The sequence below is a fragment of the Bradyrhizobium sp. P3_C3 genome, assembly GCF_056402655.1.
In genome coordinates this window covers 1-56,137 of record NZ_JBFUGY010000044.1, presented here as the reverse complement: position 1 = coordinate 56,137, position 56,137 = coordinate 1, and the positions used below count along the sequence as shown (strand labels likewise).

The following is a 56,137-nucleotide window of genomic DNA, read 5'->3' as shown; positions in this document are numbered from 1 at the left end:
TGCCTTCCCGGCGAAACCGCCAGACAGCCTCGATCTCGATCTGAAGCATGGGTTTTCCTTATGAACTTCGCTTCATATATGGGACGTCCATTTGCAAACCATATCATATTTACTCCAGCCAATTGGCGCTTAGTCTGGTATACCAGAACAGGAGAAATATGATGTCCGTTGCATATGACTTTGCGCACTCTCCGGCGACCGAATTCATGTCCCGGCCGCAGCATCTGCTCATCGACGGCCGCCGCGTCCCCGCGAGCTCCGGCCGTACCTTCAAATCCCTCAACCCCGCCACAGGGCAGGTCATCGCCGTCGTCGCCGAAGGCGGCGAGGCCGATGTCGAGCACGCCGTGGCAGCCGCGCGCCGGGCATTCGAAGGTCCGTGGCGTACGATGCGCGCCTCGGAGCGCGGCCAGATCCTGCTGCGCTGGGCGGATCTGCTCAAGCAGCACGCCGAAGAAATCATCGAGCTCGAGTCGATCGATGCCGGCAAGCCGATCTCCGCGACGACGCGCCAGGACTTTCCGGCTGCCGTCGACACGCTGATCTACTACGCCGGCTGGGCCGACAAGATCAGCGGCGACGTCGTGCCGGTACGTGACGATGCCTTGACTTATACCGTGCGCGAGCCGGTCGGCGTGGTCGCGGCCATCGTGCCGTGGAATTTCCCGCTGATGATCGGCATGTGGAAGCTCGCGCCGGCGCTGGCCTGCGGCTGCACCATCGTGATGAAGCCGGCCGAGCTGACCTCGCTGTCGGCGCTGCGCATCGCCGAGCTTGCGCTCGAGGCGGGCCTGCCGGCGGGCGTCTTCAACGTCGTCACCGGTCCGGGCCGCGTCGTCGGCGACGCGCTGGTCAATCACCCTGACGTGGACAAGGTGACCTTCACCGGCTCACCCGGCGTCGGCCGTGGAATCATGAAGGGCGCGGCGAGCAACTTCAAGCGCGTCTCGCTCGAGCTCGGCGGCAAGTCGGCCAACGTCATCTTTGACGATGCCGATCTCGAAGCGGCCTCCAAGGCTGCGGCCTCAGGCATCTTCTTCAATGCCGGCCAGGTCTGCTCGGCAGGCTCCCGCGTGCTGGTGCAGGAGAAAGCTTACGACGAAGTCGTCGAGCGACTCGCGGCGCGCGCAAAGTCGCTCAGGATCGGCGATCCGCTCGATCGCAAGACGGTGCTCGGCCCCGTCATCTCCGAGAAGCAGATGAAGTCGATCCTCGACTATGTCGACATCGGCCAGAAGGAGGGCGCGACCCTCGTCACCGGCGGCGAGAAGGTCGGCGATCGCGGCTATTTCATCAGCCCCGCGGTGTTCGCAGGCGTCGCACACGAGATGCGGATCTCGCAGGAGGAGATTTTTGGCCCCGTCGTCAGCGTCATCAAGTTCAAGGACGAGGCCGATGCGCTCAGGATCGCCAACGGCACGGCCTACAGCCTCGCCGCCGGCGTGTGGAGCCGCGATATCGGCAAGCTCCAGCGCTTCGCCAAGCGGGCGCGTGCGGGCACTGTCTGGATGAACACCTATGGCTACACCGACGTGCGCCTGCCCTGGGGCGGCGAGCGCGACTCCGGCCTCGGCCGTGAGCACGGCACCGCCGCGCTCGACAATTTCACCGAGCCGAAGGCTGTCTGGATGAATCTGGCCGTCTGATAACCTCCCGATCGGCCAATCCTGGGCCCGCCTGATCCCGGTCAGGCGGGCTCTCTTTTCGAAATCGATAAAATTGTCTGCATTCCGCTCAGTGGCGGAAAACCCTGCGGACAAGAAGGCTGCTGCCTTAAACCTCGGCTTTGGAACCGGTGTGCTTCCTGCCTGCAAAAGGTTGGGGCATCGACATGTCTGTTCTCAGGGAGATCGTTGCGGCGGTTGCGGGAGTCTACGCGCTCCTGTTCGTCTGCGACGCATTGTTCGGCGTCGGCGAGGCGCGTTTCGACGACGCCTATTACAGTGCCGGCTTCTACGCGCCGCGGCCGAAGGAATTCCGCTTCGCCAGCGACACGCCGCCGGCGGTCCGCGTCAGCGAGGCCTTCGCGCAGTTTGCGCCGGGCGAGGCCAAGCCGAACCGGCGCTACTCGTCTCTGACGACGATCATTCGCTAACGTTCGGCCATTCAGGCTTGCTCCGGCGCCGGGGCGTCACCGGGATGCTGCCCCGCGCGTTGCGGGATCAGCAGCAGGCACACCAGCATAAAAGCTGCGATCACGACCGAGGCCAGCGGCCGGCTCAGCGCCAGGCCGCCGTGGTCGAGCGGCTTGTCGAGAAAGTCGCCGACGGTCGCACCCAGCGGACGCGTCAAGATGAAGGCGGCCCATAACAGCGTGACGCGTGAGACGCGGGTCCAGAAGTAAAGTGCTGCGACAACGGCGAGTCCGGCCGCGAAGATCAATGCGCCACCGCGATAGCCCATATCGCCGGTATCCGCGATCCAGTCGCCGAGCGCAGTACCCAGCGTTTGCGAAAAGGTGATCGCGCCCCAATAGAACGCCTCAACGCGCGGTGTGCTGACGCTGTTGACCGAGATCGTTCCCTCGGCGCGATACCAGAGGCCGAGCACCAGCACGAGACAAGTGAGCAGCAGCGTCGAGCCGCCGGTATAGCCGATGCCGAGCGAGCGGTCGGCGAAGTCGGCCATCGTGGTGCCGAAGGTGGTCGATGCGACGATGGTGGCCCAATACAGTGCCGGATTGAATTTGCGCGCGCGGACCTGCGCCGCGACCAGGACGATCATGGCCGCGAGGAACAGGCAGGTCCCGGCCAGATAGCCCCAGTTCAGCGTCATGGTGACGGTGTCACCGCCGGTCTCGCCGAGCGTGGTGGCGGCGATCTTGATGATCCAGAAACCGAGCGTGACCTCGGGGACCTTGCTCTCGCTGGTGATGTTGCTCTTGGTCTGATCTTCCATTGTGTCCTCGTTGATGCGTCAGCCGCGGACCGGGATCCGCGGCTGACGGGATGGTGGCGCGCAGAAGCGTCAGGATTTCGCGGCGGTATCCATGGCCGCGAGCAGATCGGCGACAGCCTGTTTGCACTTCGCCGCATCCGGCGCGCCCGCGCGCAGCGCCTCCAGCGCGCGGTCGATCGCCTTGTCGACGGTGTGCCAATCGGCTGCCGCGCGCGGCTTCAATCCGGCTTCGGCCTCGTCCCATTTGGTCTCGAGGTCCTTGATCCTTGTCTTGGCGGCGGGGAGGTCGCCCTTGTCGATCAGCGCGGCGACGTCGACCACGACGCTCCGGAACGGCGTGAGATCGCCGAGCTTTGCGGTCGCGGCTTCTGCGAACGGCACGAAGGTGAAGTGCTGGGTCGCATGCATGCGCGGCTCGCCTGTGAAGGTCGTCAGCAGACAGACGGCGACGGCGGAAATCAGTTTCATCATGTGGTTTCTCCTGGTGGAGCTCCTGCTTCATGCAGAGAGCGGGATTTCGCGGTTGAAGCTATTGCGCCGGATCGGCGCGGCGCCTGCCGTCGCCCTCGAAGGAGACCCAGGCGACGAGGCCGACGATCACGGTCAGGAAGGCGATGCTGGTCTGGATCGCGCCGAGGCCGATGCCGCCGTACTCGCGCGATTGCGAGAGCAGATCGCCGAGCGAGGCGCCAAGCGGGCGGGTCAGGATGTAGGCAAGCCAGAAGGTGAGGACGGGATTGGCGCCGAAATAATAGGCCATCATCACCGCCGCGATCAGCACGCCGAAGGCGGCGACGCCGAGCTGGAAACCGAGACCAAGTGCTTCGGTGGCAAGATCGCCTGCGGCCGTGCCGAGCGCGAAGGTGAACAGGATTGCCGTCCAATAAAACAGCTCGCGCCGCGTCGTCACGATGCTGTGGATCGACAGCGTGCGCTCGACGCCGTACCAGACCGCAAAGGTCGCGGCGAGCGCGCAAGCGAACGCCGCTGTGCTGATGTAGAGGCTGATCTCGAGCTTGTCGGTCAGGAGATCCGTGAGCTGCGTGCCGACGATACTGACGAGAACGACGGTCAGCCAGTAGATCCAGGGCACGTAGACGCGGCGGTTCAGTTGCAGCAGCAGGGCTGCGACCAGCAGGCCGCTCATGCAGATCGCGGTCAGGCTGGCGCCGAGGCCGACATGCACCGCGAGATAGTCGGCGCCGGTCTCGCCAACCGTGGTCGAGAGAATCTTGATGGCCCAGAAGATCGCCGTGACCTCCGGAACCTTGTTCAGCATCCGTCTTGCGCCAAAACCTGAATATTGCGACACGCCCAAATCTCCCAAAGCCGAAGCGATGCGAGACCGTCGCGCCGGCGACTTAGGCCGGGCTTAGGGACGAGAATCTTCAATGCGGGGCGGCCTTCGCCGCATTTTGGGCCTGCTGGCGCTCCCTAACTCTGCGCTAAGTCGGAACGGTCATGATTTTGACGGCCGGATGGCCCGGCGGTTTCGAGGATCGAGCTTTGCGGGTACTGTTGATCGAAGACGACAGGATGGTTGGAGCCGCCGTCGAACAGGCGCTCAAGGATGCTGCTTACGCCGTCGATTGGGTGAGAGACGGCGAGAGCGCGCTGCTTGCCGCCGCGAGCGAATCCTACGAAGTCCTGCTGCTCGATCTCGGCCTGCCGAACGCGGACGGTCGGGATATCCTGCGGCAGTTGCGCGCGAATGGCTGCAGGTGCCCGGTCATTATCGTCACCGCGCGGGATGGCGTCGATCACAGGATCGAAGGCCTCGATCTCGGCGCCGACGATTATCTGGTCAAGCCGTTCGAGATACGCGAATTGCTGGCGCGGATGCGGGCGGTGCTTCGCCGCGAAGGCAGCGGTGCGCCCGCGGTGCTTGGCAACGGCAAGCTCAGTCTCGATCCTGCGACCCGCGAGGCTTCGCTGTCTGGCCAAACGGCCCTCCTGACCGCGCGCGAGTTCGCGCTGCTCCAGGCTTTGTTGACGCGCCCCGGCACCATCCTGTCGCGGAGCGAGCTCGAGCGGCAGCTTTACGGCTGGAACGAGGAGGTCGAAAGCAATGCGGTCGAATTCCTGATCCACACCATCCGAAAGAAGCTCGGTACGGAGGCGATCCGTAACGTGCGCGGGATGGGATGGATGGTGGATCGCGCGCCATGATCAACTCGCTGCGCGGCCGGCTGTTCATCAGCTTGACGACGATCGTGCTGGTGACCGGGCTGATCGGAGGCGTCTTCGCACACCGGTGGGCATTCGATGAGGCGATCGAGACGCAGGACTCCGTGCTGATCCAGATCGCGGGCCTCGTTCAGAGCGGTGGCTTCACCGGAGCTCAGGACCTCCATGGGGTCGATGAAAACTCCGAAGTCTGGCTGATGGAGCTGGGCAGGGCGCCGCAAGGCACACCCGAGGAGCGCCAGTTGTGGCGGCTTCAGGATGGGATGCGCGATGCAACGCGACAGGGAAAGCCGGTCCGGGTGGTGCTGAAGACGCGATCCGACGGCAGCCGGTTTGCCGTGGCCCAGAGCACGGGTGTCAGGGATGAGATCGCAAGTGACATGGCACTCCGCACCGTGCTTCCGATCGCCGCGCTGATCCCTTGCCTGATGCTGGTGATCGCCTTGGTCATTGCCGGATCGCTTCGACCCATGGTCCGGCTGGCGGACGAACTCAACGCACGGCGTGCGGATGACATGACGGCCTTGCCGCTGCGCGACCTCCCAAGCGAACTGAATCCTTTCGTGTCTTCCATCAACGGCCTGTTGCAGCGCATGCACGAGATGATAGGGCAGCAGCGAAGGTTCATCGCGGACGCCGCGCACGAACTGCGCACACCGCTTACGGCATTGAGTGTACAGGCTGAGAATCTCGATCACGTCGAACTGCCACCGGCCGCCCGCGAGCGCCTTGCGGCGCTTCGGCAGGGCATGAGTCGCAGCAAGCATCTTCTGGAGCAGTTGCTTGCGCTGGCGCGACACGACGCTGGGTCCACCGATTGCGGGCAATGGGAGGTTGTGGAGCTCGATCACGCGGCGAAGAACGTCATCGCCGATCTCTTGCGGGAGGCGATCAGCCGCGGCGTCGATCTCGGCTTCGAACGGGCCGAGTCAGCTCCGGTGCGCGGCGAGCCGGTCATGCTCGCAGCCATGATCCGCAATCTTCTCGACAACGCGCTCCGTTTCACGCCGGCGGGCGGCAGGATCGATGTGGCGATTTACCAGGACGGCGCCATGGCTGTGCTTCGGATCGAGGACAATGGACCGGGCGTGTCCCCCGACGAAATCGGCCGGATATTCGAGCCGTTCTTCCGTGGGCAGCGGCCGGAAGGCGAGGGCGTCGGTCTGGGACTCTCGATCGTCAAGCGGATTGTCGATCGACTTGGGGGAACGATCGACGCTGCGAACATCACGGAGGGCGAACGGAGCGGATTGCGGATCGTCATCAAGCTGCCCGCGGCGGCCGCGTAATGTCACTCCCCCTGGATCCATTCCGCCACGCCGCGCCACAGCGTGTCGCGGTGCTCGGGGCGGAAGAAGCCGAAATGGCCGATCGCCTTGGCGCCGACGTCGGACGGCTTCACCGTCAGCACCTCCGGCTTGATCGCGGAGAAGCCGCTCGCGAGCAGCTCGACCGCGGGCCGCGTCGCCCAGGGATCGTCGGAGAAGCAGAGCGCGCGCAGCTCGCCCTTGAATTTTGCGAAGTTCTCCAGCGCCGGCAATTTGGAGTCGAACAGATAGCGCGGGCTGGAGACCCAGTCGGCCCATTGCAGGAAGACGCCCTTGGGCAGATCCTCGCCGATGCCGGCCCAGGCCGGCGCGTAGCCGAGCGCGTGGACGAGCGGCACCCCGACGAAATTCATGAAGGCGTAGACGCGATATTTTTCCGGCGACGCCATCAGCCGCCAGGTCGCGGCCTGCGAGGCCACGAAGGCGGCGCGTGAAATGTCGCTGTTGTTTTCGATCAGCCCCAGCGCCTGGCCGCCGAAGGAGTGGCCGACATAGGCGAGCGGCAGGGTGGTGTAGCGCTCGCGCATCCAGCGCACCGCGGCGGTGACGTCCTGCGCGGCCCAGTCCGACATCGAGGCCTTGAAGCCGACCAGCGATTTCGGCTGGTTGTAGCCGACCATCGCCGGCTGCCGGGAATCGCCGATGCCGCGATAATCGTAGGTCAGGACCGCGCAGCCGCGATGGGCGAGGTAGGAGGCAAAGCCGCGATAGATCTTTCGCGGGACGGCTGTGGCGGAGTTGATCAGCACGGCATGGCGTTTGGTGCCACGCGGCAGGAACAGGGTGCCTGCCAGCGGATACCCGTCCGTCGCTGGGAAGGTGATCTCGTCGATGAAAACGTCGTCGCGCGCCGCGTCCATGGGCAGCCGATGTCCTGCCGGTTTCCTTGCCAGCCCTCAGCAAATGCGAATTCGGCTTTCCCCGCAAGGGTTTGCAGTGCGAAATGGATTTACAACTGGCGGCGGGGGACGGGGCTGTGTATAAGGCGGCCCTCGCAACCCACAGATCAGGTTGTGCTTTTTTACTTCACGGAGAGATTGCGATGTCCGAGCGGTGGACGCCCGAGTCCTGGCGCAGCAAGCCGGTGCTACAGGTGCCCGATTATCCCGACGCCAAGGCCCTGGCCGACGTCGAGGCGCAGCTTGCGACCTTTCCGCCGCTGGTGTTCGCGGGCGAGGCGCGCAATCTGAAGAAGTCGCTGGGGCGCGTTGCGGCCGGCGAGGCCTTCCTGCTCCAGGGCGGCGATTGCGCCGAGAGCTTTGCCGAGCACGGCGCCAACAACATCCGCGATTTCTTCCGCGTGCTGCTGCAGATGGCGGTGGTGCTGACCTATGCCGGTGCGGTGCCGGTGGTGAAGGTTGGCCGCATTGCCGGCCAGTTCGCAAAACCGCGGTCGTCGCCGACCGAGAAGATGAACGGTGTCGAGCTGCCGAGCTATCGCGGTGACATCGTCAACGACATCGCCTTCACCAAGGAAGCGCGCGTGCCGGATCCGCAGCGCCAGCTGATGGCCTATCGCCAGTCGGCCGCGACGCTGAACCTGCTGCGGGCGTTCGCGACCGGCGGCTTTGCCAATCTCGGCAGCGTGCATCAATGGATGCTCGGCTTCCTGAAGGATTCGCCGCAGTCCCGGCGCTACAAGGAGCTGGCTGACCGCATCTCCGACGCGCTCAACTTCATGCAGGCCTGCGGCCTCGACCTCGAGAGCCATCCGGAGCTGCGCGCGACCGATTTCTACACCAGCCATGAGGCACTGCTGCTCGGCTACGAGCAGGCCATGACCCGCGTCGATTCCACCACCGGCGACTGGTACGCGACCTCGGGCCACATGATCTGGATCGGCGACCGCACCCGTCAGCTCGATCACGGCCATGTCGAATATTTCCGCGGCATCAAGAACCCGATCGGCCTGAAGTGCGGCCCGTCGCTCAAGCCCGACGAGCTGCTGAAGTTGATCGACGTGCTCAACCCCGACAACGAGCCGGGCCGGCTGACGCTGATCAACCGCTTCGGCTCCGACAAGGTCGCCGACCATCTGCCGGGATTGATCCGCGCCGTGAAGCGCGAGGGCAGGGTTGTGGTCTGGTCGTGCGATCCCATGCACGGCAACACCATCACCTCGACGTCAGGCTACAAGACGCGCCCGTTCGACCGCGTCCTGTCGGAGGTGAAGTCGTTCTTCACCATCCACGCGGCGGAAGGCACGCACGCCGGCGGCGTGCATCTGGAGATGACCGGCCAGGACGTCACCGAGTGTATCGGCGGCGCCCGCGCGATCACCGACGAGGATCTCAACGACCGCTACCACACGGTCTGCGATCCCCGCCTCAATGCCGAGCAATCGATCGACATGGCTTTCCTGATCGCGGAGCTCCTCAAGCAGGAACGCGCCGGCAAGGCCAGGCCGATGCCGGTCGCCGCGGGGCTCTAACACCTTGCTGCGGATCTGGAAGGCGACGATCAATTCACGCAACGGTCTGGCCTTCGCGTTCCGGTCGGAGCAGGCCGTTCGCGAGGAGATTTTTGCGCTCATCCTGTCGGTGCCGCTGGCGTGGTTCGTCGCCGCGACGGCGCTGCGGGCGGTCGAGCTGGTCTGTTCGGTTGCGTTCGTGCTGACGGTCGAGCTGCTCAACACCGCGATCGAGAAGCTTGCCGACCGCCTGACCATGGATCACGACAAGCAGATCGGCCGGGTCAAGGACATGGGCTCCGCCGCGGTCGGCGTTGCGCTGCTGATGGCCGGCGCGTTCTGGATCATCGCCATCGTCGAGCGATTGGGGTTCCTCTGAAGCGGAGTGCGGCGGCCATGACCGAACGTCTCAACGTATTCGCGGTCACGCTCGCCCAGCTCAATCCGACCATGGGCGACATCGAGGGCAATGCCGCGAAGGTGCGTGCCGCGCGCGCGCAAGCCACGTCCGACGGCGCCGATCTCGTGCTGTTTCCGGAATTGTTCATCGCCGGCTACCCGCCGGAAGATCTGGTGCAGAAGCCGGCGTTCCAGGACGCCTGCCGCGTCGCGATCGAGGCGCTCGCGCGCGAGACCGCCGATGGCGGCCCGGCGCTGCTGGTCGGCACGCCCTGGGTCGAGGACGGCAGGCTCCATAATGCTTGCGCGCTGCTCGATGGCGGAAAAATCGCCGCACTTCGCTTCAAGTGCAATCTGCCGAATTACGGCGTGTTCGACGAGAAGCGGCTGTTTTCGCGCGGCCCTGCCGCAGGTCCCGTGACCGTGCGCGGCGTGCGCGTCGGCGTGCCGATCTGCGAGGACATCTGGCTGGAGGAGTCCGAGGATTACGAGAACGTGGTCGAGACGCTGGCCGAGACCGGCGCCGAGATCATCCTGGTGCCGAACGGCTCGCCCTACGCCCGCGACAAGAGCGACGTGCGCCTCTCTGTCGCCGTGGCGCGCGTCACCGAGAGCGGGCTGCCGCTGGTCTATCTCAACCAGGTTTGCGGCCAGGACGAGCTGGTGTTCGACGGCGGTTCCTTCGCGCTCAACGGCGATCTCTCGCTCGCGGCGCAATTGCCGGCGTTCGAAGAGAGCGTCACCACATTGCGCTTCACCAGGAACGGCGAGGATTGGCGCTGCGCGGGGCCGATTGCCGCGCAGCCCGAGGGCGACCACGCCGACTACGCCGCCTGCGTGCTGGGCTTGCGCGACTATGTCGCCAAGAACGGCTTTCCCGGCGTGCTGCTCGGCATTTCCGGCGGCATCGACTCCGCTCTCTGCGCGGCGATTGCGGTCGATGCGCTCGGTGCCGACCAGGTGCATGGCGTGATGCTGCCTTATCGCTACACCGCGGCGAGCTCGATCGCGGACGCGGGCGAGCTCGCCGGGCATCTCGGAATCCGCTACGAGGTGCTGCCGATCGCTGAAGCCGTGACCGGCTTCGAGACCATCCTGTCCGGCATCTTCAAGAATCTGCCGCCCGATATCACCGAGGAAAACCTGCAGGCCCGCACCCGCGGCACGTTGCTGATGGCGATCTCCAACAAGACCGGGCTGATGGTGGTGACGACCGGCAACAAGTCGGAAATGTCGGTCGGCTACGCCACGCTCTATGGCGACATGAACGGCGGCTTCAATCCGATCAAGGACATCTACAAGACGCAGGTGTTTCGGCTGGCCGCGCTGCGCAACCACTGGAAGTCCGACGGCGCGCTCGGGCCCGCGGGCGAGGTGATTCCTCCCGATATCATCACGCGCCCGCCGACGGCGGAGCTGCGCGAGAACCAGACCGACCAGGACTCGCTGCCGCCTTATGACGTGCTCGACGCCATCCTGGAGCGTCTGATCGAGCGCGAGGAGCCGCTCGACAAGATCATCGCCGCCGGCTTCGACCGCGAGACGGTCACCCGCATCGATCATCTGCTCAACGTCGCCGAATACAAGCGCCGCCAGGCCGCACCGGGCGTGAAGGTGACGGCCAGGAATTTCGGCCGCGACCGCCGCTATCCCATCACCAACCGCTTTCGCGACAAGGGCGAGCCGTCGCCTGCGGCGGACGAGACGCTGGTCTCGCGCGGCAGCAAGGCGTCGATCGACGCGTTCGAGGGCTGATGCGAGCCGCGCGGCGATGGCGCCCCACCGCTGTCATCATCCGCGAAGGCGGATGATCCAGTACTCCGTGGCGGGCATTGTAGGAACCGACTGCTGACACGGGTTACTGGATGCCCCGCCTTCGCGGGGCATGACAGTGCAAATCAGCTTGCCGCTACGACGGGGTTGCGAAAAACATCACCCGAAGCAAGTGGGTGTATTCGGATTCGAGCACCATGATGGTCACAAACACCATTACCGCGATCGGCGGCAGCAGGATGGCATAGGTGAGGGCCAGCCGCTCCCAGGCCATGTGCATGAAGACGGCGACGATCAGGCCGGCCTTCAACACCATGAACAGCAGGATCAGCGACCACCTGAGGTAGCCGTGTAGGCCAAAGTAGTCGACGAGGTAGGAGCACGTGCTGAGGACGAACAGCCAGCCCCAGACCACGAGGTAGAGCTTGATCGGGTGCTGTTGCCCCTTGGCGTGCACGGCTGCTGTTGCGACTGCGCCGTGTGCCGGAGCGTGGAGCTCGCCTTCCATGTGTACCGCCGCGTTTGTCATGCGCCGACCTCACCAAAGATAGAACAATGCAAAGATGAACACCCAAACGAGGTCGACGAAGTGCCAGTACAGGCCCATGATTTCGACGATCTCGTAATAGCCCTTGCGGCTTGTGAAAAAGCCACGCCTCTCGACGTCGAAGTCGCCCCGCCAGACCTTTCGCGCGATCGCGATCAGGAAGATCACGCCGATCGTCACGTGGGTGCCGTGGAATCCCGTGATCATGAAAAAGCTTGAGCCAAACTGCGCCGCGCCCCATGGATTGCCCCAGGGTCGAACGCCCTCCATGATCAGCTTGGTCCATTCGAACGCCTGCATTCCGACGAAGGTTGCGCCGAATGCCGCCGTGACCAGCATCAAGATTGCGGTTCTCACGCGATCGCGGCGGTAGCCGAAATTGACGGCCATCGCCATTGTTCCGCTGCTGCTGATCAGGACGAAGGTCATGATGGCGATCAGGATCAGCGGGATGTGGTTGCCCCCGATATTGAGGGCGAAGACTTCGCTCGGATTCGGCCACGGCACGGTCGTGGACATGCGCGCCGTCATGTAGGAGAGCAGGAAGCAACTGAAGATGAAGGTGTCGCTGAGGAGGAAGATCCACATCATGGCCTTGCCCCAGGACACGTTCTTGAAGGCGCGCTGATCGGACGCCCAGTCGGCGGCGATGCCGCGCCAGCCTTCAAGCCGCGCAGGCGATTGGCCCGAATGTGTCAGCACGGTTTCAGCCATCTGGTCTCGCCTCCCTAGCTCAGCAATTGACGGCAGATGTTGACGAAATCATCGGTCCAACCCGTGAGAAGACCGAGCAGGACAAGCCAGACCAGCAGCAGGAAGTGCCAGTAGATGGCGCACAGCTCCACGCTCAAGCGCATCTCGGCGATCTCGGTGCCGCGCCACACTCTGGCCGAGGTTCGCCCGAGGGCCACCAGACCGCCCGTCAAATGCAGCCCGTGTACCGCGGTCAACAGGTAGAAGAAGGAATTCGCCGGATTGGACGCCACGAAATATCCGGCAGCCCCGAGCCGTTGCCAGGCCAGGAGCTGTCCGGCGAGGAAGATCACGGCAGATGCTCCGCCGGCGAGCAGACCGATCTTGACGCTCTCGGTATCGTGTCGCCCAGCAGCCACGTACGACCATTGCAGCGCGACACTGCTCAGGACCAGGACGCCCGTGTTGACCCACAGCAGCCGCGGGACCGGCAGCGGCCGCCAGTCCACCACGCTCATGCGCATCGAGTAGGCGCTGATGAAGAGGACGAATAATGCGCTCGCGACGGCGAGAAACACGCCAAGTCCGACCTTCGCTGCCGGCCAGGTCATGCTATCGYCGCCGGGGAAATCACCGACCGAGCCTTCCTCCAGCCAGGGCTTGGCCATCAGCCGCTGCTGCGACAGCCACCATCCGGCGATCACCGCAAGCACAGCCAGGAACAGGATGATGGCACTCACGAAGCAGCTCCCTGAACGAGCTGCGTCGCGCGCGRCGGCTGGTTCTGCGGAATGAAGTCCTCCGCAGCACCGGGCACACTGTAGTCATAGGCCCAGCGGTACACGACCGGGAGCTCCTTGCCCCAGTTGCCGTGCCCCGGCGGCGTCTCCGGCGTCTGCCACTCCAGCGTCGTCGCCCGCCACGGATTGCCGCCCGAGGCCTCACCCTTGAACAGGCTCCAGGCAAGATTGAACAGGAACACCATCTGGCTGAAGCCGACGGTCAGGGCCACCACGGAGATGAAGGCGTTCAGTGTATGGGCCGAGGACGGGATGAACGCCGTGTCGCCGAGTTCGAAATACCGGCGCGGAACCCCGAGCAGTCCAAGATAGTGCATGGGGAAGAAGATCAGGTAGGCCCCGAGGAAGGTGACCCAGAAGTGAAACTTGCCGAGGAGGTCGTTCAGCATCCGTCCCGTGACCTTGGGGTACCAATGATAGATCGCGCCGAGCACGACCATGATCGGCGCCACGCCCATCACCATGTGGAAATGCGCGACCACGAACATGGTATCCGAGAGGGGCACGTCCACGACGACGTTGCCGAGGAAGAGGCCGGTGAGGCCGCCATTCACGAAGGTGATGATGAAGCCGAGGGCGAACAGCATCGGCACCCTGAGATGAATGTCGCCGCGCCACAGGGTCAGCACCCAGTTATAGACCTTGATCGCGGTGGGGATGGCGATGATGAGCGTCGTGGTGGCGAAGAAGTACCCGAATTGCGGGAACATGCCGCTCACATACATGTGGTGCGCCCACACGACGAAGCTGAGCGCACCAATCCCCACGATGGCCCAGACCATCATGCGATAACCGAAGATGTTCTTGCGCGCATGCGTGCTGATCAGATCCGAGACGATGCCGAAGGCGGGCAGGGCGACGATGTAGACCTCGGGGTGGCCGAAGAACCAGAACAGATGCTGGAAGAGCAGCGGGCTGCCGCCGCCATATTTCGACAGCTGGCCCATCTCGACGAGGGAGGGCATGAAGAAGCTGGTTCCCAGGAGACGGTCGAGCAGCAGCATGACCGAGGCAACGAACAGTGCAGGGAATGCCAGCAACGCCATGACGGTCGCCGTGAAAATGCCCCACACCGTCAGGGGCAGGCGCATCAATGTCATGCCGCGGGTGCGCGCCTGGAGCACCGTGACCACGTAGTTCAGCCCGCCCATGGTGAAGCCGATGATGAACAGGATCAGGGACGACATCATGAGAATGATGCCCCAATCCTGCCCGGGCGTTCCGGAGAGGATGGCTTGTGGCGGGTATAGCGTCCAGCCGGCGCCGGTGGGGCCGCCGGGCACGAAGAATGTCGAGGCCAGCACCAGGACTGCGAGCAGGTAGACCCAGTAGCTCAGCATGTTCACATAGGGGAAGACCATGTCCCGGGCGCCGACCATCAGCGGGATCAGGTAGTTGCCGAAGCCGCCGAGGAACAATGCGGTGAGCAGATAGATCACCATGATCATGCCGTGCATGGTGATGAACTGGAGGTACTGGTTGGCATCGATGAAAGAGAAGGTGCCGGGGAATCCCAGTTGCAGTCGCATCAGCCACGACAGCACCAGGGCCACCAGCCCGATGGCCGAGGCCGTCAGCGAATACTGAATGGCGATCACCTTGGCGTCCTGCGAGAAGACATACCGTGTCCACCAGCTCCTTGGATGATAGAGCTCGACTTCAGGTACTTCGGCAGGCGGGATGCCTGCGATCCCTTCATATGGAATATCGACCATAGAAACCTCCTCGGTCGTTTCCATCGGGGGTGAGGCATTGGCCTCGTGCACCCGATCTTCGCAGCGGCAGCCTGCTACTTGCCACCGGATTGGTACGTCGCCTTCACGACAGCTCTTGCCGGCGACAATTCGGCAAACGTCTTTTGTTGCTCAAGCCAAGCGTGATATTCGCGCTCTTCGTCGACGATGACCTTGGCCCGCATCTGATAATGAGCCGCGCCACAGAGCTCCGCACATAGAACATCGAATGTTCCGGTTCGGATCGGCGTTATCCAGAAGTAGGTCACCATGCCAGGGACCATGTCCATCTTGGCGCGGAATTCGGGCACGTAGAAATCGTGCAGGACATCAACCGAGCGGAGGAGAACCTTGACCGGCTTTCCCATTTGAAGGTGCAGGTCGCCGTTCTCGATCACGACGTCGTCCTGCGCATGCGGGTCGTCACGATTGAGCCCCATCGGATTGTCGGAAGCGATGTTGCGGACATCGGATGTGCCCAACCGCCCATCCTTGCCCGGAAGGCGGAAGCTCCATTGCCATTGCTGGCCCATGACCTCGACTTCGGTGGCATCCGCAGGCACCGTCACGAACTGGTGCCAGACCACGAGACCGGGCGCCAGCATGGCCGCGACTCCGACGCCGGTCCCGACGCTCAGCCACCATTCGAGCTTTTTGTTTTCCGGATTGTAGTCGGCCCGTCTTCCCTCTTTGTGGTGAAAGCGGAAGACGCAATAGGCCATGAAGGCGATGACCGCGACGAAAACGAAGCCCGTGATCCAGAACGTGATGCTGATGGTGTGGTCGATATAGGCCCAGTTCGTGGCGATCGGCGTCCACCACCACGGGCTGTAGAGGTGAAACAGCACCGAGCCGATCGCGACCAGAAGCAGTATCAGTGCGACAGCCATCCTGATCCATCCTTGCCATCGAAGGCTACGGATACGAATCCAGGGCGGAGCTCACGTCTGTCGCGATGGCGGACTCTTCTACGCTGACATCTATGCTGACATATGCGCCATCGCCGCGCCTCTTGCCTCGCCCATTCAACCAGTCGCGATATTCAAGAGGAAGACCGCGACCGCTGGGGGCGTCCAGGCATTTAAAATGATCCCCCGCGAACCCGGCGTCAATAGCATGTCAACACGCTTACGCGGCGTGGGCGATCCATGTTGCCGTGCAAGCTGGCGAGCGTCCCGCATTCTCCATGTGATGCATCGCACAAAATATGCGACGCACAATTCACCCAGCCGGGAGCGCTGGTCATTCCAGATCGCGCGCGCTAAGCTCGGGGCGCAGGTCGCGACGGGTTTCGTCCGGCTAAGCTCCTTCCTCGTTGAGCCTGGAACTGCCGTACTCGGCTCGATCGCGTCTCCCGCACATAAGGGCGGATACGCGCGGCCGGAAAGCGCGTCGTTTGCCGCCGCGACTTTCAGCAGAGGAGGGTGTGTCCATGGCCACTCTTTATCCCGACAACATCATAAAGCGGCACCTGTTCGGCGAAGCGGCCTCCTACCCCATTCGCAAGATCAGCTTGTCCGACCTGACCGAGGCCCTACGCCTGGGTTGGGAGGATTTCCAGGCGATGCCGAGCCACGCGATCGTCGTGTGCGTGATTTATCCCGTTCTCGGTCTCGTCCTGTTCAGGATGGTTCTCGGCTATTCGGTGCTGCCGCTCCTGTTTCCGCTGGCTGCCGGCTTTGCCTTGATCGGCCCTTTTGCCGCGATCGGTCTCTATGAACTCAGCCGGCGTCGCGAGCGCGGCGAGGAGGTCGATGCATGGGATGCGATCAAGGTGCTGCGCGCACCGTCGTTCGGCGCCATGGTCGAGCTCGGCGTGCTGCTGCTGGTCCTGTTCGGGGCCTGGATCGGTGTCGCGAACGCAATCTATGTCACGATCTTCGGTCACGCGGCGGCCGCAAGCATTCCCGACTTCGCAACGCGGGTGCTGACGACACCGGAAGGCTGGTCGCTCATCATCGTCGGTTGCGGTTGTGGCTTCCTGTTTGCGGTTGTGGCCTTGTGCGTCAGCGTCGTGTCGTTTCCGTTGATGCTCGACCGGCATGCGACTGCGATCGACGCGATCCGCACGTCGCTCCGAGCGGTGGCCGCGAATCCGGTTGCGATGGCCGGATGGGGCCTCATCGTCGCGGCACTGCTCGTGATCGGCTCGCTGCCGTTCTTCGTCGGTCTCGCTGTCGTCCTGCCGGTGCTCGGTCATGCCACCTGGCACCTCTATCGGCGGGTGGTCGAGCCGAATCCGAATCCACCGGACGAGCCGCCGCCGCCCCCGAAGGGAAAGCGCTACGCAGCGGACTTTCCGGCCAATCTCTTCCCGTGGAGCCGCGAGGGTAAGCAGTAACAGCGAAACGGCCGCACCTGGCGGCCGCCTTCGCGGGGCATGACGGGTTAGAGCCTACTTCTGCTGCTGCGGCAGGAACGTCGGACCGACCGAGCGGATCGGCTTGTTCTCCGACGACGGGGTGGCCGTGCCGGTATCCGCAGGCGCGGCCGCAGCCGGTGCGCTGGCCGTCGTCGGCGCGGGAGCCGCGCCCTTCTTGGCAGTCGCAGGCGTGCCCTTGTTGAGCCGCTGCTGCTGCATCTTCTTGGCGCTCTCCTCGGTGACGATGATGTCACCCTGCTGCTCGGCCGCCGCCTTGTCGTCGGCGGATTTCAGCGCGTCGGCCCAGGTCTGGCCTGCGGCCTTGCAGGAGCAGGACGGGTTGAACTCGCTGCGGAATTTGAACGCGGTCGGCAGCGCCGTGTAGGGCTGGCCGCTGGTGGAGACCGCGGAGTTCATGTCCTCGCCGGGATTGCGATGGGTGTAGAGCACGGCTTCCGCGGCCGGGCACAGCGCCTTGCAGGTCTTCTCGTCGTCGGGGAAGCGCGCCGGCACGGTGGCAAACGAGACCGGGAAATAGGCGCCATCGCAGGTGCGCACGCACACGGTGCGGTAGGTGCCGGATTGCGGTCCGAGATCGGAGGGCGGCACGCCTTGCGGATTGTTAGGGTTGTTGCCGCCGCCGCCGAACAGATTGTTCAGGAAGTTGCCGCCGCCTTGCGATTGCGCGGCGTTGGCATATTGCGGGCCGCAATTGTTCTGCGCCAGCGCCGCCAGCACCGAGCGGCGCTGGTTGTCGCGCTCTGGGCTGAAGCCGCCGGGGCCGCCGCCGCGCAGGCGTTCGAGATTGCCGGTGATCTGGTCCAGATTGGCGCGCATCTGCTGGATCTGGGTGTTGACCGGGCCGCATTGCGCCGACTGGCCGTTGAACAGCGAGAAGAAGCCGGAGGAATCGCAGCCCATGCGCTTGGCCTGCATGGTGACGCGGTCGAGCTCGGCCTGCTGCTTGGCCTGGGAATCCTGGTAGCGGCGGATCTGGTCTTCGCGCGCGGGGTCGCCACCGCCGCCGCCACGATCGAGCGCGACGAGCTGGCCTTCCAGCCGCACGCACATCGGATTTGGTCCAAGCCCGTTCTGGCCGGGCTGAGGCGGCGGGCCGGGCGGGCCCGCCTGCGCGAAAGCACCGTTGGCGAGCACGACCGTGCTCAGAAGCACGGTGCAGGCAAGGATGGAGCGAGCACGGGAGAGAGACAAAAATTCAGGCATATCCGCCATTCTAGCGAGGTCACGGCCCGGCGTGATTTTGGGGGCCGACGCGCGCCCTCCAATAGCCGCTTCCTGCGGCATCGTCACGTCGTTTCAGGGGCCGAAAACTGGTCCTAAGGTCCGCCAGTTCCGAGGGAATTCAGCGCTGGCAGGTGATTGCGACATATTCGTCGCAATGGCCATGGGAGCAGTTTGCGCCAGTTTTGGGGACAGAGCCGGTAATTTCGTCGGGATCGACCCGGCGGTAGGCCGACGCCTGGGCAAAATCGCGTGACTGGCAATAGGTGCGCGCGACCTGTGCGCCGCATTTCTCACCCTTGGCGAGGCACTGGTCGACACCGTAGCCGCCCGCCTGGTTGGCGATGATGAAGACGCGGGTCTCGGCGAGCGCGCTGGATGCCGCGATGATGGAGGCACAAGAGACGAGCGCGAGCAGGGATCGCATGGGTGCACCGGGGCTTTAGGGAACCGCCGGGTTCCAAGTAAACTCAAAAGGTTAAGGATGATGAACCATCAAGGCGGGGCGGCCGCGCTTTGCGGAGATAAAACGGCGGTTTCGCGGGTCTCTTGACGCGGAGGCGCCTGATAGCCCATATGTAGCCGCATGTACGGTCTCCTCGCCATTTGTGGCATTTGCCGCGAGATTACGAGCTAGCGATTCGCTGGCTGGAGCCGTCTTTTCTCAAAAACATTGAGAGCCTCGGACGCCCGGCCAACAGCCGACGGGTATCCATATGGAATTGCGCCTTTACGATACGCTGAGCCGGGACAAGCGCACCTTCGTGCCGCTCGATGCGAAGAACGTCCGCATGTATGTCTGCGGACCGACCGTCTACGACTTCGCCCATATCGGCAATGCGCGGCCGGTGATCGTGTTCGACGTGCTGTTTCGGCTGCTGCGCCATCTCTATGGCGCGGCGCACGTGACGTATGTCCGCAACATCACCGACGTCGACGACAAGATCAACGACCGCGCCGCGCGCGATTTTCCGGGCCTGCCGCTGAACGAGGCGATCCGCAAGGTCACCGAGCAGACCGGCAAACAGTTTCACGCCGATGTCGATGCGCTCGGCGCACTGCGTCCGAGCGTCGAGCCGCGCGCGACCGAGCACATCGGCGAGATGCGCGAGATCATCGAAAGGCTCATCAAGGGCGGCTTTGCCTATGCAGCCGAGGATCACGTGCTGTTCTCGCCGCAGGCGATGAACGCGGCCAATTCCGGCCTGCCGCGCTATGGCGCGCTGTCCAATCGCTCGCTGGACGAGATGATCGCCGGCGCTCGCGTCGATGTCGCGCCCTACAAGAAGGACAACACCGACTTCGTGCTGTGGAAGCCGTCCAAGCCGGGTGAGCCGGCATGGCCGTCGCCGGCCGGGATCACCGCGCAGGGACGCCCGGGCTGGCACATCGAGTGCTCGGCCATGGCCTGGAAGCATCTCGGCGAGTATTTCGACATCCACGGCGGCGGTATCGACCTCGTGTTTCCGCATCACGAGAACGAGGTCGCGCAAACCTGCTGCGCCTTTCATCAGCAGCGTATGGCGAACTACTGGATGCACAACGGCTTCCTCCAGGTCGAGAGTGAGAAGATGTCGAAGTCGCTCGGCAACTTCGTCACCATCCACGAGCTGCTCGCGGACTGGCCGGGGGAGGTGCTGCGCCTGAACATGCTGAAGACGCATTACCGCTCGCCGATCGACTGGACCCTGAAGTCGCTGGAGGAGAGCGCCAGGACGCTCGACGACTGGTATCGGGTCGCGGCCGACGCCGAGCCCGGCCAGCCGGCCGCGTCCGTGGTCGAGCCGCTGCTCGATGACCTCAACACGCCGCTGGCGATCGCGGCGCTGCACGGCCTGCGTGGCAGCGACGTGAGCGCGCTGGCGGGCTCGTTGCGCCTGCTCGGCTTCCTCTCCGAAAGCGCTGCGCAGTGGGAAGGGCGCAAGCAGCAGGCCAGCGGGGTCGATGCCAAGGAAGTCGAACGCCTGATCTCGGAGCGGACGGCCGCCCGTAGCCGCAAGGACTTCAAAGAGTCCGACCGCATTCGCGATCTGCTTGCCGCGATGGGCGTTGCGATCAAGGACTCCAAGGACGGGACAACCTGGGAGGTCGCGCGATGAAGCGGCCCGACACACCTTTTCCGCGGCACTGGCTCTATTACATCGCGCTGAAGATCCTGCTGCTCGCGGCCGCCGTGGCGCTGGCGCTGAAACTCTATGGGATGTGGTGAAGACGATGGGACAGACTTTGCCAAAACCCGGCTTGCGGCCGTTCCTGCCTGATGACGTGGCGGTTCTCGCCGCGATCTTCACGGCAAGCATCGAGGAGCTGACCGGCGAAGACTACAACGAGGCGCAGCAGCAGGCCTGGATGGAGGCGGCGGAAACCGAAGAGTTCGGCAAGCGGCTCGCGGCCGATCTCACGCTGGTCGCCACGCTGGAGGGCTCGCCCGTCGGCTTCGCCTCGCTGCGCGGGGCCGATCACATCCATATGCTCTATGTGCATCCCGCCGTGACCGGTCAGGGCATCGCGACCATGCTGGTGGACGCGCTGGAAAAGCTCGCCGGCGGCCGTGGCGCGACCAGCCTGTCGGTCGATGCCAGCGACACCGCGCAAAACTTCTTCGCCAAGCGCGGCTATGTCGCCATGCAGCGCAACAGCATCACCATCAACGACGAGTGGCTCGCCAACACCACGATGAAGAAGACGCTCGGAGCCGCACAATGAGCAAGGAGCGTCTCTATCTGTTCGACACCACGCTGCGCGACGGGGCGCAGACCAACGGCGTCGATTTCACCCTGACCGACAAGCAGGTCATCGCGGCGATGCTCGACGATCTCGGCATCGACTATGTCGAGGGCGGCTATCCCAGCGCCAATCCGACTGACACCGAGTTCTTCGGCACCAAGCCCAAGCTCAAGCATGCGCGCTTCACGGCCTTCGGCATGACGCGCCGGGCAGGGCGCTCGGTCTCCAACGATCCCGGCGTGGCCGGGCTGCTCGAAGCGAAGGCCGACGCGATCTGCTTCGTGGCGAAGTCCTCGGCCTATCAGGTGCGCGTCGCGCTGGAGACGACGAAGGAAGAAAATCTGGCGTCGATCCGCGACAGCGTCGCGGCGGCGAAGGCAGCGGGCCGCGAGGTCATGCTCGACTGCGAGCACTTTTTCGACGGCTACAAGGAGGATTCAACCTTCGCGCTCGCCTGCGCCAAGGCCGCCCATGAGGCCGGCGCGCGCTGGGTCGTGCTGTGCGACACCAACGGCGGCACCATGCCGAACGAGATCGAAGCCATCGTCACTGAGGTGACGAAGCACATCCCGGGCGACCATGTCGGCATCCACGCCCACAACGACACCGAGCAGGCCGTGGCCAATTCGCTCGCTGCGGTCCGCGCCGGCGCGCGGCAGATCCAGGGCACCTTGAACGGCCTTGGCGAGCGCTGCGGCAACGCCAATCTGTGCTCGCTGATCCCGACGCTGAAGCTCAAGAAGGAGTTTTCGGACGCCTTCGAGATCGGCGTCACGCCCGAAAAGCTCGCAACTCTCGTCAAGGTCTCGCGTACCCTCGACGACATGCTCAACCGCGTGCCGAACCGGCATGCGGCCTATGTCGGCGAGAGCGCCTTCGTCACCAAGACCGGCATTCATGCTTCCGCCGTGCTGAAGGACCCGCAGACCTACGAGCATGTGCTGCCGGAATTGGTCGGCAATCATCGCAAGGTGCTGGTGTCAGACCAGGCCGGACGCTCCAACGTCATCGCCGAGCTCGACCGGGCCGGCATTGCCTACGAAAAGAGCGATCCCAAGCTGACGCGGCTGGTTGAGGAATTGAAGGAACGCGAGGCGGCCGGCTACGCCTACGAATCCGCCAACGCCTCGTTCGATCTGCTGGCGCGCCGCACGCTCGGCAAGGTACCGCATTATTTCGAGGTCGAGCAGTTCGACGTCAATGTCGAGCAGCGCTACAATTCGCACGGCGAGCGCGTCACCGTCGCGCTTGCAGTGGTCAAGGTCGACGTTGCCGGCGAGCGTTTGATCTCGGCCGCCGAAGGCAACGGCCCCGTCAACGCGCTCGACGTCGCGCTGCGCAAGGATCTCGGCAAGTACCAGAAGTACATCGAGGGCCTGACGCTGATCGACTACCGCGTCCGTATCCTCAACGGCGGCACCGGCGCGGTCACGCGCGTGCTGATCGAGAGCGAGGACGAGAACGGCGATCGCTGGACCACGGTCGGCGTGTCCCCGAACATCATCGACGCCTCGTTCCAGGCGCTGATGGATTCAGTGATCTACAAGCTCGTGAAGTCGGGCGCGCCGGCGTAGGGGACGGCAACGTAAGGGACGGCGCGGCCACATACGCCGTCATTGCGAGGAGCGAAGCGACGAAGCAATCCAGAATCGTTCCGCGGAGGGACTCTGGATTGCTTCGCTTCGCTCGCAATGACGAGGGGAGGGAGCACGGCATATGATCGACCACATCTCCGTCGGCGTCACCGATCTCGATCGCTCCGCCAAATTCTACGAGACCACGCTCGCGGCCCTCGGGCTTGCACGTCTCGTCGTGCGGCCGCGGACGATCGGCTTCGGCAAGGCCTATCCGGAATTCTGGATCAACTTACGCGAGGGGATGCCGCACGTGGCAGCGGAGAGCGGCGTGCACATCTGCCTGCGGGCGAAGACGACGGCCGAGGTCGATGCGTTTCACGCCGCGGCACTGTCCGCCGGCGGTGCGTCCGACGGCGCGCCAGGCATCCGTCCGCATGACCGCGTGCGCTACTACGCGGCCTTCGTCACCGATCCCGATGGCAACCGGATCGAGGCGGTGACGTTTCCGGCGGAGTAAGGCGCTAGAGCTTGCGCGCCACTTCCGGCGCGAGCTGCGTTTCAGATTCGGCGATCTGTGCCGCTGCCGCTTTCAGCTTCGGCAGAATATCCTCGACGCGATCGGCCTTGAGGATGTCGACCGAAAGGCCGGCGCGGATGAACTCGGTCTGGCGCATGTGCGACAGCAGCGAGAACAGCGGCTCCCAGAAATTGTCGATGTTGGCGAGCAGCACCGGCTTGGCGTGACGGCCGAGCTGTTTCCAGGTCAGCTGCTCCACCAGCTCTTCGAGCGTGCCAACGCCGCCCGGCAGCGCCACGAAGGCGTCGGAGCGCTCGAACATCAGCCGCTTGCGCTCGTGCATGTCGGGGGTGACGATCATCTCCTGCACGCGGGTCAGCGCGTTCTCGCGCTTCCGGAGGAATTCAGGAATGATGCCGGTGACGGTGCCGCCGTGATCGAGCACGGAGGTCGCGACCGAGCCCATCAGGCCGAGCGAGCCGCCGCCATAGACCAGGCGGACGTTGTTCTCGGCGAGAGCCTTGCCGAACGCCTTGGCGCCTTCGGTGAAGCTGGGATTGGTTCCTGGGCCGGAGCCGCAATAGACACAGACAGTTTTGATCGTGCTCATTGGTGCCATGATGCATTGCAGCGCAGGGGCGTCAAGCCCAATCGGTGATTCGGATCACCCGGAAATCTACCGGTAAATGGCGACAAACAATCAAAGATTCGCCATCTGGCGGGGTGCGCTGGCATCGGGAAGGCTCTATATGACGGGCGAAAACCGCAAATCGTAACGCTGCCCGCACCCGGCGGGCTTTCAGGCTTCTTGATGGACCAACCTCAATCGTTCGACGGCGCAGACGTTCCCGATCCTCCCGCAGGGGGATCGCTGGAGCGAGCCACGCTGATGGGCACGCTGGCGCATCTGTGGCCCTATATCTGGCCGGGCGACCGTTTCGACCTGAAGATGCGGGTGGTCTGGTCGATGGTGCTGCTGCTCGCCGCCAAGCTGATCACGTTGACCGTGCCGTTCAGCTTCAAATGGGCGACAGATGCGCTGACCGGCGCCAACACCGCACCGGTGCAGCCCGACAACTGGCACCTCTGGGTGATCGCCTCGCCATTGCTGCTGACCGCAAGCTATGGCGTGACGCGCATCCTGATGGCGGTGCTGACGCAATGGCGCGACGGCATCTTCGCTCGCGTCGCCATGCATGCGGTGCGCAAGCTCGCCACCATCACCTTCATCCACATGCACGAGCTGTCGCTGCGCTTTCACCTCGAGCGCAAGACCGGCGGCCTGACGCGTGTACTCGAGCGCGGCCGCGAGGGCATTGAGGTCATCGTGCGCATGGTGATCCTGCAGCTGATCCCGACCATCGTCGAGGTCACGCTGCTATTGGCGGTGCTGCTGTGGCAGTTCGACTGGCGCTACGTCGTCGCGACGCTGATCACGGTCGCGGTCTACATGTACTACACCTACATCGCGACCGAGTGGCGGATCGGCATCCGCCGCAAGATGAACGATTCCGACACCGAGGCGAACACCAAGGCGATCGACTCGCTGCTCAACTACGAGACCGTGAAATATTTCAGCGCGGAGACGCGCGAGGCGCAGCGTTACGACAAGTCGGTCGCGCGCTACGAGGAGTCGAGCGTTCAGGCCTATACCTCGCTCGCGGTGCTCAACACCGGCCAGGCCGTGATCTTCACGCTCGGGCTGACCGCGACCATGCTGATGTGCGCGATCGGCGTGCGCAACGGCACCAACACGGTCGGCGATTTCGTGCTGGTCAATGCCATGATGATCCAGCTCTACCAGCCGCTGAATTTCATGGGCATGGTCTATCGCGAGATCAAGCAGGCCATCATCGACATCGAGAAGATGTTCAACGTGCTGGGCCGCGAGGCCGAGATCAAGGACGTGCCCGACGCGCAGCCGCTGGTGGTCTCGGCCGGCAATCTGCGTTTCGAGGACGTGCGCTTTGCCTATGAGCCGACGCGGCCGATCCTCAAGGGCATCAGCTTCGAGGTGCCGGCCGGCAAGACGGTCGCGATCGTCGGCCCGTCGGGGGCGGGCAAGTCGACCATCTCGCGTCTGTTGTTCCGCCTCTACGACATCTCCGGCGGCAAGATCCTGATCGACGGCCAGGACATCCGCGAGGTCACGCAGGCCAGTTTGCGCGCCTCGATCGGCATGGTGCCGCAGGATACGGTGCTGTTCAACGATACCATCCGCTACAACATCCGCTACGGCCGCTGGGATGCCGATGATGCCGAGGTCGAAGAGGCGGCGCGGCTGGCGCAGATCGATCATTTCATCCGCATGGCGCCGATGGGCTACGAGACCCAGGTCGGCGAGCGCGGCCTGAAGCTCTCGGGCGGCGAGAAGCAGCGTGTCGCCATCGCGCGCACCGTGCTCAAGGCGCCGCCGATCCTGGTGCTGGACGAGGCGACCTCGGCGCTCGACACCCACACCGAGCACGAGATCCAGGGCGCGCTCGACCGCGTGTCGAAGAACCGCACCTCGCTGGTGATCGCGCACCGGCTGTCCACCATCGTCGGCGCCGACGAGATCATCGTGCTGGACCAGGGCCGCATCGCCGAGCGGGGCACCCACGCCAAGCTGCTCGTGCAGGGCGGCCTCTATGCCAGCATGTGGAACAGGCAGCGCGAGGCCGAGGCGGCACGCGAGAAACTGGCCAAGATGGCGGATTCCAGCGAGGCGCCCAACCGGGAGCCGCCGCCGGTCGACGACGCCCTCGCGACGTCAGCGGCCGCGGAGTGACCTTGTCTCGGGTCCCAACTCTGGCCTAAACAACTCCACCGCGCGGGGGCGACCCGGCGCCATCAACTTCCAGGCGGCAGATAGCGATGTCCATCCTCGATTCGATCCAGCGTCAGATCCCGCCGATCCACAAGGAGGGCTATCCCTTCATTGGCGGCTTTGCGCTGGCAAGCCTGATCCTGTTCTGGCTGTGGTCGCCGCTCGGGTGGATCGGCACGATCCTGACCGTGTGGTGCGCACTGTTCTTCCGCGACCCCGTGCGCGTGACGCCGGTGCGCGAGGGGCTCGTGGTGTCGCCGGCCGACGGCCGCGTCTCGATGATCACCATGGCGCTGCCGCCGGCCGAGCTCGGGCTCGGCGACCGGCCGCTGCCGCGCATCTCGGTGTTCATGAGCGTGTTCAACTGCCATGTGAACCGCAGCCCGATCGCGGGCAGGGTGGACCGCATCGCCTACCGGCCCGGCCTGTTCATCAACGCCGAGCTCGACAAGGCGAGCGAGGACAATGAGCGCAACTCGCTCGTGATCACGACGCCGACGGCGCGGATCGGCGTGGTCCAGATCGCAGGGCTCGTCGCCAAGCGCATCGTCTGCTTCGTCAGGGAAGGGCAGGCGATCGGGGCGGGCGAGCGGTTTGGCCTGATCCGCTTCGGCTCGCGCCTCGACGTCTATCTGCCGCTGGGCACCAAGGCGCTGGTGTCGGAAGGGCAGACGGCGATCGCCGGAGAGACGATTTTGGCCGATCTTGCCGGGGACGACCCAAGCCGCGCCTACCGCGCCAATTAACCAATAGTCGGTCCAAAGGGGCCTTCCGCCGCAATGGCGGAGGGGAACAGGGCTTGCTATATCTCGCATTGAGATAAGGACGAGCCATGACGCCCTACGACTTCAAGGATCCTGACGTCCGCCGCCGGCGGTTCCGCCCGATCCCGGTGCGGATGCTGGTGCCCAACGTCATCACGCTGCTGGCGATCTGCGCCGGCCTGACCTCGATCCGGCTGTCGATCGAGGGGCGGATGACGCTCGCGGTCTACGCCATTGTGTTCGCGGCCGCGCTCGACGGCATCGATGGTCGCGTCGCGCGCATGATCAAGGGCCAGTCCAAGTTCGGCGCCGAGCTCGACAGCCTCGCCGACTTCGTCAATTTCGGCGTCGCGCCCGGCTTGATGCTGTACTTCTGGCAGCTGCACGAGCTCGGCAATGCCGGCTGGATCGCCGCCATGGTGTTCGCGATCTCCGGGGGCTTGAGGCTCGCGCGCTTCAACGCCACAATGGACGATCCGAACAAGCCGGCCTTCGCCGCCAATTTCTTCACCGGCGTGCCGGCGCCGGCCGGCGCGATCACGGTGCTGCTGCCGATCTACGTCGCGTTTCTCGATCTCGGCCGGCTGCCCGCGGCGGTGACGGCCGCCTATACGCTCTTGATCGCCTTCCTGATGGTGTCGCGTCTGCCGGTATTCTCCGGCAAGACCAAGCGCATGCGCGTGCCGCCCGAGCTGGTGCTGCCGGCATTCGTCGCGGTGATCGTCTTCATCGCTATCCTGATCGCCTATCCCTGGCACGTGCTGTCGATCGGCACGGTGCTGTATCTGCTCGGTTTGCCGCTCGGCTACAAATCCTACCGCGACCAGGCGCGCGCGATGGCGGCCACCGCGCCGTCCGGAGGCGAGGTCCCGTCGCCGCCTTCGGCGCCGACGCTGGCCAATTTGTCGGAGCCGCCGCTCGACGACGACCGGCCCGGACGGCTGCACTAAAGCGCGATGAGATTTGGCTGAATCGTCATCGCGCTTTAGGTCGTTGTTTGAGCATGATCTTTTCGGAAAACCGCTGCGCACTTTTCCGGATCATGCACTGGGCGGTTTTCGCGGATATCTGCCATGAAGGCGGCCGAGTTGGGTTGACGCCCGATCTCGGCTATATCGCCCTGTGCCGGCGGCACCGCGCCAACAGCGGCCGCCAATCTGGGAGAGAACGCCGTGACTGATACCGCGACCGGGCCGCTGCCCGCTGCCGTCCTCGAAGCGCTGGGCCGCTATGACACGCCGACGATCTGCAATGCCATGGAGATCGTGGCGCCCGAGCGCCGGTTGATCGGCTACACCACCAAGCAACTGGTCTGCCCATTTCCCGACCTGCCGCCGATCGTCGGTTATGCCCGAACGGTTGCGATCCGCTCGGTGCTGAAGTCCTCGCTGCCCGCCGAAGAGCAGTCCAAGCGCCGCATCGAATATTACGAATATGTCGGCACCGGCCACGGTCCGCGCATCTCGGTGATCCAGGACATCGACGGTCCCGACGTCGGCTACGGCGCGTTCTGGGGCGAGGTGCAGAGCAACGTGCACAAGGCGCTCGGTTGCCTCGGTGTCATCACTGACGGCTCGATCCGCGACATCCCGCAATGGGCCCCTGGCTTCCAGGCGCTGGCCGGCTCGATCGGCCCGTCGCATGCCTGGGTGCATGCGGAAAGCTTCGGTGGCGAGGTCCGCGTTGCCGGCATGACCGTGAAATCCGACGATCTGATCCATGCCGACCAGCACGGCGCCATCGTGATCCCGCTCGACATCGCCGCAAAGCTGCCCGAGGCCGCCGAGCTCTGCGGCCGCCGCGAGACGCCGATCCTGGAGATCGCGCGCAGCCCCGACTTCTCGCTGGAGAAGCTGAAGGCCGCGTTGAAGCGTTCGGCGGAGATTCACTAAGGGGCGACCGAACGAGTTACGGCCGCGACGCCGGCCGTGGGCCGCCCTGTTCCGTCAGAAACAGGGCGGCCTGATCCGGCTCGCCGAAGACCGCGGCGGCGCATCCGATCAGGGTGAAACCGCCGGCGAGATCCCAGAGGGAGATGTCGTCGGCACTATCAGGGACGTGAATCAAGCGCGCTGCGATCACGGCAAAGCCCGCCTCGACAAACAGCAACACGCTGAACGCCGGCAGGACGAGCCCTGGCTCGAGCAGGTGGAGCGCCAGTACCGCGGGCAGCGCGGTGAGAAGACCGAACAGCGTCAACATGGCAAAACGGCTCCTGCGATGGAGCATGCCGCCCGGCGATACAATACTGCATGATCTCTCGTCGCGGATGTGGCGCAGGGCCGCAGTCGGAGGACGCTCAATGAAGATGACTGGCAAAACCGTCCTGATCACGGGTTCGACGGACGGCGTCGGCCGCCACGTCGCGCGCCGGCTGGCCGAAGCAGGTGCGAGGGTCCTGATCCACGGCCGCAATGCCGTGCGCGCGAAAGCGCTGATCGACCAGATCGTGCAGGCGGGCCACGCTGCGCCGACATTCTACCAAGCCGACTTGTCGTCGATGTCAGGCACGCGAGAGCTCGCCGCGGCCGTCCTCCGCGATCACCAGCGTCTCGATGTCTTCGTCAGCAACGCCGGCATCGGCTCGCAGAACGACGGACCGCAACGTCAGGAGAGTCCCGACGGCTACGAACTGCGCTTTGCGGTGAATTACCTCTCGGGCTTCCTGCTTGCGCACATGCTGCTGCCGCTGTTGACGTCCGCAGCACCTTCGCGCGTCGTCAATGTTGCCTCCCTCGGTCAGCATCCGATCGATTTCGACGACGTCATGATCGGCAAGGGCTACAGCGGCTCGCGCGCCTACGCCCAGAGCAAGCTCGCGCAGATCATGTTCACCATCGACTTCGCGGAGGAATTGAAGCGCATGGGCATCACCGTCAACGCGCTGCATCCGGCGACCTACATGAACACCACGATGGTGCGCGCCGGCGGCATCAGGCCGATCTCGACCGTGGAGCAGGGCGGTGCGGCGATCCTGCACCTCGTCGAAGGCGACGATGTCGCCGGCAAGAGCGGGCTGTTCTTCAACGGCATGAACGAGACGCGCGCCAATCCGCAGGCCTACGATGCCGGCGCGCGCAGGCGCCTGCGCGCACTCAGCCTCGAGCTGACCGGGCTTTCGTCCTGAGCTGCCGTCCTGGCGCCCCGCAATCATGGTTAGCGAAGTGTTTAGATTCCTGCCGGTCGCGGGCAAAGCCGGCGCCCTGTCAGCGCGCTGCGCCGGTCTGGCCCCCCGGCTCAACTTAACCTTTACGCGGCTTTAAGGGGGGCACTCTAGGGTTTCCGATGCGGTTCGGGGTTGGGCCGCGCCAGCGGCCAGGACGGCCGTTGTTGCGTTCGCGTTGGAGTGTCCCATGGATATCATGACGAGCGTCGGGCTCATTGCGGGCATCATCGTCATTACGGCGATGATCTTCATGGGCGGCGACCTCCACATGTTCATCTCCGAACATGCCATGATCATCATCTTCGGCGGCTCGGTCTCGGCTACCATGATCCGCTTTCCGCTCAGCGCGCTCCTGCACGGCCTTCCGCTCGGCGCCAAGTTCGCTTTCACCATGAGCCGCCTGTCGGCGCACGACCTCGTCGACGAGCTCGCCCGCATCGCCGAGATCGCCCGCAAGCAGGGCCCGGTCGGCCTCGAAAAGGTCGAGACCGACGAGCCGTTCCTGGCCAAGGGCATCCGCTACGTCGCCGACGGCTACGACCTCGACTTCATCCGCGACAATCTCGAGCGCGACCGCGACAACTTCCTCATGCACCTCGACGAAGGCAGCAAGATCTACCGCGCCATCGGCGACTGCGCTCCGGCCTTCGGCATGATCGGCACCCTGATCGGCATGGTGCAGATGTTCGCCAACATGACCGATCCCTCCAAGCTCGGCCCGTTCATGGCGACCGCGCTGCTCGCAACCCTGTACGGTGCGCTCGTCGCGAACCTGTTCTGTCTGCCGATCGCCGACAAGCTGCACGGCAAGCTGCTCGACGAGGAAACCAACCGCACGCTGATCATCGACGGCATCCTGATGATCCGCGACTCCAAGAGCCCGACGCTCGTGCGCGAAATGCTGCTGGCCTATTTGCCGGAGAAGCATCGTCACGCCGAGGGCGAGCCGGTGCCGGCGTAAAGCCGCCGCCCGGGATCTCGAGAGATGGCCAAGAAGAAGCGCGGCGATGCTCACGGTGGCGGTCACGGCTGGTTCGTGACCTTCGCCGACCTGATGGGCCTGATGATGAGCTTCTTCGTGATGCTCGTCGCGTTCTCGACCCAGGACGCCAACAAGCTGAAGATCGTCGCCGGCTCCATGCGCGACGCATTCGGCGTGCAGAGCGAAGCGCGCTACGCCGGCATCGTCGAGTCCGACGGCCTGCCGACCCGCCCGCGGCTGAAGAACGTCGACCACATCCAGCCCGAGGACGCCTCCAACACGCCGACGCCGGATCAGGAGGACCGCGACCGCACGTCGGGCGCGAAGATCAAGGTCGACCGCAATTTTGCGCTCGCCGCGGCCTCGCTGCGCCAGGCGTTGCAGGACATGCCGGAACTGACCGAGATGTCCAAGCACATCATGTTCGAGGAGACCAAGCAGGGGCTCAACCTGGAGATCGTCGACCAGGATGGCCGCTCGATGTTCGCCGACGGCTCCAAGGTGCCGTATGACCGCACCCGCCGCCTGATCGAGAAGCTCGCGATCCCGCTGAAGGCGACGCCGCTCCGTGTCTCCATCGCCGGCCACACCGCGGCCGGATTCGTGCCGACCCGCAGCGACTATGGCGCCTTCGACCTGTCGGCCGATCGCGCCAATGCCGTGCGTCAGATCCTCGAACGCGAGGGCCTGCCGCCGTCTCACATCTTCGCCGTCGCCGGCAAGGCGGACACCCAGCCGCTGTTTCCGGACGATCCCTCGCTCGCGGCCAACCGGCGGGTGACGATCACGCTGATGCGCGAGGATCCGCCGCTGCCGCCGAATTTGAAGCCGTAGAGCGTTTCGCGCGAAGCGGCCGCTGGTTTCGCCTGAGGAAAGCACATCAAACCCGGAATCTCGAGGCCCGTTCCGCTTCCCGCGGAGCGGAAGGCTCCAGGCACTTGCGCTACCATCTTACCTGAGGCATGTCGTCGCGCTAACAACGATCGTTGCTGCGCCGTCACAGCATCCGCCCCGGCGGCTGCTATGGTGGTGTGCCGATTGACAGGCGCGCCGGAACGGTCAAAAGGCGCCGGATCAATTCTCGGGAAGAAGCGTTTCTCATCTCACATGACGGCGAGCATCACATCGACCGACGCTCAGGACGGGCCGGTCACCTCGGGTTTCTGGGGCCTGACGCTCGGAAGCATCGGCGTTGTCTTCGGCGATATCGGCACCTCGCCGCTGTACGCATTCCACGAGGCGGTCAGGGGCGCGGCCCATGGCGAGCCGGTCTCGCGGGTCATGGTGCTCGGTGTGCTCTCGCTGATTCTCTGGGCGCTCTTTATCGTCGTCACCGCCAAATACGTCCTGCTCCTGCTGCGCGCCGACAATAACGGGGAGGGCGGCACGCTCTCGCTGATGGCACTCGGCCAGCGCGCGCTCGGGCGGCGAAGTTGGTTCCTGCTCGCGCTCGGCGTGGTCGGCGCCTCGATGTTCATCGGCGATTCCATGATCACGCCGGCCATCTCGGTGCTGTCGGCGGTCGAGGGTCTGAAGCTCGTGACCCCCGCCTTCGACCACTATGTCGTACCGCTCACCGTCATCATCCTGGTGTTGCTGTTCGCGGTCCAGAGCAAGGGGACGGCGCTGGTGGCCTCGGCCTTCGGGCCGGTGATGGTGATCTGGTTCACCGTTCTTGCGGTGATGGGCGCCGTGCACATCGCCGACGATCCGTCGGTGCTGGCGGCCATCAATCCCTATTACGCGCTGCAATTCCTGCTGTCGCACGGCACGATCGGTCTGGTCACGCTCGGCGCCGTGTTCCTGGCGGTGACGGGCGGCGAGGCGCTCTACGCCGATCTCGGCCATTTCGGCCGCAAGCCGATCCAGTCGGCCTGGATGTTCTTCGTGCTGCCCGCGCTCCTGATCAACTATTTCGGGCAGGGCGCGCTGGTGCTGTCCGACCCCAGCGCGATCGAGCATTCGTTCTATCGCATGGTGCCCGAGAGTCTGGTGCTGCCGCTGGTCGGACTTGCGACCGCGGCGACCGTGATCGCGAGCCAAGCCGTGATCACCGGCGCCTATTCGCTGGTCTATCAGGCGGTGCAGCTTGGCCTCCTACCGCGCTTCGAGGTGCGCTACACCTCCGAGACCCATGCCGGCCAGATCTATCTGCCGCGTGTGAACCGGCTGCTGCTGATCGGCGTGATGCTGCTGGTGCTGTTGTTCCACACCCCCAGCAATCTGGCTTCGGCCTACGGCATCGCGGTCTCCACCACCATGGTCGCCGACGGCGTCATGGGCTTCGTCGTGATCTGGAAACTGTGGAACTGGCGCGCTGCGACGGCTGCGGCGGTGATCGTGCCCTTCGTCGTGGTCGACATCAGCTTCTTCAGCGCCAATCTGCTCAAGCTGCTCGAGGGCGCCTGGGTGCCGCTGCTGTTCGGCGCGGTCATGGCCGGGACCATCTGGACCTGGCGCAAGGGAACCGGCATCCTGCTCCAGAAGACGCGCCGGATCGAGGTGCCGCTCGACGACCTGATCCGCAGCCTCGAAAAACGCCCGCCGCACATCGTCAAGGGCACCGCGGTGTTCCTCACCAGCGATCCCGCCTTCGTGCCGACCGCGCTGTTGCATAATCTCAAGCACAACAAGGTGCTGCATGAGCACAACGTGGTCCTGACCATCGAGACCGCGCACACGCCGCGGGTCGAACTGTCCGAGCGGTTCCGCATGGAGAAGATCAGCGACAAGTTCTCCAAGGTCAGGCTGCGCTTCGGCTACATGGAGCAGCCGAACGTGCCGAAAGCGCTGGCGATCGCCCGCAAGCAGGGCTGGCAGTTCGACATCATGTCGACCTCGTTCTTCGTGTCGCGAAGGTCGCTCAAGGCCTCGGCGCAGTCGGGCATGCCGCTGTGGCAGGACCATCTCTTCATCGCGCTGAGCCGGTCCGCCAACGACGCCACCGACTATTTCCAGATTCCGACCGGGCGGGTGGTTGAAGTCGGCACCCAAGTCACCATCTGAACGCAATTGGCCAAGTCATGCAAATTTCGCATGGCAAGGGCCCAAAATCGGGCTAGGCTATGCCGACAGCGCAGGACTATAAGCCGCGCGCTCTTCCGCCGTTGTGCAGTGAAGCATTCTAGAGGCCACTGGGCTCTCCCATGACAAGTGACGTAGCGATTTCCGCCCCGGAAACGGCGGCGGCCAATGGGCATGGCGAAGCCCACACCACCGCCCGTTTCGGTGCGCTGACGCTCGGCAGCATCGGCGTCGTCTACGGTGATATCGGCACCAGCCCGCTCTACGCGTTCCGCGAGGCGGTGATGGCCGCCTCGGGCGCGGAGGGGGTGCCGACGCCGGCGGCCGTGCTCGGCGTGCTCTCGCTGATCCTGTGGGCGCTCATCGTCGTGGTGACGCTCAAATACGTCGTGATCCTGCTCCGCGCCGACAACAATGGCGAGGGCGGCACGCTGGCGCTGATGGCGCTGGCCCAGCGCGCGGTCGGCACCGGCGGGGCGACCATCGTCCTGCTCGGCATCATTTCCGGCGCCCTGTTCTACGGCGACGCCGTGATCACGCCGGCGCTTTCGGTGCTGTCGGCCATCGAAGGCATGAAGGACGTCACCCTGCACTTCGAGCCCTACATCGTTCCGTTGACCGTGATCATCCTGGTCGGCCTGTTCGCCGTGCAGTCGCGCGGCACCGCCCGCGTCGCCGCGTTCTTTGGTCCCGTGATGTGCGTTTGGTTCGCGGTGATCGCGATCGCGGCAATCCACCCGATCATCGAGCAGCCGCAGGTGCTGTTCGCGCTGAACCCGCTCTACGCCGTGTCCTTCATGTTCCACCACGGCATCATTGGCTTCGTGACGCTGGGCGCCGTGTTCCTGGCGGTCACCGGTGCCGAGGCGCTCTATGCCGACCTCGGCCATTTCGGCAAGCGGCCGATCCAGACCGCTTGGCTGTTCATCGTGCTGCCGTCGCTGGCGCTGAACTACCTGGGGCAGGGCGCTCTCGTCCTCGGCGATCCCGGCGCGATCGTGAGCCCGTTCTTCCAGCTGTTCCCGCAAGGCTTCTTCCGCGGCTGCATGGTCGTTCTCGCCACCGCCGCGACGGTGATCGCGAGCCAGGCCGTCATCACCGGTGCCTATTCGCTGACGCGCCAGGCGATTCAGCTCGGGTTGCTGCCGCGCTTCGAAATTCGCCATACCTCTGAAGCCCATTCGGGCCAGATCTTCATCCCGCGCATCAACCAGCTTCTGCTGGTCGCGGTGGTGCTGCTGGTGCTGCTGTTCCGTTCCTCCAGCGCGCTGGCATCGGCCTATGGCATCTCGGTCACCGGGACCATGGTGGTCACGGCGATGATGGGTTTCGTCGTGATCTGGAAGGTCTGGAAGTGGTCGCCGTTCGCTGCCGCCGCCCTGATCGTGCCGTTCCTGTTCCTCGACCTGACCTTCCTCGCCGCCAACCTGCTCAAGGTGTTCGAGGGCGGCTGGGTGCCGCTCGCGCTCGGCGCGCTCATGATCATCCTGATGTACACGTGGCGGCGCGGCAGCCGGCTGCTGTTCGAGAAGTCGCGCAAGCTCGAATTCCCGCTCGCCGACCTCGTGGCGATGCTGGAGAAGCGGCCGCCGCAGCGCGTGCCCGGCACCGCAGTGTTCCTGACCTCGGACCCGCTCAGCGCCCCGACCGCGCTGATGCATAGTCTGAAACACTACAAAGTGCTGCACGAGAAGAATGTCATTCTCACCATCGAGACCGCGCAGACCCCGCGGATCGATCCAGCCGAGCGCGTGAGGCTGGAGCAGATCTCACCGACCTTCTCCAAGGTGACGCTGAAGTTCGGCTTCATGGAATCGCCCAATGTGCCGAAGGCGCTGGCGATCGCCCGCAAGCTCGGCTGGCAGTTCGACATCATGTCGACCTCGTTCTTCCTGTCGCGCCGGGCGCTCAAGCCCGCCGCCCATTCCGGAATGCCGCGCTGGCAGGACCGGCTGTTCATCTCGCTCAGCCGCTCCGCCAACGACGCCACCGACTATTTCCAGATCCCCTCCGGCCGCGTGGTCGAGGTCGGCACCCAGGTCACGATCTAGCCCCACCGCCGTCGTCGCCCGGCTTGACCGGGCGACCCAGTACTCCGAGACAGTTGTGGTTGAATCGATAGGCCGCGGCGTACTGGATTCCCCGCCTTCGCGGGGAATGACACCGAGCGCGTGGTGGGATGCGAAGCAGGAGTTTCAGGCATCCTGAAAGCCGCACTTCAAGTCGCTGCGATTTAGCTTTAACTTGCGGCATGCAGCTCAAGCCTTTGTAGCGCTTGATTTTCGGCTGCCGAGAGGCGAGGTTGCCGCCCGCCGGGATCGCCCCGGCGCAGGCTCGGACGTTGGAGGATGATGTGGCGAATCAGGTACAGGATCTGACCCCGGACGAGGTCTCCAAGGGTGTCGCGGAAGGACGCTATCTCCTTGTCGACGTGCGCGAGCCGAACGAGGTCGACGCCGAGGCCTATCCTTACGGCGTTGTCGTGCCGCTCTCGACCTTCGATCCCAAGGCGATCCCCGATCCGCAAGGAAAAGAGGTCGTGTTCGCCTGCCGCTCCGGGAAACGCTCGGTGACGGCCTCGCTCGCGGCGCAGGCGGCGGGCCTGCCTTATGACAAGCATCTGGCCGGCGGCATGCTGGGGTGGAAGGCGGCGGGTCTTCCCAGCAAGGTCGGTGGCTGACCTCGCGATGACGACCAAGAGCTCCTCGCTGAACAAGGTCTTTGCCGACCTTCCCGTCACCATCTTCGAGGCGATGTCGCAGGCCGCGCGCGACAACAACGCCATCAATCTCGGCCAGGGCTTTCCCGACGATCCCGGGCCAGAGGACATTCGCCGCGCCGCGGCCGATGCCTCGTTGAACGGCTACAACCAGTACCCGTCGATGATGGGCCTGCCGGAGCTGCGCCAGGCGATCGCGACTCATTACGGCCACTGGCACGGCCTCAAGCTCGATCCGATGAGCGAGGTGATGGTGACCTCCGGCGGCACCGAGGCGCTGACCTCGGMGATCCTTGCGGTGGTCCAGCCCGGCGACGAGGTGGTCTGCTTCCAGCCGGTCTATGATTCCTACCTGCCGATCATCCGCCAGGCCGGCGGCATTCCGCGCCTGGTCCGCCTCGAGCCGCCGCACTGGCGGTTGAATGAGGACATGCTGAAAAGCGTCTTCAATTCAAAGACCAAGGCGGTGCTCTTCAACAATCCCCTGAATCCGTCCGCGGTGGTCTATCCGCGCGAGGACCTCGAGCTGCTCGCCCGCTACTGCCAGGAGTTCGACGTCATCGCGATCTGCGACGAGGTCTGGGAGCACGTCACCTTCGACGAGCACAAGCACATCCCGCTGATCACCATCCCCGGCATGCGCGATCGCACCATCAAGGTCGGTTCGGCCGGAAAGATATTCTCGCTGACCGGCTGGAAGATCGGCTTCGTCTGCGCCGCGCCGCCGCTGCTGCGGGTGGCCGCCAAGGTGCACCAGTTCCTGACCTTCACCACCGCACCGAACCTCCAGGCCGCCGTCGCCTATGGGCTCGGCAAGTCCGACGACTACTTCCTGTCGATGCGGAAGGATTTGACGCGGAGCAGGGACCGCCTGACCAGGGGACTGGAGAGCCTCGGCTTCCCAGTGCTGAAGTCGCAGGGCACCTACTTCCTCACCGTCGACCTGTCGCCGCTCGGGCTCAACGAGAGCGATACCGAGTTCTGCTGGCGGATCGTGAAAGACTACAAGGTCGCGGCGATCCCGGTGTCGGCCTTCTACGAGCAGGACGCGGTGACCTCCGTGGTCCGCTTCTGCTTTGCCAAGAAGGACGAGACGCTCGACACCGCGCTGGAGCGGTTGTCGGACGCGGTGCGCGGACGCAAGAGGTAGGAAAGATGACGAACGTCGGCCGCTCCAGGCGTTGCCTTGGTTTTGCAATCGCCGCGGCGCTGACGTTGCTTTCCGCCCCCGCAGGGGCCGAGGAGCGGGTCGTCAACTTCTACAACTGGTCCAACTACATGGCGCCTGACGTCCTTGAGGCCTTCACCAAGGAGACCGGCATCAAGGTGGTCTACGACACGTTCGATGCCAACGAGACGCTGGAGACGCGCCTGATGGCCGGCAAGTCCGGCTACGACGTCGTGGTGCCCACGGCCTATTTCCTCCAGCGCCAGATCAAGGCCAATATCTTCCAGAAGCTCGACAAGTCGAAGCTGCCGAACCTCTCCAATGCCTGGCCGGTGGTGACCGAGCGCCTTGGCATTTACGACCCCGGCAATGTCTACGCCGCCAACTACATGTGGGGCACGACGGGCATCGGCTACAACGTCGCCAAAGTGAAGCAGATCCTCGGGCCCGACGCGAAGATCGACAGCTGGGACATCGTCTTCAAGCCGGAGAATTTGGCGAAGTTCAGAGATTGCGGCGTCCACATGCTCGACTCCGCCGACGACATTTTTCCGGCGGCGCTGAACTATCTCGGACTCGATCCGAACTCGACCAAGCAGGCCGACCTCGAGAAGGCCGCCGAAATCGTCGCGAAGGTCCGCCCTTCCGTGCGCAAGTTTCACTCGTCCGAATATCTCAGCGCGCTCGCCACCGGCGAGATCTGCTTCGTGGTCGGCTGGTCCGGCGACATCATGCAGGCCCGCGCCCGCGCGGCTGAAGCCAAAAGCGGCATCGAGATCGGCTACGCGATTCCCAAAGAGGGCGCGCAGATGTTCTTCGACAATCTCGCGATCCCCGCGGATGCCAAGAACGTCAAGGAAGCCTACGAGCTGATCAACTATCTCTACCGTCCTGATGTCGCCGCGAAGAACTCGGACTTCCTGTCCTACGCCAATGGCAACCTCGCCAGCCAGAAGCTGGTCGACCCGAAGATTCTGAACGACAAGAACATCTATCCGGACGAGGCGACGCTCGCAAAACTGTTCGTCATCACGGCGCGTGAGCCTGCGACGCAGCGGATCATCAACCGGCTGTGGACAAAGGTGAAGACGGGGCGGTAGTCGCTCTGGGAACCGCCCGGAAGCCAAAATCTGCAAAACAACCCCATGCACAGTAGAAGCGTCACCTGCGGGTCGCCGGCGGTGGCGGTGCTTAAGTCGCGATGACGCCTGGCTTCATCGACGCGCGGACGCAATGACCTGAAGCAACGCGCGCGGTGCCGATCTGCGGCCGGTCTTCTCAGATTGCGCATACAACCTGACGTCGTTGCGATGGTATCCGGATGTGTCCTTGGGGTGACAGCGTCCGGCGCGGTTCCGGTGTATGGAACCGGAATATATTCGTTCATAGGAATTGCCCCAATGAAGAAAGTTGTTCTGGCTGCGGCCGGCTCGTTGCTGTTCGTCACCGCTGCGTCGGCGGCTGACATGGCCCCGCGTTACACCAAGGCTCCTGTCGTGGCGCCGGTCTACAATTGGGGCGGTCTCTATCTCGGTATCAACGGTGGCGGCGGTTCTGCGCACACCTGCTGGGACATCTTCAACGATTCCGGCTTCCCGATCGTGCCGTCAGTTCCCGAGGGGTGCCACAACGCGACAGGCGCCACCGTCGGTGGACAGATCGGCTATCGCTGGCAGGCGACCAACTGGGTGTTCGGCCTGGAGGCGCAGGGCAACTGGGCCGATTTTAGGGGCAGCAATGCGAGCCAGTATGCCGTCTTTGGTACCACCTCTCTCCTCAACGACGTCACCAAAGTCGACGCCTTCGGCCTGTTCACGGGGCAGGTCGGATACGCCTTCAACAACGTGCTGCTCTATGCCAAGGGCGGTGCTGCCGTCGTTCACGACAAATACTCGCTCACGGTGACGCCGGCCGGCGCGGCCGCTCTCGCGCCGTTCTTCGCCGTCGTCGCCGGCCAGACCGGTGCCGTCGGCTCCGAGACGCGTTGGGGAGGGACCGTGGGAGCGGGAATCGAGTTCGGCTTCGCGCCGGGCTGGTCTGTCGCTGTCGAATACGATCATCTGTTCATGGGCAGCCGGGACGTGACCACGAACACCATTGCCCCCTTCGCCGCGCCGCCAAGCACCCACCGCATCAGCCAGGACATCGACATCGGCACGGTGCGCGTGAACTACACGTTCGGTGGACCGGTGGTCGCGAAGTACTGAACGGTTCGAGAGCTTGAACGCGAAGGCCCCGGTCATGCGCCGGGGCCTTTTTGTTTGGGACGAAGTCTTTCGGTAGAGAGAAGGCCAGATCCTTACTCTGAGGAGCGCGCTCTTCGCGCGCGTCTCGAAGGGCGAGGCCACCGGCCGGGCCTGCATCCTTCGAGACGCGCATTCCGCGCTCCTCAGGATGAGGAATAGGTAGCCGCGTTAGCCGTTTGACGGCTCGCTACCGCCACCTTCTATGCAGCCACAGCCACTGCTCGGGATGCTCGCGCACCCAGCTTTCCACCACGCTCGTGATCGCCTGCGTCGTGCCCTGGATGTCGATCTTGCCGTCGGCGTCGCGCACCGGCTTGATCTCCTCGGTCAGCTCGCCGCGGAAACGGTTGCCGGGCAGGCGGATGATGCGGACGCCGTGGATCGGGCATTCGACCTGGCGGAGCAGGCGGGCCAGCATCGGGTTGGCGCGGGTCTTGCGGCCGAAGAAGGTGACCTCGACGCCGCCGGTCAGGTACTGGTCGATCAGCATGGCGACGTGCTTGCCGTCCTGCAGCGCCTGCGCGAGCCGCAGCGGCGCATCGCGCCCCGCGGGGATCAGCGTGCCCATGTTGACCTGGCGCATCTCCTGGATGATGCGGTCGGCTGAGGCGATGTTGGGTCGGCGATAGAGGATCGCGGCGTCCAGCCCGTGCGAGACGGCGGCAAGCGCCGGCAATTCCCAATTGGCGAGATGGGCTGCAAAGATCAGCGCCGGCTTGCCGTCGTCGCGGATCTGGTCGAACAGCTCGATGCTGCGCGCCGGCAATTCGATCCGGCTCTTTTCCGGATGATCGCGGTCGTAATCCCAGACTTGGTCCATATGGGCGAATTCGGCGCCGACGCGGCCGAGATTGTCCCACACGCCCATCAAAATCTGTTCGATTTCTTCCGGCGACTTCTCCGGAAATGCCGCGGTGAGGTTGGCGCGGCCGATGCGGTGCTCGCGCAGGCGCGGGCCGATCGTCTTCACCACGCGGGAGAAGAAGTCCGAGGTCTTGGCCGGATCGAAATAGCGCGTGGTGCGCAGCATGCCGACGGTGGTGGCCCCGATCAGGCTTCCGCCGAGCGACTTGGCAGCCTCCCGCGCGCGGGCCTTGATGCTCGCAGGTAACAGCGCCATGCGTCCGGTCAGGCCGGTTCGCGGGTCAGGATCAGCGAGGCGTTCTGGCCGCCGAAGCCGAACGAGTTCGACATGACCGCGGTGACGCGGGCATCGCGCGCCTTGTTGCCGACGACGTCGAACAGGATCGTGGGATCCGGATTGTCGTAGTTGATCGTCGGCGGAATGCGCTGATGCTCGAGGGTGAGCAGCGAGAAGATCGCTTCGACCGCGCCCGCGGCCGAGATGGTGTGGCCGACCATCGACTTGTTGGAGGTCACCGGGATCTTCTGCGCGAGATCGCCGAACACGGCCGATGTCGTGTTGAACTCCATCTTGTCGTTCTCGGGCGTCGCGGTGCCGTGCGCGTTGATGTGGTCGATCTGGTCCGGCGTCATGCCGGCATCGGCCAGCGTCTTGTTCATGCAGCCGATGATCGGCTTGCCATCAGGCGAAGAGCGGGTGCGGTGGAAGGAATCGGTGAGCTCGCCGCAGCCGGCGATCACGCCGAGAATTTTTGCGCCGCGCGCGGTCGCTGCTTCGTAGCTTTCCAGCACGAGGGCGCCGGCGCCTTCGGCCATGACAAAACCGTCGCGGTTCTTGGAGAAGGGGCGGGAGGCCGCCTGCGGCGGATCGTTCTGGGTCGACAGCGCCGAGAGCAGCGAGAACCGCACGAGAGCTTCGGGGTTCACGGTGCCGTCGGTTGCCACGCACAGCGCGGCATCGGTCTCGCCGCGGCGGATCGCCTCGACGCCGAGCTGGATCGAGGTCGCGCCCGAGGCGCAGGCCGTCGACAGCGAGATCGGCGAGCCCTTGGTGCCGAAGGTCTCGGCGAGATAAGCTGCTACCGAGCCGAACATGAAGCGGTGGTGATAGGCGCTGTACTTGCCGCCGCCGGAGATGCGCAGCAGATCGTCATAGGTGATATCCTGCGCGCCGACGGCACGGCCGAGCTCACGGCGCTGCGGCCACTCGACTTCGACCGGTGCAACCGCAAGGAAGAGCGGACCGGGGAAATCGGCCTTGGCGCCGATGCCGGCCTGCGCGAGCGCTTCCTGCGTGACGAGCTCAGCCATCCGCTCGGACAGGCCGGTGGAGGAGAACGGATCGACGCTGACGAAATCGACCGTGCCGGCCATCGTCGTCCTCAGGCCGTCGACCGGAAAGCGCGTGATGGTGCGGATGCCGGATTCGCCGGCCACGAGCTTCGCCCAATTGTCGGCCTTGCCGTTGCCGAGCGAGGTCATGATGCCCATGCCGGTGACGACGACGACGGGACGCCCGAGTTTGTCGCGTGGTGCAGTCATGTCGATCCCCCGATTGAGCTAGAGCATCCGCCAAAGCGCGACGCGCTTCAGCTTACGGCCTCGACCAGAGCCATGCCCTCGCCGCGCCAGTGTCCGGCCCCCACCACCACAATCTGGGTGGGCGCGCCCTGCATTTCAATCTCGGTCCCGGTGGAATCGTTCGGCGGGAACAGCGCACCGCGCGAGATCGACAGCGCCGCGAGCGCGATGCCAAGCGGGAATTGCGTTTCCATGGCGTGGCCGAACATCGTGCCGGTCGAACGCACCGGGAAGTCAGCATGGCCCTTCAGGAAGCCGCGCTCCTCTGACGTCGCGGGCTCCGCGCCGGTCGCGCCCGATATGATCGCGCCCTTGCCCTCGCGCCTGGGCAGCTTTTCCCAAAGCTTCTCCAGCGTCGCGGCCGTGTCGCCGGGTTGCTTGCGCCGGGCGAGGTCGGCAACGACGCTCGACAGCTTTGCGAACGGCTTTGCGCCGCGCGCTTCTGCGTGCGCCTTCGATTCCAGCACCAGGAACGCGCCGGCAGATCCCAACGCGAAACCGGGGTGATCCTTGCGCGCCCACACCGGAGCAAACTTGTCTTTCAGGTTGAAGTCGCCGAATTCGTAGAGGACCATCAGGTCTTTGCGCTCGCCATTGTGGGAGCCGCCGATCAGCGCGATGTCGCTCTCGCCCGAGGCGATGCGCGCGAGCGCAATGCGCGCCGCATCGGCACCCGCGACCTCTTCGCCCATGAAAGTGCGCGAGGTGCCGCCGAGACCGTGCACGATGGCGATGTTGCCGGCGAGCAGGTTCGAGAGCTGGGCCAGGAACAGCGTCGGCCTGAGATCGCTCATCAGCCGTTCGTTGAGGAAGCCGGGCGCATTGGCGCCCTTGACCTCGGCCGTGAGCACGCCGGAGTCGACATTGAGGTCGCGCTCGCCGCCGCCGGCGGCCACCACCATGTCGATCTTCGACAGGATGTCCTTGTTGCCCTTGATCCCGGCGGAATCGAGCGCAAGGCCCGCGGCATAGGTGCCGATGCGCTGCCAGGCTTCCATCTGGCGCTGGTCGCCCTTCTTCGGGATCTGGCTGTCGAAGGTCACAGGCATCAGGGGATGCACGATGCAGGGCGCAAAGCCCTTCTCGTCGACATTGATGCGCTTGTCCTGAAGCGCGGCCCAGTTGGCGTCCAGGCCTTCGCCGAGCGAGGTGGCAAGGCCAATGCCGGTGATCCAGACTTCCGTCTGGCCGGGCTTCGAAGCAGTGTCAGTCATGGCGATCCGGCCTGTTGCGGGAAGCCGACGCGTTTGGCGACCGCGTCCATGAAGCCGCGCATATCCGCATTGGGGAAGGGGATCTGCGTGAAGGTGAGCGTCGAATTCGCGCGCAGCTTACCGCCGACCTTGATCTTGGCCTCGGTCACCGCATAGCCCGAGCCCTGATGCGACAGGGTCGCCTCGATGGTCATGAGATCGCCGGGGAAGACCGAGCCGCGGACCTTGGCCTCCTTGACGGCGGCCAGGATCGGCATGCGCTCGAACTTGAGCACGCCGAGCTGAAGCCAGCCCGAGGCCTGGGCCATCGATTCGATCAGGAGCACGCCGGGCATCAGGGGATAGCCCGGGAAGTGCCCCTCGAAGATCGTGCTCTCCTTGGGGACCAGGGCTTCGACGACAATCGTCTTCGCGTCGACGTTGAGGTCGACGACGCGATCGATCATGTGGAAGTATTCGAGTTGCATGACCGCGCGCTTAGGCGCTCGCGCCCTTGGCCGCAACCAGTTCGTCGATGCGGGCGCACAGATTTTTCAGCACGAAATACTGCTCGGTGGTCGCCTTGCCGTCGTTGACCTCCTGGGTCCACTTTTCCAGCGGCAGCTTGATGCCGAACTGCTTGTCGATCGCGAACGCGATGTCCAGGAAATCGAGGCTGTCGATGCCGAGGTCATCGATGGCGTGGCTATCCGGCGTGATCGTGTCGCGCGGGATGTCGCAGGTTTCAGCGATGATCGTAGCGACCTGATCGAATGTGGAGGACATCACTAAGCCTTTGATATATTGCTGATATTTGTCTGAGGTTCCAGAGTGGAACGGTGGGTGGGCATCGCGCCCCGATGACGCCCTCAACCCCCCCTCTGGCCGGGTCGAAAGCCCGTATATCGGAGCGCCGCCCTGAGTTCAATGGAGCCGGGCGGCCCCGGCGACAGGGCTGGGGATGCCGTCGGCGGCCTTTTCACCCGGGGGGTGCCTAGATATGGGGCGTCGTGATCTTGGCGCAGTCGCGGCGGCCCATCAGCACGCAATCCTGGGTGCGACGCAGGTCGGCAATGCTCACCGCGAGCCAGATCCCGATCGCGGTCAGCGCGATGGTGAAGGCGAGCGCCGCAATATTGGCGAGCATGCGGTGGCGGAAATTGTCCGGTTCCGGGCGGGGCTTCTCGTAGCGCGACAGGTCGAGCGGCTCGGGCGCGACGCGCAGCGGCTGCACGGTACCGCTGCCCCGTTGGACCGGCGGGGGAGACGCGTTGCGCGGCCTGAACTGGAGCACCCGGTGCTCGTCATCCGAGCTGATGGGCCGCTGTGTTTTCATGGTGAGGGGATCACTCCGAAGCAGCGGTTTTTAGATAGCATACGTCGTGAATGCCTTGCAGAAAATCTTCTCAACGCGCACGTGCATTGCGCTTTCGCACTATCTTGCATGGCATCTTTCCGGAACGGCTCGCGAGCGAACGCGGCGGCGGCTGTCAGGTCGGTGACAGGAAGCGGGGGGTGCGTTGCAGCAACGACCCCGAAGCACGCATCGCCGGCTCCCGTGAACATCTGCTTGTGATCTCCGCGGCCGGATCGAACGCATTTTGCCACCGCGCGGCCCATGGCATAATCAAGGGAACTGGACCACCGGTTGCAACCATGTGAGGGGCCTTCATCATGACCACCACCAACGCGCGCGAACCGAGAGTGCATCCGGTGCCGATCCTGTCGCTCCGGCCGACGCAGATGACGGTCGGCATGCGCGAGGTCAAGGAGAAGCGCAAGCGCTGGCGCGAGCACGACAAGAAGAAGCAGGCCGACCTGCTCGGCAATCACATGATCCCCGTCGTCTACGGACCGGACCAGCGCTACTACGTGATCGACCATCATCATCTCGGCCGCGCATTGCACGACGAGGGCGTCAAGGAAGTGCTGGTGACCGTGGTCGGCGACCTCAGAATGGTCGAGCGCGAGGCTTTCTGGGGCGTGATGGACAACAAGCGCTGGGTCTATCCTTACGATTCCAAGGGCGAACGGCGGCCGTTCCGCGATCTGCCGAAATCGGTCGTCGATCTCAAGGACGATCCGTTCCGAAGCCTTGCCGGCGAGCTCCGCCGCATGGGCGGCTTCGCCAAGGATACCACGCCGTTCTCGGAATTCCTGTGGGCCGACTTTCTGCGCCGGAAACTGACGCGCAAGGCAGTCGATGCCAATTTCGACAAGGCGCTCGAGAAGGCCCTGTCCGCGGCCAAGAGCAAGGATGCCGTCTATCTGCCCGGCTGGTGCGGGCCGGCGGATGACGATTAGGCGCAACCGCTCGCATCAGTCGCGCTGGAAGATCTTGGCGCCGGGGTAGACGCGCCGGGCGTAGCTCACGACCAACGCGCGGTCCTGGGTTGCCAGGAAGGGCGTTCGGATCTGGCACGAGCCGACGACGAGGTGCCATAGACCATTGAGCTTCCGGATGACGACGTTCATTTGAGCAATCCTCGATGACTCCGCATTCCCGCGAATACTGCTTATCGCGGCAGTCTTGCGATTCATGATCGTGGCCGGCGGCGTGAAATTCCCGGTACCGCTCGCGACCGTCGCAAGACAGCGACGATGATTATTAGTTGGTTACGGCGCGGCGGCCCGAGAAGCCGGATCTCATCACAGCCGCTTGAGCGAAGTCATTTTCTGCAGGGATGAAACCGTCCTGAAACAGAGCCACCCCATCTCTGGTGGGTAGTCGAGCTCACACAGGAGGCCGAAATGCGCCGTCTGGTTTTCGTAATCGCCTTGCTCGCAGTCGCCACAGCAGGAATCTCGGCATCGTTTGCTGCAGTTCGCCACGCCAAGACGCTGACATTCTCTGAGCGCTTTGCTCCGGCGCTCGAGTTGATGGCGCAGCGCTAGCGGTGTAGCGCCTCGCAGTCGCCGCTACGCAACGGTGGGACGATCACTTCTGGTCCTGCGGGCCGGGTGAGGACAGAAGGCGTTCGATCTCGGCGGCTGCCTCGCCGTTGCGCGCCTTCTGCAAGAGTGTGTGGCGTTCGGTGCCGGCGGGCAGCTTCTTGGCCGCGGAGCGGGCGTCCTGCGTGAACCTGTTCAGGCGCTCCTGGAGTGACAGGGCCGGTCGCGTGCGGTTGCGTTTCTTGGTCATGGCTGGACCTTTCCGGCGCGAAGCCAACCATGGGGAGGCGAGTGGCGTCCTTAACTTTTGTTGGAACCGGGGGCGTGGATCGCGGGTTTTTCATTGCAGCGGCGCCTCTGCGCCAGGGATTGCAGTACAGGTCCCATCTCATACCAACCGGAGCTAACTCGCGTGCCTAGCGATACGATCCGTGCTGCGCTTGTCAGGCGTTTGCGTACATCTTCCGGCATCTCGGACGACGACGTGAAGGAGATCGAGGCGCTCCCGATTGCGGTTCGTCAATATTCGGCGGAGGCGCCCGTGGTGCGCGACGGCGAGCGCGCAACCGATTGCTGCCTGATCGCAGACGGCTTCTGTGCGCGTTCCAAGACGATTCCAAGCGGCAAGCGTCAGATCCTCTCTATCCACATCCCCGGCGAGATCCCCGACCTGATGAGCCTGTTCCTGCACGTGATGGATCACGATTTGTCGACGCTGACACCGTGCACGCTCGGCTTCATCAGTCACGAAACGCTGCGAAAATTGCACCAGCGCAGTCCAAGCGTCGCCGAGATGTTCTGGCGAGACACGCTGATCGACGCCGCCATGTTTCGCGAATGGATCGTCAATGTCGGCCAGCGTCCCGCGCCCGCAAGGCTTGCCCATGTCATGATCGAGCTGCGCGAACGCCTCCGGGTCATCGGGCGTCTTGACGGCAACGGCTTCGAGATGCCGCTGACCCAGGAGCAGATCGGCGAAGCCCTGGGAATCACCGGGGTGCACGCCAACCGCGTGATCAAGCAGTTGCGGCAGGAGGGCATCGTCGAGCTGCATCGCGGCCGCGTCACGGTGCTAGACGAGCGGAAATTTCTGGACCTTGCGGATTTCGACGGCCGTTACCTGCATCAGTCGCCAATGCTTTGAGGCGCGCAGGCGACTTGACCTACCGCAAATTCGTATCGGTGCAGGGCGCTATGGTCCGTCGGCATGATTGCCGAACCGGTGTTGCCTGAATGTCGAGGGCGCAGGTGGCTCCGAGTCATGCTGACCCGGAGGCATCACCGTGAGCGCAATCTTTCGCATTCTCTTCATCGTTGCCGGTGCCATCACCGCGCTGTTCGTCGCGCGCGATGCCCTGAATTTCACGATCATCCAGACCTTCGTTGCCGTTCTGCTCGTCACCGCCATCGTCGGTGTCGGAAGCTTCTGGAGCCAGCGACGGAAAACGTGACGGATGTGAGAGCCGCGTGCTGGCGCAGCCGGCTAGGTCCGCGGCGGCGCGTCCGGAGACGTCTCAGCGGTGTGCGCATCCTCCTTGCCGCCGAGCACGCGGTGCAACCGTCGCTCGATGTGGCGGCCCACCGTCAGCAGCACGAAGGAGAGCGCCAGCGCGACGGCGACGATCTTCCACTGTCCGGCGCCGCAGACGATGCCGATGCAGGCCGCGAGAAAGGTACAGGCGGCGCTGGTCAGTCCGCGGACGCGAAATCCTATGCTTTGATGCACGATGACGCCGGCACCGAGAAAGCCGATGCCGGTGAGGATGCCCTGGATGACGCGGCTGGTGGCATCGGCGACCTTGGTTGGCTCGGCGAGCTGCAGGGCGAGCAGAACCACGGTCGCCGTGGAGAGCCCGACGATGCCGAGCGTCTTCAGCCCGATCGGCTTGCCGTGCAGGTCGCGGTCGAGGCCGATCGCGCCGGCGGCGACGGTCGCGGCACCGAGACGAGCAAGGATTTCGGACCAGTCGAGCTCCGTCATTTTTTCGGCAAGCGCCCCATCAGGTAAAACTCCTCGTTCGGCCTCATGCCGGTGAAGTTTGCCAGCCGATTGGACAGCGCGAAGAAGGCGGAGATCGCGGCGATGTCCCAGATGTCGTCGTCGCTGAAGCCGTGCGGTGCAAGCGCCCCGAAGTCCTCCTCGGAGACGCGCTGTGCGTCGGCCGAGACCTTCATCGCGAAATCGAGCATCGCCTTTTGCCGCGGCGTGATGTCGGCCTTGCGATAGTTCACCGCGACCTGGTCGGCGATCAGCGGGTTCTTGGCGCGGATGCGCAGGATCGCGCCGTGCGCGATCACGCAATACTGGCACTGGTTGGCCGCCGAGGTCGCGACCACGATCATCTCGCGTTCGGCCTTGGTGAGGCCGCCGTCCTTCTCCATCAGCGCGTCGTGATAGGCGAAGAACGCGCGGAACTCGTCGGGCCGGTAGGCCAGCGTCAGGAACACGTTCGGCACGAAGCCGCTCTTCTCCTGCACGGCGAGCAGGCGCGTGCGGATGTCGTCGGGGAGCGTGTCGAGGTCGGGTGCGGGGAAGCGTTGTGAAGGAGGAGGGGACATGACGATGTTCCGGATGGGGCTCTCGGGGAAACGCGGAACATAGTCGATCGCAGTCCTTCGCGCAAAGCGCTTGCGCAGACTACATCCTGGCTAGTGCAGAGAGAGCCGAGGCTCTCAAAGAGTCTTCAAATATTCGAGGAGTGCCTTCTTTTCGTCGTCGCTCAAGCGCGTGCCATAGTCATGCCCGCATCGGCTGTTTCCTGAATTGAGGTCATTGCAATCGGTGACCGGACGATTTGGCCCCTCTTGTGTGACGTCAAGACCAACATTTTTGATGTCGTATCTCGCGCCAACTTTGAATTGTGACATACGCTTCGCAGGCGGTACGAGCAATTCCGCCAATGTCGGCACCGAGCCGTTGTGCAAATAAGGCGCTGCGGCCCAAATTCCCTCCAGCACGCGAGCTTCATACTCGCCTCTGTTGAGGGTCCGCTCAAGAAGCGTCCCCGGTTCGATCGTCAGGCTTTCTGGCTGGCCCGGGGGTTGCTCGCTGCTGGGCGGCGCGATGGACGCCTTGACCGGAGCCGGTGACAGAGAGAGGGATGTGGACGGCGCCTTTTGGGCGTTGGGAGGCAACGAGGAGCCAAAGCCGTCACCGGAGCCGACGTCGCTCCCCAAAAACAGCTTATTGTCGAGGATCGCTCCGGCGACTGCACTGAACATCATGTGGACGGCATAATCCTCCTCCTCGAGGTGCCTGGCGATCAACGGGATTCCTGCTCCCTTCAGCGCGCCGGTCTTCACCCTCCAACCAAGCTCGTCGAATTGACGTGTGTCGGTGCCGACGTTCTGAACCGGCGTCACCCACGTCGTAACAAACAGGTCGCGCAGGGCACGGACTTCCTTCTTCTCGTGACACCCCTTGCTGCACTGCCTCTCGAAGATTTTTTGACCGTCTTTAGCCAGCTTCGAGTCGATAGGCCAATCTGATGGCCATTTTGGCGGGCCCATCTTCAGGAGCAATTCCTCAAGTCGTTTCAGTCCATCGAAGTTGATGGAGTTGGCATAGTTGAAGAACGGGCCGAACGAGCGCCTTGGTTCGAAGTTGCCGAATGCGAGAGCCTGTCCCGTGTTCCGGGCTAGTGCGAAGACGCGGTTTCCATTCAACACAAAACCGGCCCAGTCGGTCTGGTTCTGCATCGGTGAATTCCACAGGAAAGGATAGCGCACCGGAGCATCGCCAATCTTCATGTTCTCCGGGATCAAAAAATCGGGCGGCGGCCCAACGTCGGTGCCGGATATGCGGTTGAAGATGATCCCGATGGCGTCCAGCCGCCCAGGCCCCCAGCCAACTGGCGGCAATGTACCGGCCACGAATGCATGAACGCGCCGGTGCCATGCATCAACCCTCTGCCGTAGTGCGGCAACATCGGCAGCAGAAGGTGTCGCAGGTTGGGAGACGGCCGCAGCAAATGCAGCGAATGCCGTGTCGCTGGCGGTTACGTCTCCTACCGCCTTGTCCAGGTCGCTCAGGAACTCCTGGAAATCCATAAACGCCGGACCGCCGTCGATGCGGTACGTCTTGCCCCCAACTTCAACCTGCCGCGTGTGACACGCGGAGCATGTTATCCCGACCATCTGGGACTCTGCGGGACCTGTGGTGTGGAGGCCGACGGGGAGGTTGGCCTTATTGTCCGGATTTGGGAGAAAGCCGTATCGGGTAAGACCATCCGAGAGGAACGGTTGTCCGTCCTTCGCTTTCAATGCCCGTAGCCAGGTGAGGTTGATTAAGCGGGAGCCTTGGTCGCGCGTGTAGTAGTCAGCCCTGTCTTCCGCTGTCCATGTCGGGCCTTGGTCGACATATATCGGATCGCCGAGAGCGGTCTCAATTCCCGAACTTGCGGCGACGACCAGCGCAAAGCGAATGAGGAAAGCGACACGACGCATCGCATGACCCTCCGTGAACTACAATTAAACCACCCGTTTTCTCGAAATCAGAATCCGTGGAGATATGCGCAGCTCGGCGAGACGCAGCTCGCCCGGTAGCGACGAGAGCTGTCAGAAATAGCCGTCCGATGCTCGAGATTGTACTTCTTGGCAAAGTCCCGTCAAGGTCGTTGCTCCGGGTCGGAGCCCCGGATTGCATGCCGCGCCCGTTGAAGCGCGGCGAGCCCGCGACACGGGTTTCCTGTGAACTGGTGTGTCTCGACACGAGCGGCCTTGCTAAACCGCGAGCCGGGATCCGTCCCAGGCAGCAATGCCAAACTGATCGCAAATCGCGTGCATCTCGGCGAGATCCTCAACGACGCGGGCGGTGCCAGGCTTCGCCTCGGCGAGCAGTCGCGCCCTCAAACCAAGACATTCGACAATCAGCCATTGATTCCTGATGGTCCTGGCGATGGAAAGAGCAGCATCCAAGGCGCTCAGGCCACGTTCGGATTTCCCGTCCCGAACGAGAGCCTCAGCGTAACCCGCATAGAGAAGGCAGAGCTCGATCTGGCCTGTCCGCAGATGCGTGCCGCTCTCCATACAAGCGTCTATCAGGTCGACGGCCTGACGTGCCTGGCCTGTTCGTGCCAGAGCGGTCGCCATTGCTCCGGTCAGGTTGGCCTTGCTGGCATCGTAGCCGTTACGTTCGACGATCTCCCTTGCAATCGACAGGCATTCCACAGCCTGGTCATTTCGATGGAGCATGAGGAGATTTCGTCCCATCGTAATGCGGGCGAGCACTTGCCCATATGAATCCTGTTCGCGAACTGCGATCTCCAATGCACGCAATGCGAATCCGAGCGCCTCCGCATATTGACCTGTTGCATTCATGAACCAGCTCCTGAATGCCAAAACCGTGCATTTTGGACCGGCCGGTGTCCCGAGACGGGCAGTCTCGAGTTCTCCTGTGAGCATTTCATTCAGTTCGTCCATCGCCGCAATCGCGCGATGGACGTGGCCCATGCTGTGCAACACATTTGCCATGATAGTCTGATTTGAAAATATGAGTGCGGTCGATTTCAGCGCTCGAGCCGTTCTCAATCCCTCGCTCGTTATTTGCAGCCCTTCTTCATACCGGCCCTCAAACCAGTAGACCATCCCGAGTTGCGACTGGACGCTGCACACGTGAGCAATCCTGCCTTGGCGCCGCGCCAGCTCCAACGTTCGTGGCAAATGCATATTTACTTTTTTGAATTCGCCGAGTTGCAGCATCGAAGCGAAGCTCATTCGACCGAAGTCGACATATTTTTCTTCGGCGGCTTCCCCAAGACGCTCGATGAGCTTGATCGCCCGGTCGTATATCAAACTGAGCGATGAGGCTGCGGCGTTCCGGCGCGCTTCGACGGCGGCGTCCCAGAGATAGCCAAGTGCAGCATCAGCATCTCCGGCTTCCTCTGCGTGAAAGGCCAACTGTTCGTAACGACCATCCAGATTCGGGTAACGCCGAATGATCGCCTGGACAGCGGCCTGGTGGATTTCCAGACGCCGGCCACGCGGTATCGTGTTTGCACAGGCCTCGGCGATGATCTGATGCCGGAAACGCACGGAGTTACCCGCAAGCGGATGGACAAAAGCAAATCGGGCAAGCTCGAACAACGCAGTCAGCAGCTCGCCTACGTCCACGCCGAGCACCGTCGTAGCCAATTGGATTTCTACCTCCTGTCCCAGCAGGCTGAGCGTCTGCACGAATGCCTTCAACTTCGGAGAAAGCCGTTGCAGCCGCGCATGAATCACGGACTCGACGCTCTGAGGCAGCGAATGTTCGCTCGTTGCGTTCGTCGCGTCCGCCGAACGCAGGAACTCTTCCAATACGAAGGGGACGCCGTCGGCGCGATCGATGGCTCTCGCAAACACGGTCGGGGATCGAGTTTTCGGCCACAATTGGCGTCCCAAAGCCTCCATGCAGGCCCGCGACAGCGGTTGTAGATGAATGAGCGAGTCCGCAATCTCCATGGACTGGTCTGATGATTCCGGACGTCCGGTCAGCAATATGCAAAGCGGCTTTGGGGTACTTGCGCGCGCGAGCAATTTCAGGAAATGGCGGCTTTCCGGATCGATCCACTGGAGGTCTTCGATCAGCAAGAGAGTTGGTCTATCAAGCGCCAATGCGAGGAAGGCATTGACAAGTGCACGTGCAATTTGTGTTTGCGTATTGTCGGTCAATCGTTGGCGAGAGGACGCTTTTCCGGCGATGAATAGGGCTTCGAGCTTTCTGCGATCGCTTGCCTCGACGTGCAGTTCCGCGAGAGCCTCACGAATATGTTCATCCGAAGATGAGCTGTTTGCAGCAAGCATGTCGCCCACCAAGGTGCGGGCGGCGGCGAATGCGGTGGCACGTTTCTGTACGCCGCCATAAAAGACGCAGCATCTCACGTCGGATGTCAGTGCCTCGGTCATTACGGCTGTCGCAAGGCGGCTCTTGCCGATACCTGGTTCGCCCAGCAGGGTGACGGAGCAGCTTTTGCCGCCCGGGCGCGGGAGGAGCTCCCGAAGCGCCGCAAGTTCGTCGACCCGATTCACGATCGGATTTTGATAGCGGCTGGCGATTTCGTTGTGATCGACATCGTCCGGCCGGGCATTCAGCGTGTAGGCCTCGATGACCCGATCGGAGATTCCCGAAGTCGTCCTGTGTGCCGTAAGGCCGAGTGGCGATCGGCACAGCTTTGCGGTTTCGGCGCTAACCCTGATCTCGCCTGCCGCTGCTTCCTGCTGCAGCTTGGCAGCAACGTGCACGGTCGCTCCGGCAACGTCGAAGCGGGCGATGGCATTTTTGCCGCCTATGCGTAAGCCGACCAGGCCGGAGTGAAGTCCGACGCGAAAATTGACCGGATCTCCCCTGGGGCCGGACGACTGGCTATGACTCTGAATGTCCCAGGCTGCGATGCACGCACGATCCGCATGATCCTCATATGCGGTTGGCCAGCCGAATATGGCAATGCCACCGTCTCCCGCATAGTGGACAATCTGTCCCCCGAGACGCTCCACGGAGCTGCGGATGTGATCCAGCCACTGGTCCAAAAACGCTTGAGCTTCATCGGGATCGCAAGCGGCGATGTGGCGAGTTGAACCCACCATGTCGACGGCGAGCACCGTTATGATGTTACGATCCGCAATATTGGCACCGCCCACGGACATCCTCGCGCCCCGCGTGCTCAAACCGGCTCCAAAAGGCAAGGGTAGCACGAAGGACAAGCCTTGGGCTATCCGCGAGACGCGGCCTTGAGCCGCGATATCCGGGGCATTCCCCGTCTTTCACGACTGTCCGTTGTTCGGGAAATTCCAGAGGCGATCGTGATTGAATCGAGGGGCCGCGGCGTACTGGATGCCCCGGTCAAGCCGGGGCATGACAGCGGAATTTGCCGAAGCGGTGTCCGTTCTTTACCGCAGCGGCTTCTTCAGCAGCGAGAAGCGATCCGGGTCCAGCCCCATCGAGGGCTGCAGCATCGGCGCTTCGGCGGTCGCGAGCGCCTTTGCGGGCGGCTGCGAAAACACCGGATCGTTCGGCACGTCGCGTTGCGAGGTGGCGCCGCGCCAGCGTTCGAGCACGGCGCCGACGAAATGCATGTCGTGACCGGAGGTGACGGAAGGAACGCTGCTGATGGTGGCTTCGCCGCGCGGCAATTGGTGCGGCGGCACTTCCTTGAAGCGCAGGCGGGTCGGCAGCGCGACGCCTTCGCCGAACGCCAGCACTTCGCGGGTGCCGAGCGATGGCACGAAGGACAGCAGGTTCGCGGCCGCATCCGACACCGCGGCGCGCAGCAGCGCCTGGTCGCGCTCGTTGGCAAGACGCATCGTGAACAGCGTGTTGCACTGGGAGATGATGGTCGCGTCGAGCTCGGCCGGACGCTGGGTGATGAGGCCGAGATAGACGCCGTATTTGCGGCCTTCCTTGGCGATGCGCGACACCGCCTTGCGGGTCGGCCCGAAGCCGACATTGCGGTCGGCGGAGGCATATCGGTGCGCCTCTTCGCAGACGAACAGCATCGGCGACACGCCGTCGCTCCACAGGCCGAAGTCGAAGGCCATGCGGCACAGCACCGAGACGACGGAATCGATGACCTCGGCCGGGAAGCCGGCGAGCTGCATCACCGTCATCGGCTTGCCGTTGGCGGGCAGGCGGAACAGATGGCTGATCACCTCGGCCATGGTGTCGCCGCCGACATTGGCGTTGTCGAACATGAAGGCGTAGCGCGGGTCGTTGCGGACGGCCTCGATGCGCGAGATCAGCTTGTGATAGATGATGCGCGAGGAGCGGTTTTCCAGCTTGCCCATGCGCTCGTCGATCAGCGAGATCAGATCGACCAGGCGGTATGGTACCGGCGTGTCGACGGTGAAGCCGACCTGCTTGGGATCGATGCGCTTCAGGCCGAGCCGATCGGTGTTCTGATACTGGGTGTAGATGCCCTTGGCGATCGGGATCACCTCGGCGAGGACGTCAAGCTCCTCGGGCACGCCGGCGCGGCCGCCGAACAGCACGTCGACGATTTCTTCGAAGTTGAACAGCCAGAACGGCAGCTTCAGGTTCCGCGGGTTGAGCACCAGCGCGCGGTCGCCGAAGCAGCGGCCATATTCGTTGTGCACGTCGAGCAGGAAGATGCGCAGGTTCGGGCGTGATTTCAGGATCTCGTTGAGCAGCAGCGACACGCCGGTGGATTTGCCGACGCCGGTCGATCCCAGCACTGCGAAATGCTTGGAGAGCATTTCCTCGACGTCGACATAGGCGACGACGGAGCGGTCCTGCTGGAGGAAGCCGACATTGATCTGGTCCGATCCGGTCGGCGCGTAGATCGTGCGCAGCTCCTGGCTCGTGATCAGGTCGACGGAATCGCCGATGGTCGGATAGTTGGTGACGCCGCGCTGAAACTTGGCCTTGTCGGCGGCATTGTGGATTTCGCCGAGCAGGTCGACCGACGCGATGGCGATGTAGTCGGAGCTCGAGAGGTTCTCGCAGGACACCTCGGTGATCATGGCGACGATCACCGAGCTGGCGCAGCGGATGCTGACGAAACGGCCGACGGTGGCCCGAATTTCTGAGACCGGCATCTGGC

At 63.9% G+C, this 56,137-nt stretch carries 55 protein-coding genes and 1 pseudogene (1 of these 56 cut by a window edge); 29 read left to right on the top strand and 27 right to left on the bottom strand.

All coding sequences use genetic code 11. The annotated features are described in order from the left end of the window. Positions 1-49, bottom strand: the 5' end (the start) of a protein-coding gene (locus AC1DW2_RS35455) for a substrate-binding domain-containing protein (RefSeq protein ID WP_477008282.1). 1,034 nt of this gene lie to the left of the window's left edge; the window shows 49 of its 1,083 coding nt (coding positions 1-49); its start codon is at positions 47-49; the stop codon falls past the left edge of the window. A 112-nt stretch (positions 50-161) separates the two neighbouring features. On the opposite strand from AC1DW2_RS35455, the gene AC1DW2_RS35450 reads away from it, so the two are divergent. Further along, a complete protein-coding gene (locus AC1DW2_RS35450; RefSeq protein WP_477008281.1) occupies positions 162-1,646 on the top strand; it encodes an aldehyde dehydrogenase family protein in 1,485 nt (494 codons plus the stop codon). Positions 1,647-1,831: 185 nt separating this feature from the next. Then, positions 1,832-2,095 carry a hypothetical protein gene (locus AC1DW2_RS35445; protein ID WP_439034571.1) on the top strand — a complete coding sequence of 88 codons (264 nt, stop codon included), beginning with the start codon at positions 1,832-1,834 and terminating at the stop codon, positions 2,093-2,095. An 11-nt stretch (positions 2,096-2,106) separates the two neighbouring features. Here AC1DW2_RS35445 and AC1DW2_RS35440 read toward each other — a convergent pair whose 3' ends face one another. The 3 genes from AC1DW2_RS35440 to AC1DW2_RS35430 all read right to left on the bottom strand — a co-directional run bounded on the left by AC1DW2_RS35440 (position 2,107) and on the right by AC1DW2_RS35430 (position 4,177). Beyond that, positions 2,107-2,898 carry a COG4705 family protein gene (locus AC1DW2_RS35440; RefSeq protein WP_477008280.1) on the bottom strand — a complete coding sequence of 264 codons (792 nt, stop codon included), beginning with the start codon at positions 2,896-2,898 and terminating at the stop codon, positions 2,107-2,109. 69 nt (positions 2,899-2,967) lie between these two features. Further along, a complete protein-coding gene (locus AC1DW2_RS35435) occupies positions 2,968-3,306 on the bottom strand; it encodes a hypothetical protein (protein ID WP_477008296.1) in 339 nt (112 codons plus the stop codon). A 121-nt stretch (positions 3,307-3,427) separates the two neighbouring features. Beyond that, positions 3,428-4,177 carry a COG4705 family protein gene (locus tag AC1DW2_RS35430; protein ID WP_477008295.1) on the bottom strand — a complete coding sequence of 250 codons (750 nt, stop codon included), beginning with the start codon at positions 4,175-4,177 and terminating at the stop codon, positions 3,428-3,430. Positions 4,178-4,404: 227 nt separating this feature from the next. On the opposite strand from AC1DW2_RS35430, the gene AC1DW2_RS35425 reads away from it, so the two are divergent. Beyond that, positions 4,405-5,067 carry a response regulator transcription factor gene (locus AC1DW2_RS35425; protein WP_085404938.1) on the top strand — a complete coding sequence of 221 codons (663 nt, stop codon included), beginning with the start codon at positions 4,405-4,407 and terminating at the stop codon, positions 5,065-5,067. After that, entirely contained in the window at positions 5,064-6,374 is a 1,311-nt protein-coding gene (locus AC1DW2_RS35420; RefSeq protein ID WP_477008279.1) for an ATP-binding protein, read from the top strand. The genes AC1DW2_RS35425 and AC1DW2_RS35420 overlap by 4 nt, the downstream gene beginning before the upstream one ends. A 2-nt stretch (positions 6,375-6,376) precedes the next feature. Here AC1DW2_RS35420 and AC1DW2_RS35415 read toward each other — a convergent pair whose 3' ends face one another. Next, positions 6,377-7,273, bottom strand: a complete 897-nt coding sequence (locus tag AC1DW2_RS35415) for an alpha/beta hydrolase family protein (RefSeq protein ID WP_477008278.1) — start codon at positions 7,271-7,273, stop codon at positions 6,377-6,379. Between the two features lie 182 nt (positions 7,274-7,455). Here AC1DW2_RS35415 and AC1DW2_RS35410 point away from each other — a divergent pair, with 182 nt between their 5' ends. From AC1DW2_RS35410 to AC1DW2_RS35400, 3 genes are read left to right on the top strand one after another with little or no spacing between them, the layout of a single operon-like run. Further along, complete coding sequence (locus tag AC1DW2_RS35410; RefSeq protein ID WP_477008277.1) at positions 7,456-8,844, top strand: class II 3-deoxy-7-phosphoheptulonate synthase; 1,389 nt, start codon at positions 7,456-7,458, stop codon at positions 8,842-8,844. A 4-nt stretch (positions 8,845-8,848) separates the two neighbouring features. Then, a complete protein-coding gene (locus AC1DW2_RS35405) occupies positions 8,849-9,202 on the top strand; it encodes a diacylglycerol kinase (RefSeq protein WP_014496149.1) in 354 nt (117 codons plus the stop codon). 17 nt (positions 9,203-9,219) lie between these two features. Beyond that, entirely contained in the window at positions 9,220-10,977 is a 1,758-nt protein-coding gene (locus tag AC1DW2_RS35400; RefSeq protein WP_477008276.1) for an NAD+ synthase, read from the top strand. Between the two features lie 154 nt (positions 10,978-11,131). On the opposite strand, the gene AC1DW2_RS35395 is transcribed toward AC1DW2_RS35400, so the two are convergent. The 5 genes from AC1DW2_RS35395 to AC1DW2_RS35375 form a co-directional block, all read right to left on the bottom strand. Further along, a complete protein-coding gene (locus tag AC1DW2_RS35395; RefSeq protein ID WP_477008275.1) occupies positions 11,132-11,524 on the bottom strand; it encodes a cytochrome C oxidase subunit IV family protein in 393 nt (130 codons plus the stop codon). 9 nt (positions 11,525-11,533) lie between these two features. Further along, positions 11,534-12,256, bottom strand: a complete 723-nt coding sequence (locus tag AC1DW2_RS35390; RefSeq protein ID WP_085404836.1) for a heme-copper oxidase subunit III family protein — start codon at positions 12,254-12,256, stop codon at positions 11,534-11,536. Between the two features lie 14 nt (positions 12,257-12,270). Continuing rightward, positions 12,271-12,975 (bottom strand): cytochrome c oxidase subunit 3, encoded by a 705-nt coding sequence (locus AC1DW2_RS35385; RefSeq protein WP_477008274.1) that lies wholly within the window; start codon positions 12,973-12,975, stop codon positions 12,271-12,273. Continuing rightward, the gene (locus AC1DW2_RS35380) at positions 12,972-14,750 is read right to left on the bottom strand and encodes a cbb3-type cytochrome c oxidase subunit I (RefSeq protein WP_477008273.1); all 1,779 of its coding nucleotides are present in this window, start codon (positions 14,748-14,750) and stop codon (positions 12,972-12,974) included. Before AC1DW2_RS35380 ends, AC1DW2_RS35385 begins: the two co-directional genes overlap by 4 nt. A gap of 74 nt (positions 14,751-14,824) precedes the next feature. Next, on the bottom strand, positions 14,825-15,658 hold the full coding sequence (locus AC1DW2_RS35375; protein WP_071915136.1) for a cytochrome c oxidase subunit II: 834 nt from the start codon (positions 15,656-15,658) through the stop codon (positions 14,825-14,827). A 542-nt stretch (positions 15,659-16,200) separates the two neighbouring features. Between AC1DW2_RS35375 and AC1DW2_RS35370 the strand changes: the two genes are divergently transcribed. Then, positions 16,201-17,109 carry a DUF2189 domain-containing protein gene (locus AC1DW2_RS35370; RefSeq protein ID WP_166105719.1) on the top strand — a complete coding sequence of 303 codons (909 nt, stop codon included), beginning with the start codon at positions 16,201-16,203 and terminating at the stop codon, positions 17,107-17,109. A 54-nt stretch (positions 17,110-17,163) separates the two neighbouring features. On the opposite strand, the gene AC1DW2_RS35365 is transcribed toward AC1DW2_RS35370, so the two are convergent. Both AC1DW2_RS35365 and AC1DW2_RS35360 read right to left on the bottom strand, forming a co-directional pair. Next, complete coding sequence (locus AC1DW2_RS35365; protein WP_477008272.1) at positions 17,164-18,363, bottom strand: DUF2865 domain-containing protein; 1,200 nt, start codon at positions 18,361-18,363, stop codon at positions 17,164-17,166. A 130-nt stretch (positions 18,364-18,493) separates the two neighbouring features. Continuing rightward, entirely contained in the window at positions 18,494-18,799 is a 306-nt protein-coding gene (locus tag AC1DW2_RS35360) for a hypothetical protein (protein ID WP_477008271.1), read from the bottom strand. Positions 18,800-19,088: 289 nt separating this feature from the next. On the opposite strand from AC1DW2_RS35360, the gene cysS reads away from it, so the two are divergent. The 4 genes from cysS (at position 19,089) to AC1DW2_RS35340 (ending at position 23,193) form a co-directional block, all read left to right on the top strand. Next, positions 19,089-20,471, top strand: coding sequence for a cysteine--tRNA ligase (gene cysS / locus AC1DW2_RS35355; protein ID WP_477008270.1), 1,383 nt, complete (start codon positions 19,089-19,091; stop codon positions 20,469-20,471). Positions 20,472-20,586: 115 nt separating this feature from the next. Next, a complete protein-coding gene (locus AC1DW2_RS35350; RefSeq protein ID WP_477008269.1) occupies positions 20,587-21,078 on the top strand; it encodes a GNAT family N-acetyltransferase in 492 nt (163 codons plus the stop codon). Then, positions 21,075-22,673 carry a citramalate synthase gene (cimA, locus tag AC1DW2_RS35345; protein WP_477008268.1) on the top strand — a complete coding sequence of 533 codons (1,599 nt, stop codon included), beginning with the start codon at positions 21,075-21,077 and terminating at the stop codon, positions 22,671-22,673. The genes AC1DW2_RS35350 and cimA overlap by 4 nt, the downstream gene beginning before the upstream one ends. A 142-nt stretch (positions 22,674-22,815) precedes the next feature. Beyond that, the gene (locus tag AC1DW2_RS35340; RefSeq protein WP_071915131.1) at positions 22,816-23,193 is read left to right on the top strand and encodes a VOC family protein; all 378 of its coding nucleotides are present in this window, start codon (positions 22,816-22,818) and stop codon (positions 23,191-23,193) included. 4 nt (positions 23,194-23,197) lie between these two features. Here the strand turns inward: AC1DW2_RS35340 and AC1DW2_RS35335 are convergent, their stop codons facing one another. Next, positions 23,198-23,803 carry an LOG family protein gene (locus AC1DW2_RS35335; protein ID WP_071915130.1) on the bottom strand — a complete coding sequence of 202 codons (606 nt, stop codon included), beginning with the start codon at positions 23,801-23,803 and terminating at the stop codon, positions 23,198-23,200. A 201-nt stretch (positions 23,804-24,004) separates the two neighbouring features. Between AC1DW2_RS35335 and AC1DW2_RS35330 the strand changes: the two genes are divergently transcribed. The 4 genes and pseudogenes from AC1DW2_RS35330 (at position 24,005) to AC1DW2_RS35315 (ending at position 28,658) form a co-directional block, all read left to right on the top strand. Further along, positions 24,005-25,963, top strand: coding sequence for an ABCB family ABC transporter ATP-binding protein/permease (locus AC1DW2_RS35330; RefSeq protein WP_166352303.1), 1,959 nt, complete (start codon positions 24,005-24,007; stop codon positions 25,961-25,963). A gap of 77 nt (positions 25,964-26,040) precedes the next feature. Further along, a pseudogene (locus tag AC1DW2_RS35325) lies at positions 26,041-26,748 on the top strand (phosphatidylserine decarboxylase); the annotation flags it as partial. A gap of 86 nt (positions 26,749-26,834) precedes the next feature. Then, positions 26,835-27,716: a CDP-alcohol phosphatidyltransferase family protein gene (locus tag AC1DW2_RS35320; RefSeq protein ID WP_028146689.1), complete on the top strand. Its 882-nt coding sequence runs from the start codon at positions 26,835-26,837 to the stop codon at positions 27,714-27,716. Positions 27,717-27,938: 222 nt separating this feature from the next. Next, positions 27,939-28,658, top strand: a complete 720-nt coding sequence (locus AC1DW2_RS35315; RefSeq protein ID WP_028146688.1) for an RraA family protein — start codon at positions 27,939-27,941, stop codon at positions 28,656-28,658. 16 nt (positions 28,659-28,674) lie between these two features. Here the strand turns inward: AC1DW2_RS35315 and AC1DW2_RS35310 are convergent, their stop codons facing one another. Then, positions 28,675-28,968 (bottom strand): hypothetical protein, encoded by a 294-nt coding sequence (locus AC1DW2_RS35310; RefSeq protein ID WP_477008267.1) that lies wholly within the window; start codon positions 28,966-28,968, stop codon positions 28,675-28,677. A 100-nt stretch (positions 28,969-29,068) separates the two neighbouring features. Here AC1DW2_RS35310 and AC1DW2_RS35305 point away from each other — a divergent pair, with 100 nt between their 5' ends. From AC1DW2_RS35305 to AC1DW2_RS35265, 9 genes are all read left to right on the top strand, one after another. Further along, positions 29,069-29,893, top strand: coding sequence for an SDR family NAD(P)-dependent oxidoreductase (locus AC1DW2_RS35305; RefSeq protein ID WP_477008266.1), 825 nt, complete (start codon positions 29,069-29,071; stop codon positions 29,891-29,893). Between the two features lie 226 nt (positions 29,894-30,119). Continuing rightward, entirely contained in the window at positions 30,120-30,893 is a 774-nt protein-coding gene (locus tag AC1DW2_RS35300) for a motility protein A (protein ID WP_028146686.1), read from the top strand. A gap of 24 nt (positions 30,894-30,917) precedes the next feature. Continuing rightward, positions 30,918-31,748 (top strand): OmpA/MotB family protein, encoded by an 831-nt coding sequence (locus AC1DW2_RS35295; RefSeq protein ID WP_014496126.1) that lies wholly within the window; start codon positions 30,918-30,920, stop codon positions 31,746-31,748. Between the two features lie 273 nt (positions 31,749-32,021). Beyond that, positions 32,022-33,920: a potassium transporter Kup gene (locus AC1DW2_RS35290; protein ID WP_071915124.1), complete on the top strand. Its 1,899-nt coding sequence runs from the start codon at positions 32,022-32,024 to the stop codon at positions 33,918-33,920. A gap of 140 nt (positions 33,921-34,060) precedes the next feature. Then, entirely contained in the window at positions 34,061-35,989 is a 1,929-nt protein-coding gene (locus tag AC1DW2_RS35285) for a potassium transporter Kup (RefSeq protein WP_028146684.1), read from the top strand. Positions 35,990-36,291: 302 nt separating this feature from the next. Next, complete coding sequence (locus AC1DW2_RS35280; RefSeq protein ID WP_028170872.1) at positions 36,292-36,618, top strand: rhodanese-like domain-containing protein; 327 nt, start codon at positions 36,292-36,294, stop codon at positions 36,616-36,618. 7 nt (positions 36,619-36,625) lie between these two features. Next, complete coding sequence (locus AC1DW2_RS35275; protein WP_477008265.1) at positions 36,626-37,807, top strand: aminotransferase; 1,182 nt, start codon at positions 36,626-36,628, stop codon at positions 37,805-37,807. A gap of 5 nt (positions 37,808-37,812) precedes the next feature. Next, positions 37,813-38,925, top strand: coding sequence for a polyamine ABC transporter substrate-binding protein (locus tag AC1DW2_RS35270; RefSeq protein ID WP_477008264.1), 1,113 nt, complete (start codon positions 37,813-37,815; stop codon positions 38,923-38,925). Positions 38,926-39,225: 300 nt separating this feature from the next. Further along, positions 39,226-40,032, top strand: coding sequence for an outer membrane protein (locus AC1DW2_RS35265; RefSeq protein ID WP_441268347.1), 807 nt, complete (start codon positions 39,226-39,228; stop codon positions 40,030-40,032). Positions 40,033-40,258: 226 nt separating this feature from the next. Here AC1DW2_RS35265 and AC1DW2_RS35260 read toward each other — a convergent pair whose 3' ends face one another. From AC1DW2_RS35260 to AC1DW2_RS35235, 6 genes are all read right to left on the bottom strand, one after another. Continuing rightward, positions 40,259-41,191, bottom strand: coding sequence for a lipid A biosynthesis lauroyl acyltransferase (locus AC1DW2_RS35260; RefSeq protein WP_477008263.1), 933 nt, complete (start codon positions 41,189-41,191; stop codon positions 40,259-40,261). 8 nt (positions 41,192-41,199) lie between these two features. Further along, positions 41,200-42,477, bottom strand: coding sequence for a beta-ketoacyl-ACP synthase (locus AC1DW2_RS35255; protein WP_063983968.1), 1,278 nt, complete (start codon positions 42,475-42,477; stop codon positions 41,200-41,202). 47 nt (positions 42,478-42,524) lie between these two features. Then, positions 42,525-43,730 carry a beta-ketoacyl-ACP synthase gene (locus AC1DW2_RS35250; protein ID WP_063983967.1) on the bottom strand — a complete coding sequence of 402 codons (1,206 nt, stop codon included), beginning with the start codon at positions 43,728-43,730 and terminating at the stop codon, positions 42,525-42,527. Beyond that, positions 43,727-44,197, bottom strand: coding sequence for a 3-hydroxyacyl-ACP dehydratase FabZ family protein (locus AC1DW2_RS35245; protein ID WP_063983966.1), 471 nt, complete (start codon positions 44,195-44,197; stop codon positions 43,727-43,729). The genes AC1DW2_RS35250 and AC1DW2_RS35245 overlap by 4 nt, the downstream gene beginning before the upstream one ends. 10 nt (positions 44,198-44,207) lie before the next feature. Continuing rightward, positions 44,208-44,495 carry an acyl carrier protein gene (locus AC1DW2_RS35240; protein ID WP_007592476.1) on the bottom strand — a complete coding sequence of 96 codons (288 nt, stop codon included), beginning with the start codon at positions 44,493-44,495 and terminating at the stop codon, positions 44,208-44,210. A 208-nt stretch (positions 44,496-44,703) separates the two neighbouring features. Beyond that, a complete protein-coding gene (locus tag AC1DW2_RS35235; protein WP_063983965.1) occupies positions 44,704-45,045 on the bottom strand; it encodes a hypothetical protein in 342 nt (113 codons plus the stop codon). Positions 45,046-45,383: 338 nt separating this feature from the next. Here AC1DW2_RS35235 and AC1DW2_RS35230 point away from each other — a divergent pair, with 338 nt between their 5' ends. Then, positions 45,384-46,013, top strand: a complete 630-nt coding sequence (locus AC1DW2_RS35230) for a ParB-like protein (RefSeq protein WP_247307139.1) — start codon at positions 45,384-45,386, stop codon at positions 46,011-46,013. Positions 46,014-46,028: 15 nt separating this feature from the next. Here the strand turns inward: AC1DW2_RS35230 and AC1DW2_RS35225 are convergent, their stop codons facing one another. After that, complete coding sequence (locus tag AC1DW2_RS35225; RefSeq protein WP_166352319.1) at positions 46,029-46,184, bottom strand: hypothetical protein; 156 nt, start codon at positions 46,182-46,184, stop codon at positions 46,029-46,031. 276 nt (positions 46,185-46,460) lie between these two features. Between AC1DW2_RS35225 and AC1DW2_RS35220 the strand changes: the two genes are divergently transcribed. Next, the gene (locus AC1DW2_RS35220; protein WP_166094525.1) at positions 46,461-46,604 is read left to right on the top strand and encodes a hypothetical protein; all 144 of its coding nucleotides are present in this window, start codon (positions 46,461-46,463) and stop codon (positions 46,602-46,604) included. 43 nt (positions 46,605-46,647) lie between these two features. Here AC1DW2_RS35220 and AC1DW2_RS35215 read toward each other — a convergent pair whose 3' ends face one another. Further along, on the bottom strand, positions 46,648-46,851 hold the full coding sequence (locus tag AC1DW2_RS35215; RefSeq protein ID WP_477008262.1) for a hypothetical protein: 204 nt from the start codon (positions 46,849-46,851) through the stop codon (positions 46,648-46,650). A 162-nt stretch (positions 46,852-47,013) separates the two neighbouring features. Here AC1DW2_RS35215 and AC1DW2_RS35210 point away from each other — a divergent pair, with 162 nt between their 5' ends. Both AC1DW2_RS35210 and AC1DW2_RS35205 read left to right on the top strand, forming a co-directional pair. Further along, positions 47,014-47,745 (top strand): Crp/Fnr family transcriptional regulator, encoded by a 732-nt coding sequence (locus AC1DW2_RS35210; RefSeq protein WP_477008261.1) that lies wholly within the window; start codon positions 47,014-47,016, stop codon positions 47,743-47,745. 139 nt (positions 47,746-47,884) lie between these two features. Further along, positions 47,885-48,052: a hypothetical protein gene (locus AC1DW2_RS35205; RefSeq protein WP_166094532.1), complete on the top strand. Its 168-nt coding sequence runs from the start codon at positions 47,885-47,887 to the stop codon at positions 48,050-48,052. Positions 48,053-48,084: 32 nt separating this feature from the next. On the opposite strand, the gene AC1DW2_RS35200 is transcribed toward AC1DW2_RS35205, so the two are convergent. The 5 genes from AC1DW2_RS35200 to AC1DW2_RS35180 form a co-directional block, all read right to left on the bottom strand. Beyond that, positions 48,085-48,582 (bottom strand): MgtC/SapB family protein, encoded by a 498-nt coding sequence (locus AC1DW2_RS35200; protein WP_477008260.1) that lies wholly within the window; start codon positions 48,580-48,582, stop codon positions 48,085-48,087. Further along, entirely contained in the window at positions 48,579-49,160 is a 582-nt protein-coding gene (locus AC1DW2_RS35195) for a peroxidase-related enzyme (protein WP_477008259.1), read from the bottom strand. The genes AC1DW2_RS35200 and AC1DW2_RS35195 overlap by 4 nt, the downstream gene beginning before the upstream one ends. A gap of 114 nt (positions 49,161-49,274) precedes the next feature. After that, positions 49,275-51,047, bottom strand: coding sequence for a di-heme-cytochrome C peroxidase (locus AC1DW2_RS35190; protein WP_477008258.1), 1,773 nt, complete (start codon positions 51,045-51,047; stop codon positions 49,275-49,277). A 276-nt stretch (positions 51,048-51,323) separates the two neighbouring features. After that, the gene (locus tag AC1DW2_RS35185; protein ID WP_477008257.1) at positions 51,324-54,218 is read right to left on the bottom strand and encodes an ATP-binding protein; all 2,895 of its coding nucleotides are present in this window, start codon (positions 54,216-54,218) and stop codon (positions 51,324-51,326) included. 249 nt (positions 54,219-54,467) lie between these two features. Beyond that, positions 54,468-56,137 (bottom strand): ATP-binding protein (locus tag AC1DW2_RS35180; RefSeq protein ID WP_477008256.1); only part of this gene is annotated, 1,670 nt, incomplete at its 5' end.

Excerpts from the sequence above, each read along its gene's own strand:
- AC1DW2_RS35450 (WP_477008281.1), top strand. The coding sequence starts at position 162 with ATGTCCGTTGCATATGACTTTGCGCACTCTCCGGCGACCGAATTCATG.
- AC1DW2_RS35445 (WP_439034571.1), top strand. The coding sequence starts at position 1,832 with ATGTCTGTTCTCAGGGAGATCGTTGCGGCGGTTGCGGGAGTCTACGCG.
- AC1DW2_RS35440 (WP_477008280.1), bottom strand. The coding sequence starts at position 2,898 with ATGGAAGATCAGACCAAGAGCAACATCACCAGCGAGAGCAAGGTCCCC.
- AC1DW2_RS35435 (WP_477008296.1), bottom strand. The coding sequence starts at position 3,306 with ATGCATGCGACCCAGCACTTCACCTTCGTGCCGTTCGCAGAAGCCGCG.
- AC1DW2_RS35430 (WP_477008295.1), bottom strand. The coding sequence starts at position 4,177 with ATGCTGAACAAGGTTCCGGAGGTCACGGCGATCTTCTGGGCCATCAAG.
- AC1DW2_RS35420 (WP_477008279.1), top strand. The coding sequence starts at position 5,064 with ATGATCAACTCGCTGCGCGGCCGGCTGTTCATCAGCTTGACGACGATC.
- AC1DW2_RS35415 (WP_477008278.1), bottom strand. The coding sequence starts at position 7,273 with ATGGACGCGGCGCGCGACGACGTTTTCATCGACGAGATCACCTTCCCA.
- AC1DW2_RS35410 (WP_477008277.1), top strand. The coding sequence starts at position 7,456 with ATGTCCGAGCGGTGGACGCCCGAGTCCTGGCGCAGCAAGCCGGTGCTA.
- AC1DW2_RS35400 (WP_477008276.1), top strand. The coding sequence starts at position 9,220 with ATGACCGAACGTCTCAACGTATTCGCGGTCACGCTCGCCCAGCTCAAT.
- AC1DW2_RS35395 (WP_477008275.1), bottom strand. The coding sequence starts at position 11,524 with ATGACAAACGCGGCGGTACACATGGAAGGCGAGCTCCACGCTCCGGCA.
- AC1DW2_RS35390 (WP_085404836.1), bottom strand. The coding sequence starts at position 12,256 with ATGGCTGAAACCGTGCTGACACATTCGGGCCAATCGCCTGCGCGGCTT.
- AC1DW2_RS35375 (WP_071915136.1), bottom strand. The coding sequence starts at position 15,658 with ATGGCTGTCGCACTGATACTGCTTCTGGTCGCGATCGGCTCGGTGCTG.
- AC1DW2_RS35370 (WP_166105719.1), top strand. The coding sequence starts at position 16,201 with ATGGCCACTCTTTATCCCGACAACATCATAAAGCGGCACCTGTTCGGC.
- AC1DW2_RS35365 (WP_477008272.1), bottom strand. The coding sequence starts at position 18,363 with ATGGCGGATATGCCTGAATTTTTGTCTCTCTCCCGTGCTCGCTCCATC.
- AC1DW2_RS35360 (WP_477008271.1), bottom strand. The coding sequence starts at position 18,799 with ATGCGATCCCTGCTCGCGCTCGTCTCTTGTGCCTCCATCATCGCGGCA.
- cysS (WP_477008270.1), top strand. The coding sequence starts at position 19,089 with ATGGAATTGCGCCTTTACGATACGCTGAGCCGGGACAAGCGCACCTTC.
- AC1DW2_RS35350 (WP_477008269.1), top strand. The coding sequence starts at position 20,587 with ATGGGACAGACTTTGCCAAAACCCGGCTTGCGGCCGTTCCTGCCTGAT.
- cimA (WP_477008268.1), top strand. The coding sequence starts at position 21,075 with ATGAGCAAGGAGCGTCTCTATCTGTTCGACACCACGCTGCGCGACGGG.
- AC1DW2_RS35340 (WP_071915131.1), top strand. The coding sequence starts at position 22,816 with ATGATCGACCACATCTCCGTCGGCGTCACCGATCTCGATCGCTCCGCC.
- AC1DW2_RS35335 (WP_071915130.1), bottom strand. The coding sequence starts at position 23,803 with ATGAGCACGATCAAAACTGTCTGTGTCTATTGCGGCTCCGGCCCAGGA.
- AC1DW2_RS35330 (WP_166352303.1), top strand. The coding sequence starts at position 24,005 with ATGGACCAACCTCAATCGTTCGACGGCGCAGACGTTCCCGATCCTCCC.
- AC1DW2_RS35320 (WP_028146689.1), top strand. The coding sequence starts at position 26,835 with ATGACGCCCTACGACTTCAAGGATCCTGACGTCCGCCGCCGGCGGTTC.
- AC1DW2_RS35310 (WP_477008267.1), bottom strand. The coding sequence starts at position 28,968 with ATGTTGACGCTGTTCGGTCTTCTCACCGCGCTGCCCGCGGTACTGGCG.
- AC1DW2_RS35305 (WP_477008266.1), top strand. The coding sequence starts at position 29,069 with ATGAAGATGACTGGCAAAACCGTCCTGATCACGGGTTCGACGGACGGC.
- AC1DW2_RS35300 (WP_028146686.1), top strand. The coding sequence starts at position 30,120 with ATGGATATCATGACGAGCGTCGGGCTCATTGCGGGCATCATCGTCATT.
- AC1DW2_RS35295 (WP_014496126.1), top strand. The coding sequence starts at position 30,918 with ATGGCCAAGAAGAAGCGCGGCGATGCTCACGGTGGCGGTCACGGCTGG.
- AC1DW2_RS35290 (WP_071915124.1), top strand. The coding sequence starts at position 32,022 with ATGACGGCGAGCATCACATCGACCGACGCTCAGGACGGGCCGGTCACC.
- AC1DW2_RS35285 (WP_028146684.1), top strand. The coding sequence starts at position 34,061 with ATGACAAGTGACGTAGCGATTTCCGCCCCGGAAACGGCGGCGGCCAAT.
- AC1DW2_RS35270 (WP_477008264.1), top strand. The coding sequence starts at position 37,813 with ATGACGAACGTCGGCCGCTCCAGGCGTTGCCTTGGTTTTGCAATCGCC.
- AC1DW2_RS35265 (WP_441268347.1), top strand. The coding sequence starts at position 39,226 with ATGAAGAAAGTTGTTCTGGCTGCGGCCGGCTCGTTGCTGTTCGTCACC.
- AC1DW2_RS35260 (WP_477008263.1), bottom strand. The coding sequence starts at position 41,191 with ATGGCGCTGTTACCTGCGAGCATCAAGGCCCGCGCGCGGGAGGCTGCC.
- AC1DW2_RS35255 (WP_063983968.1), bottom strand. The coding sequence starts at position 42,477 with ATGACTGCACCACGCGACAAACTCGGGCGTCCCGTCGTCGTCGTCACC.
- AC1DW2_RS35250 (WP_063983967.1), bottom strand. The coding sequence starts at position 43,730 with ATGACTGACACTGCTTCGAAGCCCGGCCAGACGGAAGTCTGGATCACC.
- AC1DW2_RS35245 (WP_063983966.1), bottom strand. The coding sequence starts at position 44,197 with ATGCAACTCGAATACTTCCACATGATCGATCGCGTCGTCGACCTCAAC.
- AC1DW2_RS35240 (WP_007592476.1), bottom strand. The coding sequence starts at position 44,495 with ATGTCCTCCACATTCGATCAGGTCGCTACGATCATCGCTGAAACCTGC.
- AC1DW2_RS35235 (WP_063983965.1), bottom strand. The coding sequence starts at position 45,045 with ATGAAAACACAGCGGCCCATCAGCTCGGATGACGAGCACCGGGTGCTC.
- AC1DW2_RS35230 (WP_247307139.1), top strand. The coding sequence starts at position 45,384 with ATGACCACCACCAACGCGCGCGAACCGAGAGTGCATCCGGTGCCGATC.
- AC1DW2_RS35225 (WP_166352319.1), bottom strand. The coding sequence starts at position 46,184 with ATGAACGTCGTCATCCGGAAGCTCAATGGTCTATGGCACCTCGTCGTC.
- AC1DW2_RS35220 (WP_166094525.1), top strand. The coding sequence starts at position 46,461 with ATGCGCCGTCTGGTTTTCGTAATCGCCTTGCTCGCAGTCGCCACAGCA.
- AC1DW2_RS35215 (WP_477008262.1), bottom strand. The coding sequence starts at position 46,851 with ATGACCAAGAAACGCAACCGCACGCGACCGGCCCTGTCACTCCAGGAG.
- AC1DW2_RS35200 (WP_477008260.1), bottom strand. The coding sequence starts at position 48,582 with ATGACGGAGCTCGACTGGTCCGAAATCCTTGCTCGTCTCGGTGCCGCG.
- AC1DW2_RS35195 (WP_477008259.1), bottom strand. The coding sequence starts at position 49,160 with ATGTCCCCTCCTCCTTCACAACGCTTCCCCGCACCCGACCTCGACACG.
- AC1DW2_RS35190 (WP_477008258.1), bottom strand. The coding sequence starts at position 51,047 with ATGCGTCGTGTCGCTTTCCTCATTCGCTTTGCGCTGGTCGTCGCCGCA.